49 protein-coding genes and 1 tRNA gene (1 of these 50 cut by a window edge) are annotated in these 56,272 nt (G+C 69.8%); 24 read left to right on the top strand and 26 right to left on the bottom strand.

Annotation, left to right across the window (positions count from 1 at the left end; genetic code table 11):
• From QNJ30_26345 to xylF, 6 genes are all read right to left on the bottom strand, one after another.
• A protein-coding gene (locus QNJ30_26345) for a DUF2238 domain-containing protein (protein ID MDJ0946986.1) crosses the window boundary here: on the bottom strand, positions 1-175 show its 5' portion. The gene continues 557 nt to the left of window position 1, outside the view; the window shows 175 of its 732 coding nt (coding positions 1-175); its start codon is at positions 173-175; its stop codon lies beyond the left edge, outside the window.
• 91 nt (positions 176-266) lie between these two features.
• Positions 267-647 (bottom strand): hypothetical protein, encoded by a 381-nt coding sequence (locus QNJ30_26340; protein MDJ0946985.1) that lies wholly within the window; start codon positions 645-647, stop codon positions 267-269.
• A 4-nt stretch (positions 648-651) separates the two neighbouring features.
• Positions 652-1,554 (bottom strand): SMP-30/gluconolactonase/LRE family protein, encoded by a 903-nt coding sequence (locus QNJ30_26335; protein MDJ0946984.1) that lies wholly within the window; start codon positions 1,552-1,554, stop codon positions 652-654.
• The gene (locus QNJ30_26330) at positions 1,551-2,333 is read right to left on the bottom strand and encodes an ATP-binding cassette domain-containing protein (protein MDJ0946983.1); all 783 of its coding nucleotides are present in this window, start codon (positions 2,331-2,333) and stop codon (positions 1,551-1,553) included. Before QNJ30_26330 ends, QNJ30_26335 begins: the two co-directional genes overlap by 4 nt.
• Positions 2,330-3,598: a sugar ABC transporter permease gene (locus QNJ30_26325; GenBank protein ID MDJ0946982.1), complete on the bottom strand. Its 1,269-nt coding sequence runs from the start codon at positions 3,596-3,598 to the stop codon at positions 2,330-2,332. Before QNJ30_26325 ends, QNJ30_26330 begins: the two co-directional genes overlap by 4 nt.
• A gap of 154 nt (positions 3,599-3,752) precedes the next feature.
• Complete coding sequence (gene xylF, locus QNJ30_26320; protein ID MDJ0946981.1) at positions 3,753-4,787, bottom strand: D-xylose ABC transporter substrate-binding protein; 1,035 nt, start codon at positions 4,785-4,787, stop codon at positions 3,753-3,755.
• Between the two features lie 219 nt (positions 4,788-5,006).
• On the opposite strand from xylF, the gene QNJ30_26315 reads away from it, so the two are divergent.
• Genes QNJ30_26315 through QNJ30_26305 form a run of 3 tightly spaced genes read left to right on the top strand, consistent with a single transcriptional unit; the run spans position 5,007 to position 8,657 of the window.
• Positions 5,007-6,599: a CRTAC1 family protein gene (locus QNJ30_26315; GenBank protein ID MDJ0946980.1), complete on the top strand. Its 1,593-nt coding sequence runs from the start codon at positions 5,007-5,009 to the stop codon at positions 6,597-6,599.
• Between the two features lie 26 nt (positions 6,600-6,625).
• Positions 6,626-7,399, top strand: coding sequence for an SDR family oxidoreductase (locus QNJ30_26310; GenBank protein MDJ0946979.1), 774 nt, complete (start codon positions 6,626-6,628; stop codon positions 7,397-7,399).
• A 19-nt stretch (positions 7,400-7,418) separates the two neighbouring features.
• Positions 7,419-8,657 (top strand): ROK family transcriptional regulator, encoded by a 1,239-nt coding sequence (locus QNJ30_26305; GenBank protein MDJ0946978.1) that lies wholly within the window; start codon positions 7,419-7,421, stop codon positions 8,655-8,657.
• A 123-nt stretch (positions 8,658-8,780) separates the two neighbouring features.
• Here the strand turns inward: QNJ30_26305 and QNJ30_26300 are convergent, their stop codons facing one another.
• The 3 genes from QNJ30_26300 to QNJ30_26290 form a co-directional block, all read right to left on the bottom strand.
• Positions 8,781-9,659, bottom strand: coding sequence for an alpha/beta hydrolase (locus QNJ30_26300; protein MDJ0946977.1), 879 nt, complete (start codon positions 9,657-9,659; stop codon positions 8,781-8,783).
• A 624-nt stretch (positions 9,660-10,283) separates the two neighbouring features.
• A tRNA-Ala gene (locus QNJ30_26295) sits at positions 10,284-10,359 on the bottom strand.
• 115 nt (positions 10,360-10,474) lie between these two features.
• Positions 10,475-10,867, bottom strand: a complete 393-nt coding sequence (locus QNJ30_26290) for a TIGR02300 family protein (GenBank protein MDJ0946976.1) — start codon at positions 10,865-10,867, stop codon at positions 10,475-10,477.
• Between the two features lie 178 nt (positions 10,868-11,045).
• Here QNJ30_26290 and aroA point away from each other — a divergent pair, with 178 nt between their 5' ends.
• The 15 genes from aroA to QNJ30_26215 all read left to right on the top strand — a co-directional run bounded on the left by aroA (position 11,046) and on the right by QNJ30_26215 (position 26,320).
• On the top strand, positions 11,046-12,392 hold the full coding sequence (aroA, locus tag QNJ30_26285) for a 3-phosphoshikimate 1-carboxyvinyltransferase (protein MDJ0946975.1): 1,347 nt from the start codon (positions 11,046-11,048) through the stop codon (positions 12,390-12,392).
• Positions 12,389-13,030, top strand: a complete 642-nt coding sequence (gene cmk / locus QNJ30_26280) for a (d)CMP kinase (protein MDJ0946974.1) — start codon at positions 12,389-12,391, stop codon at positions 13,028-13,030. Before aroA ends, cmk begins: the two co-directional genes overlap by 4 nt.
• A gap of 90 nt (positions 13,031-13,120) precedes the next feature.
• Positions 13,121-15,043 carry a 30S ribosomal protein S1 gene (gene rpsA, locus QNJ30_26275; GenBank protein ID MDJ0946973.1) on the top strand — a complete coding sequence of 641 codons (1,923 nt, stop codon included), beginning with the start codon at positions 13,121-13,123 and terminating at the stop codon, positions 15,041-15,043.
• Positions 15,044-15,302: 259 nt separating this feature from the next.
• Entirely contained in the window at positions 15,303-15,584 is a 282-nt protein-coding gene (gene ihfB / locus QNJ30_26270) for an integration host factor subunit beta (protein ID MDJ0946972.1), read from the top strand.
• Positions 15,585-15,659: 75 nt separating this feature from the next.
• Positions 15,660-16,013: a LapA family protein gene (locus QNJ30_26265; GenBank protein MDJ0946971.1), complete on the top strand. Its 354-nt coding sequence runs from the start codon at positions 15,660-15,662 to the stop codon at positions 16,011-16,013.
• A gap of 62 nt (positions 16,014-16,075) precedes the next feature.
• Positions 16,076-17,005, top strand: a complete 930-nt coding sequence (locus QNJ30_26260) for an ornithine cyclodeaminase family protein (GenBank protein ID MDJ0946970.1) — start codon at positions 16,076-16,078, stop codon at positions 17,003-17,005.
• A gap of 41 nt (positions 17,006-17,046) precedes the next feature.
• The gene (locus QNJ30_26255) at positions 17,047-18,171 is read left to right on the top strand and encodes an FAD-dependent oxidoreductase (GenBank protein MDJ0946969.1); all 1,125 of its coding nucleotides are present in this window, start codon (positions 17,047-17,049) and stop codon (positions 18,169-18,171) included.
• A 45-nt stretch (positions 18,172-18,216) separates the two neighbouring features.
• The gene (gene pyrF / locus QNJ30_26250; protein ID MDJ0946968.1) at positions 18,217-18,936 is read left to right on the top strand and encodes an orotidine-5'-phosphate decarboxylase; all 720 of its coding nucleotides are present in this window, start codon (positions 18,217-18,219) and stop codon (positions 18,934-18,936) included.
• A gap of 208 nt (positions 18,937-19,144) precedes the next feature.
• Positions 19,145-20,083 carry a hypothetical protein gene (locus QNJ30_26245; protein ID MDJ0946967.1) on the top strand — a complete coding sequence of 313 codons (939 nt, stop codon included), beginning with the start codon at positions 19,145-19,147 and terminating at the stop codon, positions 20,081-20,083.
• 156 nt (positions 20,084-20,239) lie between these two features.
• Positions 20,240-21,172 carry a hypothetical protein gene (locus QNJ30_26240; protein ID MDJ0946966.1) on the top strand — a complete coding sequence of 311 codons (933 nt, stop codon included), beginning with the start codon at positions 20,240-20,242 and terminating at the stop codon, positions 21,170-21,172.
• Positions 21,172-21,819 (top strand): phosphoribosylanthranilate isomerase, encoded by a 648-nt coding sequence (locus QNJ30_26235; protein ID MDJ0946965.1) that lies wholly within the window; start codon positions 21,172-21,174, stop codon positions 21,817-21,819. Before QNJ30_26240 ends, QNJ30_26235 begins: the two co-directional genes overlap by 1 nt.
• 150 nt (positions 21,820-21,969) lie before the next feature.
• Complete coding sequence (trpB, locus tag QNJ30_26230) at positions 21,970-23,181, top strand: tryptophan synthase subunit beta (protein MDJ0946964.1); 1,212 nt, start codon at positions 21,970-21,972, stop codon at positions 23,179-23,181.
• Positions 23,178-24,035: a tryptophan synthase subunit alpha gene (gene trpA, locus QNJ30_26225; GenBank protein MDJ0946963.1), complete on the top strand. Its 858-nt coding sequence runs from the start codon at positions 23,178-23,180 to the stop codon at positions 24,033-24,035. Before trpB ends, trpA begins: the two co-directional genes overlap by 4 nt.
• A gap of 25 nt (positions 24,036-24,060) precedes the next feature.
• Complete coding sequence (gene accD, locus QNJ30_26220) at positions 24,061-25,029, top strand: acetyl-CoA carboxylase, carboxyltransferase subunit beta (GenBank protein ID MDJ0946962.1); 969 nt, start codon at positions 24,061-24,063, stop codon at positions 25,027-25,029.
• Positions 24,992-26,320, top strand: a complete 1,329-nt coding sequence (locus tag QNJ30_26215) for a folylpolyglutamate synthase/dihydrofolate synthase family protein (GenBank protein ID MDJ0946961.1) — start codon at positions 24,992-24,994, stop codon at positions 26,318-26,320. The genes accD and QNJ30_26215 overlap by 38 nt, the downstream gene beginning before the upstream one ends.
• 182 nt (positions 26,321-26,502) lie before the next feature.
• On the opposite strand, the gene trxA is transcribed toward QNJ30_26215, so the two are convergent.
• The 6 genes from trxA to tsaE all read right to left on the bottom strand — a co-directional run bounded on the left by trxA (position 26,503) and on the right by tsaE (position 35,663).
• A complete protein-coding gene (trxA, locus tag QNJ30_26210) occupies positions 26,503-26,838 on the bottom strand; it encodes a thioredoxin (GenBank protein MDJ0946960.1) in 336 nt (111 codons plus the stop codon).
• A gap of 87 nt (positions 26,839-26,925) precedes the next feature.
• Positions 26,926-30,399: a double-strand break repair helicase AddA gene (addA, locus tag QNJ30_26205; protein MDJ0946959.1), complete on the bottom strand. Its 3,474-nt coding sequence runs from the start codon at positions 30,397-30,399 to the stop codon at positions 26,926-26,928.
• Complete coding sequence (gene addB / locus QNJ30_26200) at positions 30,396-33,398, bottom strand: double-strand break repair protein AddB (protein ID MDJ0946958.1); 3,003 nt, start codon at positions 33,396-33,398, stop codon at positions 30,396-30,398. Before addB ends, addA begins: the two co-directional genes overlap by 4 nt.
• Positions 33,395-34,138, bottom strand: coding sequence for a nucleotidyltransferase family protein (locus QNJ30_26195; protein ID MDJ0946957.1), 744 nt, complete (start codon positions 34,136-34,138; stop codon positions 33,395-33,397). The genes addB and QNJ30_26195 overlap by 4 nt, the downstream gene beginning before the upstream one ends.
• A complete protein-coding gene (locus QNJ30_26190) occupies positions 34,135-35,148 on the bottom strand; it encodes a phosphotransferase (protein MDJ0946956.1) in 1,014 nt (337 codons plus the stop codon). The genes QNJ30_26195 and QNJ30_26190 overlap by 4 nt, the downstream gene beginning before the upstream one ends.
• Complete coding sequence (gene tsaE, locus QNJ30_26185; GenBank protein MDJ0946955.1) at positions 35,145-35,663, bottom strand: tRNA (adenosine(37)-N6)-threonylcarbamoyltransferase complex ATPase subunit type 1 TsaE; 519 nt, start codon at positions 35,661-35,663, stop codon at positions 35,145-35,147. The genes QNJ30_26190 and tsaE overlap by 4 nt, the downstream gene beginning before the upstream one ends.
• A 168-nt stretch (positions 35,664-35,831) precedes the next feature.
• Here tsaE and QNJ30_26180 point away from each other — a divergent pair, with 168 nt between their 5' ends.
• Complete coding sequence (locus tag QNJ30_26180; GenBank protein MDJ0946954.1) at positions 35,832-36,896, top strand: NAD(P)/FAD-dependent oxidoreductase; 1,065 nt, start codon at positions 35,832-35,834, stop codon at positions 36,894-36,896.
• On the opposite strand, the gene QNJ30_26175 is transcribed toward QNJ30_26180, so the two are convergent.
• Positions 36,887-39,250 carry a PAS-domain containing protein gene (locus QNJ30_26175; GenBank protein ID MDJ0946953.1) on the bottom strand — a complete coding sequence of 788 codons (2,364 nt, stop codon included), beginning with the start codon at positions 39,248-39,250 and terminating at the stop codon, positions 36,887-36,889. The two genes, QNJ30_26180 and QNJ30_26175, sit on opposite strands and share 10 nt — an antisense overlap.
• A 227-nt stretch (positions 39,251-39,477) precedes the next feature.
• Entirely contained in the window at positions 39,478-40,773 is a 1,296-nt protein-coding gene (ahcY, locus tag QNJ30_26170; protein MDJ0946952.1) for an adenosylhomocysteinase, read from the bottom strand.
• Positions 40,774-41,073: 300 nt separating this feature from the next.
• Here ahcY and QNJ30_26165 point away from each other — a divergent pair, with 300 nt between their 5' ends.
• Positions 41,074-41,247: a Flp family type IVb pilin gene (locus QNJ30_26165; protein MDJ0946951.1), complete on the top strand. Its 174-nt coding sequence runs from the start codon at positions 41,074-41,076 to the stop codon at positions 41,245-41,247.
• A gap of 225 nt (positions 41,248-41,472) precedes the next feature.
• Here the strand turns inward: QNJ30_26165 and ptsP are convergent, their stop codons facing one another.
• The 6 genes from ptsP to QNJ30_26135 all read right to left on the bottom strand — a co-directional run bounded on the left by ptsP (position 41,473) and on the right by QNJ30_26135 (position 48,085).
• A complete protein-coding gene (ptsP, locus tag QNJ30_26160) occupies positions 41,473-43,269 on the bottom strand; it encodes a phosphoenolpyruvate--protein phosphotransferase (GenBank protein ID MDJ0946950.1) in 1,797 nt (598 codons plus the stop codon).
• A gap of 169 nt (positions 43,270-43,438) precedes the next feature.
• Positions 43,439-43,729 carry an HPr family phosphocarrier protein gene (locus tag QNJ30_26155; protein MDJ0946949.1) on the bottom strand — a complete coding sequence of 97 codons (291 nt, stop codon included), beginning with the start codon at positions 43,727-43,729 and terminating at the stop codon, positions 43,439-43,441.
• Positions 43,726-44,148, bottom strand: a complete 423-nt coding sequence (locus QNJ30_26150; protein MDJ0946948.1) for a PTS sugar transporter subunit IIA — start codon at positions 44,146-44,148, stop codon at positions 43,726-43,728. Before QNJ30_26150 ends, QNJ30_26155 begins: the two co-directional genes overlap by 4 nt.
• Entirely contained in the window at positions 44,145-45,635 is a 1,491-nt protein-coding gene (gene rapZ, locus QNJ30_26145) for an RNase adapter RapZ (protein ID MDJ0946947.1), read from the bottom strand. The genes QNJ30_26150 and rapZ overlap by 4 nt, the downstream gene beginning before the upstream one ends.
• Before the next feature lie 11 nt (positions 45,636-45,646).
• Positions 45,647-47,335, bottom strand: a complete 1,689-nt coding sequence (locus tag QNJ30_26140) for a stimulus-sensing domain-containing protein (protein MDJ0946946.1) — start codon at positions 47,333-47,335, stop codon at positions 45,647-45,649.
• Positions 47,336-47,383: 48 nt separating this feature from the next.
• Complete coding sequence (locus QNJ30_26135) at positions 47,384-48,085, bottom strand: response regulator transcription factor (protein ID MDJ0946945.1); 702 nt, start codon at positions 48,083-48,085, stop codon at positions 47,384-47,386.
• Between the two features lie 189 nt (positions 48,086-48,274).
• Here QNJ30_26135 and QNJ30_26130 point away from each other — a divergent pair, with 189 nt between their 5' ends.
• Entirely contained in the window at positions 48,275-49,012 is a 738-nt protein-coding gene (locus QNJ30_26130; protein ID MDJ0946944.1) for a DUF2470 domain-containing protein, read from the top strand.
• 71 nt (positions 49,013-49,083) lie between these two features.
• Here the strand turns inward: QNJ30_26130 and QNJ30_26125 are convergent, their stop codons facing one another.
• The gene (locus tag QNJ30_26125) at positions 49,084-49,683 is read right to left on the bottom strand and encodes a hypothetical protein (protein MDJ0946943.1); all 600 of its coding nucleotides are present in this window, start codon (positions 49,681-49,683) and stop codon (positions 49,084-49,086) included.
• Positions 49,684-49,938: 255 nt separating this feature from the next.
• A complete protein-coding gene (locus QNJ30_26120) occupies positions 49,939-50,538 on the bottom strand; it encodes a hypothetical protein (GenBank protein MDJ0946942.1) in 600 nt (199 codons plus the stop codon).
• Positions 50,539-50,959: 421 nt separating this feature from the next.
• Between QNJ30_26120 and QNJ30_26115 the strand changes: the two genes are divergently transcribed.
• The 3 genes from QNJ30_26115 to QNJ30_26105 all read left to right on the top strand — a co-directional run bounded on the left by QNJ30_26115 (position 50,960) and on the right by QNJ30_26105 (position 54,619).
• On the top strand, positions 50,960-52,570 hold the full coding sequence (locus QNJ30_26115; GenBank protein ID MDJ0946941.1) for a phosphoenolpyruvate carboxykinase: 1,611 nt from the start codon (positions 50,960-50,962) through the stop codon (positions 52,568-52,570).
• A 58-nt stretch (positions 52,571-52,628) separates the two neighbouring features.
• Positions 52,629-53,852 carry an adenylate/guanylate cyclase domain-containing protein gene (locus QNJ30_26110; GenBank protein MDJ0946940.1) on the top strand — a complete coding sequence of 408 codons (1,224 nt, stop codon included), beginning with the start codon at positions 52,629-52,631 and terminating at the stop codon, positions 53,850-53,852.
• Positions 53,853-53,938: 86 nt separating this feature from the next.
• Positions 53,939-54,619: a zinc metallopeptidase gene (locus tag QNJ30_26105; GenBank protein MDJ0946939.1), complete on the top strand. Its 681-nt coding sequence runs from the start codon at positions 53,939-53,941 to the stop codon at positions 54,617-54,619.
• 123 nt (positions 54,620-54,742) lie between these two features.
• Here QNJ30_26105 and QNJ30_26100 read toward each other — a convergent pair whose 3' ends face one another.
• The gene (locus tag QNJ30_26100) at positions 54,743-55,819 is read right to left on the bottom strand and encodes a hypothetical protein (GenBank protein MDJ0946938.1); all 1,077 of its coding nucleotides are present in this window, start codon (positions 55,817-55,819) and stop codon (positions 54,743-54,745) included.
• Between the last annotated feature and the right edge of the window lie 453 nt (positions 55,820-56,272).

Genomic DNA, 56,272 nt, shown 5'->3' with positions numbered 1-56,272 from the left:
CGCGCGACAGCGGCAACCGCCGGTAGGACCAGACCAGCAGAACTGCGAAAAGGATGACCAGCACGTTCTCCAGCAGCCAATCGGCGCGGTGCAGCGGCGCGATGGCGAGCCAGATCCACCAAACGGCGAAGAGGCCGGCGAGGACCAGGCAATAGCGCGTGTGGGCGGGAGTCATGGCGGCGATGTCGGAGGTATGTGCGGCAGATTGCGGAAGGGCGAAGAACGCGACGACATTCTACCCGGGCCGGCCGGAAGCCCAAGCGGTTTCAGCCGCTGCGCCGTGCGAAGGCGTGATAGAGGCGGCGCGCGGTCAGGACGTGCGCATCGCGACTCTGCCCCGTTATCGTCGCCAGCTCTTCGTCGCCAAGGGCGGCACAGACCAGGCTCGTCAGAAGGAAGAAGCCCAGCAGGCACTGCCGTGGCGCGGTGCGAAGGCTTTCGGGCGACTCAAGGCCATCAAGGAGTGCCTTCAGCTCCTCTGCGTGGACTCCCAGCTCGGCGAGCGCCGCGGAGATCTCCGCACCGGCGAAGCCACCGATCTCATTCAACGCGGTACGGAGGTTCGCAACGTCGGTGTCGGTGAAAGGCGCGATCGATTCCTTGTAAGAGCCACGGTCGCCGCTAGAAGACTCCCGTCCGTCGGACACGGCTTCAACCCGCCTGAGCGAACAGCGGCGACCCGAAGCGGACCTCCTCCAGACCGGTCGCGCCGGACTCGGCGACGAAGAGGCCGCCGGAGAGTGGGGCGGCGGCGACCTCTTCCGCGGCCATGTTCTCGCGGGCGGTGGTGATGTAGAGGCGTTCGAGGCCCGGACCGCCGAAGCAGCAGCAGGTGACCTGGGGCACCGGGAGGCGGATCCGGGTGCGGCGCTCGCCGTCGGGGGTGAAGCACTGGACGCTGGCGCCGTTGAAGCGAGCGTTCCAGAGCCGGCCCTCGGCGTCGACGCAGGAGCCGTCCGGGAGGCCCTCGTCCTCGGCCAGCACCGCGAAGATCGCCCGCAGGCCAAGCGGGCCGCCGGCCGGGTCGTAGTCGTAGGCCCAGATCGTCCGGGTCGGCGTGTCGGCGAAGTAGAGCCGCCGGCCGTCGGGCGAGAAGGCGATGGAATTGCTGCAGCCGATGCCGGCCGCCAGGGTCTCGACCCCGCCGGCCGCGCCGTAGCGGGTCAGGCTGGAGGCCGGCTTCAAGCCGTCCTCGTTCACGCCGCCGGCGAGGAAGCGTCCCTGCCGGTCGCAGCGGCCGTCGTTGTAGCGCGTGCTCGGCTGCTCGGGCTCGAAGTCGCTCAGCCGTTCGCGCGCCCAGGTCGCCGGGTCGACGCGGAAGAGCCCGCTTTCGAAGGCGGCCAGGATCGCCCCGGCCGGGTCGAAGGCAAAGGAGCCGAGCCGCTCGGGCAGGTCGACGGTCTCGACCGCGCCGCCCTCGGCGTCACAGCTCCAGAAGCGCTTGCCGTGGATGTCGGTCCAGTAGAGCCGCTGGGTGTCGCTGCGCCACTGGATGCCCTCGCCCAGCTCGCAGCGGCAGTCGAGCAGCAGGTCGGCGTCGAGGTCCTGGGTCATCGCGGCCGGCGCTTCGGGTTCTCGCCGAGGATGATCATCGAAAGCACGTCGTCCTTGGTGACGTCCTCGACCCGCTCGGTGCCGACCAGCTTGCCGTTCTTGAGCACGGTGACCCGGTCGGCGAGGTCGAAGACATCGTGGATGTCGTGGCTGATCAGGAAGATGCCCAAGCCCTCGGCCTTGAGCTGCTGGATCAGCTCGGCGACCATCTGGGTCTCCTGCACGCCGAGGGCGGCCGTCGGCTCGTCCATGATCAGGATCCTGGCGTTGAAGTAGACCGCCCGGGCGATGGCGACCGACTGCCTCTGGCCGCCCGAGAGCGCCTTCACCGGGGCCTTGAACTTCTGGAAGTTGGGGTTGAGCCGCGCCATGATCTTGCGCGTCTCCGCCTCCATCTGGTCGTCGTCGAGGAAGCCGGCGCCGGTCAGCAGCTCGCGGCCGAGGAAGAGGTTCGCCGGCGCGTCCAGGTTATCGGCCAGGGCCAGGGTCTGGTATATGGTCTCGATGTTGTAGCCGCGCGCGTCCCGGGGGTTTTGGATCTCGGCGACCTCGCCATTGATCCGGATCTCGCCGGCCCGGGCCTGGTAGGCCCCCGAGAGCACCTTGATCAGGGTCGACTTGCCGGCACCGTTGTGGCCCAGCAGGCCGACCACCTCGCCGGGGTAGAGGTCGATGGTCACGTCGTCGACCGCCTTCACGCCGCCGAAGGCGACCTCGATGTTGCGCATCTCGACCAAGGGCGCCGCAGCGGCCGGGGCCGTCGTGGCCGCTTCGGTCATGTCGCGGTCCTCCGGCGATAGACGTGGTCGGCCCAGACGGCGAGGACCAGGACCAGGCCGATGATGATCGACTGCAGCGAGGTGTTGATGCCGACCAGCGCCATGCCCGACTGCAGGCTCTGCATCACCAGGGCGCCCAGGATCGCGCCGTAGATCGTCCCGACACCGCCGGCCAGGGAAGTGCCGCCGATCACCGCGGCGGCGATCACCCGCAGCTCGTCGAGGGTGCCGAGGTCGTTGGCGGCCGAGCGCAGCCGGGCCGAGGCGATCACCGCGGCGATGGCGCAGAGCACGCCCATCAGGGCGAAGATCTTCACCGTCAGCCAGCGGGTGTCGACGCCCGAGAGCTCGGCCGCGTCGGGATTGCCGCCGGTCGCGAAGACGTAGCGGCCGAAGCGGGTGCGCCGGGCGATCACGGTCATCACGATCGCGACCACCAGCAAGATGACCACCGGGATCGCGATGCCGTGGGCCAGCGCGATGCCTTCGGGCGGCACCTCCAGGCCCCGGGCCTTGAGGATTCGCTCCGCCGCCCGGGCCGGCACCTGATAGGCGTTCATGACCGCGACGAAGCCGAGGATCATGACCGTGAGCAGGCCGCCCAGGGTCAACTCCGCCCAGAGCGGCTTGACCGCGAAGCCATGGGTCCGGCGACGGCGGCGGGCCCAGGCCAGAAGCGCCAGGGTCGCGGCCACGGCGAGGACGCCCAGGCCCCAGGACAGGCTGGCGCCCAGGGTGCCCTCGGCACCGCCGCCCATCAGGGTGAAGTTGCGGTCCAGGGGCGCCACGGTCCGGCCCTGGGTCACCCACCACGCGGCGCCGCGCCAGATCAGCAGGCCGCCGAGGGTGACGATGAAGGCGGGCACGGCCAGGTAGCCGATCACGTAGCCCTGGGCGGCGCCGATCGCGGCGCCCAGGATCACGCCGACGCCCACGGTTACGACCCAGTTCGCCGGATGGTTGAAGCCCAGGAAGTCGGGCAGGATCTCGGCCTGGATCACGCCCATCACCATGGCCAGCACGCCGAGCAGGGAGCCGACCGAGAGGTCGATGTGCCGGGTCACGATGACGAAGACCATGCCGGTCGCCATGACCGCGACCGAGGCGGTCTGGACCGAGAGGTTGAAGAGGTTGCGCGAGGTGAGGAAGCGGCCCTCGGTCAGGAGGTCGAAACCGACCCAGACCACCAGCAGGGCCCCGACCATGCCGAGCAGGCGGGTGTCGATCTCTAGCGCGGCCAGGCGCCGCTTCAGGTCATCGGGCATGGCCGGCCCTCCCCGCGGCCGGTCCCGAGGAGGTCCGGGCCGAGAATTCGGATTGACGTTCGGGGCTTTGCGATCGCGCCGACATCGGCAGGTTCCCCCGTTCTCCCCCTAGCGGGGGAGGACTCCCAGAGGCCGTCGCTCTAGGCGAGGCGGCTCACTTGCAGGCCGGGACGCTGCCGGGGGCGACGCCCTTGCAGACCACCTCCTGCGGCACCCAGCCGGCATCGATGACGACCTTGAGATTGTCGCGGGTGATCGGCACCGGCTCGAGGAAGCGGGAGTTGAGCTTCTTGCCGCCCGGGCTGGTCCAGAGTTCTCCGCCCTCGATCTCGGACATCTTGGCGCCCTTCGCCAGGGCCACGGCGATCTCGCCGGCGGCCTTGCCGAGGTCCCGGGCGTCCTTCCAGACCGAGACGGTCTGAGTGCCGAGCGCGACCCTATTGAGCGCCGCGTGGTCGCCGTCCTGGCCGGAGACCGGGATGCCTTCCATGCCCTGGGCGGTCAGGGCCGCGACCACGCCGCCAGCGGTGCCGTCGTTGGAAGCGACCACCGCGTCGACCTTGTTGTCGTTGGCGGTCAGGATCTGCTCCATGTTGCGCTGGGCGTTGGCCGGCAGCCAGCCGTCGGTGTACTGCTCGCCGACGACCTTGATGTCGCCGGAGTCGACGGCCGACTTCAGGACCTCGAGCTGTCCGCCGTGCAGGAAGTCGGCGTTGGGATCGGTCGGCGAGCCCTTGATGAATACGTAGTTGCCCTTGGGCTGCGCCTCGAGCACCGCACGGGCCTGCATGCGACCGACCTCGACGTTGTCGAAGGTCAGGTAGAAGGCGTCGGGATGCTCGATCAGGCGGTCGTAGCCGACCACCGGGATGCCCTCGTTGGCGGCGGCCACCACGGCCGGGGTGATGGCATCGGCGTCCTGGGCCAGAATGATCAGCGCATTGGCATTGCGGGCGATCAGGCTCTCGACGTCGGAGAGCTGCTTGGCGGAGGAGCTCTGTGCGTCGGCGGAGATGTAGGTCGCGCCTGCGGCCTCGAGGGCGGCCTTGATCGCCGCCTCGTCGGTCTTCCAGCGCTCTTCCTGGAAATTCGACCAGCTGACGCCGACGATGAGCTCCTGGGCCTGGGCCGGCGTCAGGCCGCCGAGGGCCAGGGCGGCGAGCGCGATGAGCTTGAGCACGGCCTTCATGACTTCCTCCCTAGATCGCTTTCTTATTCGTTGAGTGGTCCCTTGCGAAAACCACCATAAGGTCGACCAATTAAATTCGATTGTCAAATTTATTTTGACTCCACAAGCCGCCAAAGCTGGGCGATACTGTCTCCGGGATCGACAGTGCGCGGTCCGGCCGGCCTAGTTTGTAGCGTTCCGGTCGGAAGGTCGGGGCGGCGAGGAGAAGGGGAGCTGGGCGTGCGAGAGATTAACTTCAGGCTCGGAATTAAATCGGGCGCCGTGCTGTTGCTCCTCGGGCTGGCCGGCGCCTGCGCGACGTCGGAAACGCCTGAGATCCCGCGCTTCCGCGACGTGACCGCCAAGTCCGGGCTGGACCACGTCTACGGCGGCGATTCCGATTTCATGGTCGGCGGCGGCGCGGCCGCCTTCGACTGCAACGGCGACGGGCGGCCCGAGCTGCTGCTCGCCGGCGGCGCCCATCCGGCCCGGCTCTACCTGAATCGCAGCGCGGCGGAGGGCGCCGTCGCCTTCGAGGCCGCGTCCGAGGCGCCGGGCCTCGACGCCGAATCCGCGCGCCGCGTGACCGGCGCCTACCCCCTGGACCTGGACTCCGACGGCGTCATGGACGTCTTTCTGCTGCGCTTCGGGCGCAACCTCCTGCTGCGCGGCCTGGGCGACTGCCGCTTCGAGGAGGCCGGTGCTGCCTTCGGCCTGCCGGCGCGGGCCGACTGGACCACCGCCTTCGCCGCCCACTGGGAGCTCGGGGCGGCGCTGCCGACCCTGGCGGTCGGCAACTACGTCGACCGCAGCCGGCCCCTGGCCAAGACCGGCAACTGCGACCCGTCATACATCCTCCGACCGCTGCCCGGCCGAAAGCGCTACGGGCCGCCGCAGCCGCTGGAGCCCACCGCCTGCACCCTCTCGGCTCTCTTCCTCGACTGGGCCGGCAGCGGCCGACCGGACCTGCGCCTGGCCAACGACCGGCAGTACTACGATCGCGGGCTCTCCGAGCAGCTCTTCCGGCTCGAGCCCGAGGGACCGCGGTCCCTGACCGCCGCCGAGGGCTGGAGCGGCCCGGTGATCTGGGGCATGGGCCTGGCTGCCAGCGACCTGGACGGCGACGGCCGGCCCGAGGTCGCCGTCACCAACATGGCGGACAACCACCTCCAGGCGCTGCGCGACCCGACCGGCGGCCGTCCCGAGTTCGAGAATCGGGCGCTGGAGCTGGGCACCATGGCCCAGCGCCCGCACAGCGGCGGCGACCGCCGGCCTTCGACCTCCTGGCATGCCGACTTCGCGGATTTCAACAACGACGGCACCGACGACCTCTGGATCGTCAAGGGCAACGTCGACGCCATGCCGGAGTTCGCCGCCTTCGACCCGGACTCCCTGCTGCTGGGCACGCCGGGGCAAGCCTTCACCGAAGCCGGCGGCCCGGCGGGAATCGCCCTGGACCGGCGCGGGCGCGGCGGCGTCGCGGCCGACCTCGACGGCGACGGCCGGCTCGACCTGGTCACCGTCAACCGCGACCAGCCGGCGACGGTGCTGCACAACGTCTCGACGGGGACCGCCGGCTGGATCGAGGTCGAGGTCCGCCAGAGAGGCGTCAACGCCTTCGCCGTCGGCGCCCTGGTCGAGGCGCGCATCGACGGCCGACTGGTCAGCCGGCGCCGGGCCGTCGGCGGCGGCCATGCGAGCGGCGCCTGCCTGCCGCTGCACTTCGGGCTCGGCAGCGCCCGGGAAGCCGAGGTCCGGGTGACCTGGCCGGACGGTCAAAGCTCGGACTGGCGCCGGGTCGTCGCCGGCGAGCGCATCGACTTCGAGCGCTGAGAGCCGGAACGGGGAGACCGCGAGACATGAGCGAACTGGACACCGCGCGCTACGCCGACCTGGAGGGGGCCGCCGTCTTCGTCTCCGGCGGCGCGACAGGGATCGGCGCCGACATCGTCGAGGGCTTCTGCCGCCAGGGCGCGGCGACGGTCTTCGTCGACCTGGACGCCGAGGCCGGCGAGGCCCTGAGCGCGCGGCTGGCGACCGAGACCGGAACACGGCCGCGCTTCATCGCCGCCGACGTCACCGACGACGCAGCCCTCTGCGCCGCCATCGACGCCGCGGAGTCCCAAGGCGAAGGCCTGACGGTCCTGGTCAACAACGCCGCCAACGACCGGCGCCACGAGGTGGCCGAGGTCGACCCGGCCTTCTGGGAGCGCTGCGTAGCGGTCAACCTGCGCCATCAGTTCGTCGCCGCCCGGCACGCCTTCGGCCTGATGAAGGCCCGCGGCCGCGGCTCGGTCATCAACTTCGGCTCCGTGGCGCCGACCTTGAGGGTCCGCGACCTGACGGTCTATTCGACCTGCAAGTCGGCGGTGCGCGGCCTGACCCGCAGCCTGGCCCGGGAGTTCGGCGACCACGGCATCCGGGTCAACTCGATCGTCCCGGGCTGCATCCTGACCGAGAGGCAGCTGCGCCTCTGGATCAGCCCCGAGGACGAGCGGCGGATCCTGGCCGAGCAATGCCTGCACCGCCGCCTGGTCGGGCGCGACGTGGCGCAGATGGTCCTCTTTCTGGCCTCGGAGGTCTCCTCCGCCTGCAGCAGCCAGGAGTTCATCGTCGACGGCGGCCTGGCATGATTCCGCCGCGCCCAGGCCGATGAAGACCGCCGCCGACGGCGACCTGATCCGCCGGATCAACCGGCACCGGGTGCTGACCGAGATCCGCCGGCGCGGCACGGTCGCCCGGGTCGACATCGCCGCGGCGACCGCCCTCAGCCCGGCGACCGTGACTGCGGTGACCGGCGAGCTGCTCGACGCCGGGCTGATCGAGATCGCCCAGGAGGACGAGCGGCCAAGGCCGGAGGCGACCGCACTTTCCGTCCGCGGCCGGCCCCGTGTCCTGCTGCGGCTCAACCCGAGCGCCTGCCACGTCGCCGGGGTCAAGATCGCCATGCACCAGGTCTCGGTCTGGGTCGCGGACTTCGCCGGCAACCTGGTGCGCAGCACCATGGTCCCCGTCCGCGCCAACCGCCAGCCGCCGGAGGTCGTCGCCGACCTGGTCGAGGACGCCCTGCGCCAGGCCTGCGCCGGCGCGGGTCTGACGCTGGCGGAGATCGCCGGCATCGGACTGGGGGTCCCTGGCTTCATCGACTTCTCGGCTGGGATCTGCCACTGGAGCCCGGTCTTCGGCGAGGGGCCGGTCGCCCTGCGCGCCCTGATGACCGAGCGCCTCGGCCGTCCCGTCTTCGTCGACAACGACGCCAACCTTGCGACCTATGCCGAGCTCTGGCGCGGCGCCGGCCGGGGCCACGACGACTTCATCGTGGTGACGGTCGAGCACGGCGTCGGCATGGGCGCCGTGGTCGGCGGGCAGCTCTACCGCGGCTCCAAGGGCTTCGGCTCGGAGTTCGGCCACACCAAGATCGAGCGCGGCGGGGCGCTCTGCCGCTGTGGCCAGCGCGGCTGCCTGGAGGCCTACGTCGCCGACTTTGCGATCCTGCGCGAGGCCGGGGGCCTGCTGTCCCTGGGCGACCTGGACGACCCCTTCGAGGTTCAGCGCGGCCTGGACCGCCTGGCCGAGATGGCCCGTGCCGGGGACCCCGAGGTGCGCCGGATTCACGAGCGGGCGGGCGAGATGCTCGGCCTGGGCCTTGCAAACCTGATCAACCTCTTCGATCCGGCCCTGGTCATCCTCTCCGGCGAGCGCATGCAGCTCCACGAGTTCTACGAGGCGGCGATGCTGCAGGCGGCGCGGGACAACGTGCTCTCGGTCCACCGCGACAAGACGCCGATCCGGGTCAACCGCTGGGGCGACGAGGTCTGGGCCTGGGGCGCCGCCGCCCTGGCGCTCCACGAGCTGCACCTGCCGCCGCTCGCGGAACGGCGGACGGGCTAGAGCGGGATGACATTAAACCAATCCGGCTTCATGTCTGAATCTCGCTCTACTTCAACAGTTTAGAGCACGATTCAGATATGAGGTTGCTTCAACCTCATATCATCGTGCTCTAGCAACGCGCCGCTATCCCGCTTGGCTGAAGAACTCGAAAAAGGCGGCGTAGACCTCGTCGGGGCATTCCTCCGCGAGATAGTGGCCGCCGGGCAAGGGCCAACCGGTCACCCGGGCGGCCCGCTCCCGCCAGAGCGCCAGGACGTCGAAGTTGCGCGCCACCGCGCCTTGGGCGCCCCAGAGTGCCAGCAGCGGACAGTCGACCTTGCGGCCCTGGTCCGCGTCGTCGTGGCGGATATCGATCGTGGCCGCGGCCCGATAGTCCTCGCAGCTCGCCTCGATGGTGCGCGGATCGCGGAAGGCGGTGAGATAATCGTCGAGCGCCGCTTCGGTGAAGGGCGTCAGGCCGGCCGAGCCGCCTCCGCACTTCCACAGCCAGAAGGCCTCGGGGTCGGCGGCCATCATCCGCTCGGGCAGGGGTGCCTTCTGGATCATGAAGAACCAGTGCCAGTAGTCGCGCGCGAAGCGATCGGTGGTTTCGCGATACATCTCGCGGGTCGGCGCGATGTCCAGAAGCGCCAGGCGCACGACCCGCTCCGGCCAGTCCAGGGCCATGCGGTGCGCGACCCGGGCGCCGCGATCGTGCGCCCCGACCAGGAAGCGCCCGTGGCCCAGCCGCTCCATGACCCGCACCAAGTCGGCCGCCATGGCCCGCTTGGAATAGGCCGCATGCTCCGGGTCGCTGGGCGGCTTCGAGGAGCGCCCGTAGCCACGCAGGTCGCAGGCCACCACGGTGAAGTCCGCGGCGAGGCGCGGCGCCACCTTGTGCCACATCGCATGGGTCTGGGGATTGCCGTGCAGCAGGAGCAGCGGTGGGCCGGCGCCGCCCGTCACGCCGTGGATCGTCGCCCCCTCGCCGGGCAGGTCGAATCGCTCGAAGCCTTCGAACATAGCCCTGTCTAGATCAAACTGCGCTCAATTGGAATCAATTGAGCGCAGATAATTTGATCTATTCCATATAGATAGAGCAGCCTCCCGGCGAGTCCACTCGACGAGGTTGCGGCGCCGGTTCCGTGGCTCGAGGCCGACGGCGAGAGCGACGTGACCCGGCCTTGTAACAAAGCCCCGGCGTGGACCAAAGGGGAAAGGGGGAAGGCGGCCCACGCCGGGGTGAGTTAGGGGAGGCTCAACGCCATCACGGCGTGAGGCACCGGTCTCCGCAGCAGGGGATCTGCTAGAGCTGCGGGCCGCCCCGGTGCATGGCGGGACGATCGCCGCGGCCGCGCCGAAGGTTCGCGAGCAGGCCGCTTGAACTGAGTGCTGCTCCGACGACGACACAGGGCCACCGCCAGGGCCAGTGCCCCATAGTCGACGAGAAAGCGGAGCGGGACTTGCCAATAGCCGCCGGTTCGAGAAGCGCGCCGAAGATGCCGAGGATCTTGCCCGCCTACTCCCCGGACGACTTGCGCGCCTAAGCCGGGAGGTCGATCCCTACTTCAAGCTTTTGCGTTCAGGTTAGGTTCAAAAACTTTAAGGGCCTGGTCGCCAGCGCAGCGACCAGGCCCTTGAAGTAACTGGTGGAGCCGAGGGGAGTCGAACCCCTGACCTCTACAATGCCATTGTAGCGCTCTCCCAACTGAGCTACGGCCCCGGAGGTGCGAAGGCGCCGCGCAGCGGCCGGGCCCGCACCTGGGAAAACGAGCGGAACCTAGGACCGGCGGGCGGCCCTGACAAGAGCAAAATGGGGCCGGACCGCTTGGAGGCGCTCAGCGCTCTTCGCCGTCGCCGTCCTTGACCTTGACGTCGGAGAGGTCTTCCTCGTCCTCGCCGAGTTCCGAGGCGTCCTCGATCAGGGCGTCGTCGCCATCCTCGTCCGGCAGATCTTCGGTGTCGTCCAACTCCTCGTCTTCCAGATCGGCGTCGAAAGCCTCCTCGTCCTTGTCGGGCGCTGCCTCTTCGACGGCCGGTTTCTTGGCAGCCGCCTTCTTGGCCTCGTCCTCCTTAGCACCCGGCGCGCGTGACCGGCGCGAACGCAGCAGGGCCTCGGGATCGAACTCGACCCCGCAGGCGGGACAGACGATCGGCGAGCGGCGCAGGTCGTAGAACTTGGCACCACAGGCCTGGCAGATCCGCTTCGTTCCCCATTCGGGCTTGGCCACGTGTCCCTCCGCTGGTAGTCCCGGCGTCGTCGTTCCGGCACGGCGTGCGGCCGCCAATTGCCATGATCGCGGTGCGCTGTCAAAGGTAAATCGGCGCCGTTTCCAGCGCCCCCTTGCCGCGCCGACGTCCTGTGGTACAGCTGTGGCGGTTAAGCCCAGAAAGCGTGATTCCGAAGCCTTGGTTGCCATCACCGCACATCCCTGCGAGGGCCTGCTCGGCCGCATCCGCGTGCCGGGGGACAAGTCGATCTCGCATCGCGCCCTGATGCTGGGCGCCCTCGCGGTCGGCGAGACCCGCATCGCCGGCCTGCTGGAGGCCGAGGACGTGCTCGCGACCGCCCGTGCGCTCGGCCGGTTGGGCGCCGAGGTGGGGCGCGACGACGACGGTCTCTGGCGGGTCTGGGGCCGCGGCCTCGGAGGCCTGGTCGCACCGGAAGACGTGCTGGACCTGGGCAACTCGGGGACCGGCGCCCGTCTGATGATGGGCATCCTGGCCGGTCATCCCTTGACCGCGGTCCTGACCGGCGACGCCTCGCTGCGCAGTCGGCCCATGCGGCGGGTCGCGGCGCCCCTGCAGCAGATGGGCGCCATGATCACCGCGCGCGAGGGCTGCCGTCTGCCCCTGACCCTTACCGGCAGCGCCGAGCCGCTGCCGATCCGCTACCGCCTGCCGGTCGCCTCGGCGCAGGTCAAGTCGGCGGTGCTGCTCGCCGGTCTCACCGCCCCGGGCCAGACCTCGGTGATCGAGCCCGCGCCGACCCGGGACCACAGCGAGCGCATGCTGCGCCACTTCGGCGCCGAGGTCGCGGTCGAGGATCGGCAAGAGGATGACGCCGAGGTTCGAGAGATCCGCCTGACCGGCCAGCCGGAGCTGCAGGCGGCAGAGCTGCAGGTGCCGGGCGATCCCTCCTCGGCCGCCTTTCCGGCGGTCGCCGCACTGCTGCTGCCCGGCGCCGAGGTGACGATCGAGGGAGTCGGCCTGAACCTCCTGCGCAGCGGGCTTTACGAGACCCTGCGCGAGATGGGTGCCGAGATCCGCGAGGAGAACCGGCGCGAGCTCGGCGGCGAGCCGGTCGCCGACCTGGTGGTCCGCGCCTCTAGCCTGTCCGGCGTGAGCGTGCCGGCCGCGCGGGCGCCGCGGATGATCGACGAGTATCCCATCCTGGCGGTGGCCGCGGCCTGTGCCGAAGGCGCGACGGTGATGGAGGGCCTGGGCGAGCTGAGGGTCAAGGAGAGCGACCGCCTGGCCAGCATGGCCGCGGGCCTTGCGGCCTGCGGCGTCGAGGTCGAGGAGGGCGCGGACCGCCTGGTTGTCAAAGGCCGCGGCGGCCGGGTGCCCGGCGGCAATCCCGCGCCGATCGCGACCCGCCTGGACCACCGCATCGCCATGAGCTTCCTGGTCCTCGGCCTCGCCGCCGAACGGCCGGTCATCATCGACGACGGCCGGCCCATCGATACCAGCTTTCCGGGCTTCGCGTCCTTGATGGCGGGTCTCGGCGCGCGCCTGGAGGAGGCCGCGCCATGATCATCGCGGTCGACGGTCCCTCGGCGGCCGGCAAGGGGACCCTGGCCCGGGCCCTGGCCGCCCGCCTCGGCTTCGCCCACCTGGATTCTGGCATGATTTATCGGGCCGTAGCCGCCGCGATCGACCTGGCGGAGGACGATCCCGGCTTCGCCGCCGCGGCCCGACGCGCCGCCGAGGCGCTGACCCCGGCCGACCTGGCGCGCCCCGGGCTGCGCGACGAGCGGATCAGCCACCTGGCCTCGAGGGTGGCGGCGATTCCGGAGGTGAGGACCGCCCTGCTGGCCTTCCAGCGCAATTTCGCCGAGAATCCGCCGGCCGGCGCCCCGGGGGCGGTGCTGGACGGCCGCGACATCGGCACCGTGGTCTGCCCCGAGGCCGACCTCAAGCTCTTCGTCACCGCCAGCACCGAGGAGCGGGCCCGGCGCCGACACAAGGAGTTGCGGGAACGCGGCGAGGAGTCTATATACGCCCGCGTCTTGCAGGATTTGCAGACCCGCGATGCCCGCGACAGCCAGCGGGCCGTGGCGCCGCTTCGAGCGGCCGAGGATGCCATCGTCCTGGATACGACGGAGTTGGACAGCGAAGCGGCCCTGGCGGCCGCGATGGACATCGTCGCCGCGCGAGGGCGCAGGGACTGACCCGCAAGGCCGACAACGAAGCCCGGAGGACCGGGAAGACCGCCGGAGTCAACCGGCAGGCCCGTACACTCAAGCAAAGGAATGACATCCATGGCTCAAGCCACCGAGACCGCCGCCGATAGCGCCCCGAAAAAAGAGAACTTTGCCGCCCTGCTGGAGGAATCCCTGGGCGACGTCGACAGCCTGGAGGGCACCGTCCTCAAGGGCCAGATCGTCGCCATCGAGGGCGACACCGCCGTGGTCGACGTCGGCCTCAAGTCCGAAGGCCGGGTCGCCCTGAAGGAGTTCGCCCAGGCCGGGCAGATTCCCGAGATGAAGGTCGGCGACGACGTCGAGGTCTACCTCGAGCGCATCGAGAACAAGCACGGCGAGGCCATGCTGTCGCGCGAGAAGGCCAAGCGCGAAGAGGCCTGGACCCAGCTCGAGAAGGCCTTCCAGGCCAACGAGCGGGTCTCGGGGGTCATTTTCGGCCGGGTCAAGGGCGGCTTCACCGTCGACCTTTCGGGCGCCGTGGCCTTCCTGCCCGGCAGCCAGGTCGACATCCGCCCGGTGCGCGACGTCACGCCCCTGATGGGCACGCCGCAGCCCTTCCAGATCCTCAAGATGGACCGCTCGCGCGGCAACATCGTGGTCTCGCGCCGGGCCGTCCTGGAGGAGACCCGCGCCGAGCAGCGCTCGGAGCTGGTCGCCAACCTGAAGGAAGGCCAGGTCCTGCAGGGCGTGGTCAAGAACATCACCGACTACGGCGCCTTCGTGGACCTCGGCGGCGTCGACGGCCTGCTCCACGTCACCGACATCTCCTGGAAGCGAATCAACCATCCGACAGAGGCGCTGTCGATCGGCCAGAACGTCGACGTCCAGGTCATCCGCTTCAACCCGGAGACCCAGCGCATCAGCCTCGGCATGAAGCAGCTCGAGGCCGATCCCTGGGAAGGCGTCGGCGCCAAGTACCCGATCGGCACCAAGTTCACCGGCCGGGTCACCAACATCACCGACTACGGCGCTTTCGTGGAGCTGGAGGCCGGTATCGAGGGCCTGGTCCACGTCTCGGAGATGAGCTGGACCAAGAAGAACGTGCACCCCGGCAAGATCGTCTCGACCAGCCAGGAGGTCGAGGTCATGGTCCTGGACGTCGACGAGCAGAAGCGCCGCATCAGCCTCGGCCTCAAGCAGTGCCTGTCCAATCCCTGGCAGGACTTCGCCGAGAGCCATCCGGTCGGCACCGAGCTCGAGGGCGAGATCCGCAACATCACCGAGTTCGGCCTCTTCGTCGGCCTGCCCGGCGAGATCGACGGCATGGTCCACCTTTCGGACCTGGACTGGTCGCGCTCGGGCGACGAGGCGGTCAAGGACTACAAGAAGGGCGACACCGTGCGCTGCAAGGTGCTGGACGTCGACACCGAGAAGGAGCGGATCAGCCTCGGCATCAAGCAGCTGGCCGAGGATCCCTTCCAAGCCGGGGCCGACGGCCTGCGCCGCGGCGCGATCGTGACCGGCACGGTCAGCCGCGTCCAGGACAACGGCATCGAGGTCACCCTGTCCGACGGTCTGGTCGGCTTCATCCGCAAGGCCGAGCTTTCGCGCGACCGCAGCGAGCAGCGGCCCGACCGCTTTGCAGTCGGCGAGAAGGTCGACGCCAAGGTGACTACCATCGACAAGAAGACCCGCAAGGTCACTCTCTCGATCAAGCAGCGCGAGGTCGAGGAAGAGAAGCAGGTCATGGCCGAGTACGGCTCCGCGGAGTCCGGCGCGACCCTCGGCGACATCCTGGGTGCCGCAATCTCCAAGGCCCAGCAGAAGACCAAGTCCGAGGAAGCCGAGCCGGCCAAGCCGGCCAAGAAGGCCAAAGCAAAGAAGGAAGACGCGGCCGAGGCCGCCGAAGCGGACGCCGAGGAGGCCGCAGATGCGCCGGCTGAAGACGCCAAGGCAAAGCCCAAAGCCAAGGCAAAGGACGACGCCGAAGACGAAGCGACGGACGAGGCCGAAGCAAAGCAGGCCGAATCCAAGGACTGAGCCGAGCCCGGGCGAGCCGACGGCTCGCCCGTGAGAAATCAAGCCCGGCAGCCCCGCGCTGCCGGGCCTTTTCTTTTTTTGCACTTGTCCAGGAAGATTCTAAAAAACGTCGCTATCTGAACGGCTTATCCTTGACGTCGAGGAAAGGCTCTGGCAGCTTGAAGGGACTCGGTCAGAAGGCACCCAAGAAATCCGCCTGAAAAACCTAGGTGCACTTCACGACCGCTTGTGCCGGGGGCGTTCCCCGTGGGAGGGGGGCATGACGAAATCTGAACTGATTCAGCGAATCTCCGAGCAGAATCCGCATCTCTTCCATCGCGACGTGGAACGGATCGTGACCACGATATTCGACGAGATCGCGGAATCCTTGGCCCGCGGCAATCGGGTCGAACTGCGCGGCTTCGGGGCCTTCTCGGTGCGGCAGCGCGGCGCCCGGGTCGGACGCAATCCGCGGACCGGCGATGCGGTCATGGTCAAGGAAAAGTCGATTCCCTTCTTCAAGACGGGAAAGCAGCTGCGCGAACGCTTGAACCAAGGCTGACCTTATCACGGCCGCGGCGCCCTGGGCTCGGGCTCGGCGCGTGCGGCACGGCGGGTCTAAGCTCGAGAGGCGGCGGTGAAGTTCCTGGCCTGGTTCCCACGTATCCTCATCACCTTCATCGGCGTGATCCTGGCCATCGTGGTCGTGTCCTTCGCCTTGTCCAATCGCCAGCGGGTCACGCTCGACCTCTGGCCCTTCGAGATCGGCGTGGAGCTGCCACTCTTCCTGATGGTATTGGTCAGCTTCGTGATCGGCTTTCTGGCCGGCGGTTGCGTCATGTGGCTCTCCGGCGCCGCCGCCCGGCGGCAGGCCCGGGAGGCACGGCGCAAGGCGGCCCGCCTGGAACGGCAGACCGCCGAGCTCCAGCAGCGCGCGGCGGGCGGCAAGGCCAGCGACGAACGGTTGCCGATGGTTGCCAACGGGAACTAGGGCGAGGTCCGAGACATGCTTGCAATTTGCATCTCTCGGACAAACGCCTAGCCTGGGGCACGATGCGTATCATCACCGCCGCCGAGGTCGAGGCCGCACTGGAATTCAAGGACCTCATCGAGCGCCTGCGCGAGACATTCCGCAAGGGCGCCGAGGTGCCCGTCCGCCACCACCATGAGATCGGCGGCGGCAGCGACGCGACCCTCCTGCTCATGCCGGCCTGGCAGTCCGGCCGCCACATCGGGATCAAGCTGGTCACGGTCTTTCCACACAACGGCGAGCGCAGCCTGCCCTCGGTGATGGGCGCTTATCTGTTGTTGAGCGGCATCACCGGCGAGCCGCTGGCGATGATCGACGGACCGACCCTGACCGTGAAACGCACCGCGGCCGCCTCGGCGCTGGCCGCCGGCTACCTGGCGCGGCAGGACTCCGAGCGGCTACTGATGATCGGCACCGGCGCGCTGGCGCCCTACCTGGTCCGGGCCCATGCCGAGGTCCGGCCGATCTGCAACGTACTGATCTGGGGCCGCAACCCGGACAAGGCCGAGCGGCTTGCCCGCCGCCTGAACCGGCGTGACTTCAAGGTCGCGGCGACGACCGATCTTGAGGCGGCGGTGCGCGGCGCCCACATCATCTCTGCCGCGACCATGACGCTGGAGCCGCTGATCCGGGGCGCCTGGCTGCAGCCGGGTCAGCACCTGGATCTGGTCGGCGGGTTCCGGCCCGACATGCGCGAGGCCGACGACGACGCTGTGGCGCGCGCCCGGGTCTTCGTCGACACCCGCGACGGCGCCTGCAGCGAGGCTGGAGACATCGTGCAACCACTGGAATCCGGGGTCCTGACCGAGGACGATATCGCCGCCGACCTCTTCGACCTGACCCGGGGCGAGCGGGCCGGCCGGCGTTACTACGACCAGATCACCCTGTTCAAGTCGGTGGGCTCCGCCCTGGAGGACCTCGGCGCAGCGCAGCTGACCTACGAGCGCGCCTGACGGCGGATCGGGGCGCGCGCAGGCATGAGAGCCGGGAAAGCATGAAGGTCGTGATCGTCGGCGCCGGCGTGGTCGGCCTCTCGACCGCCTGGGCCCTGACCCGACTGGGCCACGAGGCGGTGGTCTACGACCAGGGCCTGATCCCCAACCCGCGCGCGGCGTCCTTCGACCAGCACCGCATGATCCGCCTGCTCTACCCGGGCAATCCCGGCTATGCCCGCATGGTACTGGAGGCCTTCGAGGCCTGGGAGCGGCTTTGGGCCGACCTCGGCGCGCGGCATTTCTTCGACACCGGCGTTCTCGCCCTGGGCGGTATGGGCGGCGACCTGGCCAACGGCGCGCGCGAGGTCCTGAACGAGATGGGCCAGGCCTACGAGATTCTCGACCGGCAGCAGATCGAGACGCTCTGCCCCTACTTCGCCCTGCCAGAATCCGCCTGGGGCCTGATGGTGCGGCCGAGCGGACCGCTCTTCGCCGATCGCATCGTCACCGGCCTCGCGGCGCACCTGGAAAGCCGGGGCGTGGTGCTGAACGAGGAGCGCAGGGTGGTCGCCCTGGATCCCATGGCCGGGGAGATCGAGCTCGAAGGCGGCGGCCGGGACGGCGGCGACGCGGTCGTGGTCTGCGTCGGGGCCTGGATCGGCAAGCTGCTGCCCCACTACGCCGGCGGCCTAGTCGCCCAGCGTCAGGCCGTCTGCTACCTGGAGCCGCCGCAACGCTACGCCACGGCCTGGCGCGACGGGCCGGCGTGCGATCTGGGCGCCGAGGACGCGCCCTACATCCTGCCGCCGGTCGACGGCACCGGCCTCAAGTTCGGCCTCGGCCCGCACCTGCGCCCGGGCGATCCCGACGCCTCGCGGGAGCCGGAGGCGGGAGAGCCTGAGGGTCTCTTCGCCCAGCTGGCGCCCTTCCTCAAGGAACCCGAGGACTACCGGATCAAGGAGGCGCGGATCTGCTACTACACCACGGCCAGCACGCCGCGCAGCGACGACAGCTTCCTGGCCGAGCGCCAGGGCCGCTGCATCGTGATCAGCAACTGCTCGGGCCATATGTTCAAGTTCGGCGCAGTGCTCGGCGAGCAACTGGCCCTGGCCGCGACCGGCGCCCTGGCGTTCCAGGCTTTCGCCCGCTGGGCCGCCGGCGATCGGGAGGTCACCGCCGCGTGACAGGCGCCAGGTGACAGGCAAAGCGGCGGCTGGTAGAAGGCCGCCATGTCGCCGCAAGACCGCGTCCTCGTCGCCCTCGACACCCCGGACCTGGAACGGGCCAAGGCCCTGGCGTCGGCGCTGGCCGGCGTGGTCGGTGGCCTGAAGATCGGCAAGGAGTTCTTCACCGCCCACGGCCCGCAGGGCGTCCGCGCGCTGGCCGGCGGGCAGCCGCTGTTCCTCGACCTAAAGTTCCATGACATCCCCAACACGGTCGCCAGTGCCCTGCGCGCCGCCGTCGGACTCGAGCCGCTGATCATCAACGTCCATGCCAGCGGCGGCGCTGCCATGATGACCGCGGCGGCAGACGCGGTCCGTGACGCGGCCGCCGCGCGGGGCATCGCCCGGCCCCAGCTGATTGCCGTCACCGTGCTGACGAGCCTGGACGACGCCGACCTGGAGGCGCTCGGCCAGCGCGGCCCGGCGGCCGAGCAGGTCCTGCGCCTGGCGACCCTGGCCCGGGACTCGGGCCTGGACGGCGTGGTCTGCAGCCCGCGCGAGATCGCTATGCTGCGCGAGGCCCTTGGCCCGGAGTTCCTGCTGGTGGTGCCCGGGATCCGGCCGGACTGGGCCGCCAAGGGGGACCAGAAGCGGGTCACCACCCCGGCCCAGGCCCTGGCCGCCGGGGCCGATTACCTGGTCATCGGCCGGCCGATCACCGGTGCCGAGGATCCCGCCGCCGCCGCCCGCCGGATCGCCGAGGAACTGGCGGCCGCCGCGGCCTAACCAGGGTTCGGCCCCGAAGCTCGAGAATTCCCAGAACTCCGGCCACCAGTCCCTCGCGGCGGTCCCGCCAGACCCAAGCTTGCGGAGCGAGCTGCAGCCGCAGCCCCACATACCAGGGATGGCGAGCAGAGCCACTTTTGCTAGAAATGCTACGGGTCGTTGCACGGGCTGACAGACTTTACAGGACGCCAGGGGAGGGATCCGAGGCATGACAGAGGCAACGCCGGCCGGCCAGCCACGCCAGAAGCTGCCGGTCTTCAAGGTCGTCGGGGAGGCCTACGGGAGCTTCTTTCGACACCTCCTTTACCTGCCTCAGGCCGCCCTGCTGCCGATCCTGCTTGGCGCACCCCTTTACTGGGCCTACTGGCAGATCGTGAAGCCGATGATCCTGGGTGCGCCCGGCTCATTCTCGCGGGGACTCCTGCTGGTTTTGATCTACCTCGTCCTGATCTTTACCTTCATCATCTTCTGCGTAGCCTGGTACCGCCTGGAGCTGCTGGGGCCCGACCGAGGGCGGCCGCCGTTGTTCCCGCTGCCGAGGCGCCGGCACTGGCGGTTTCTCGGCTACACCCTGCTGATCTTCCTGATCTATTTCGCGATCGCGCTCGTCTTCGGGGTCTTGCCCATGGCCGCCCTTGCCCCCGAGATCGGTCCGGAAGGCGCCGCCCTAGACCCCGCGGCCGCGGCGAGCGTGAGCCTGCTGCTGTCCATCTGGTGGCTGGTCCTCTTCTGCGTGATCCTCTTCATCATGCTGCGGCTGTCCTTCGTCTTTCCCGCGGTCTCGGTCGACGAGGCCTATTCGCTGTCCGACTCCTGGCGCCACACCAAGGGGCAGGCGCTGCGCTTCTTCGCCGCGCTGTTCCTGGTCTCGATCCCGCCGGTCGTGGTGATCATGGTCTTCTCCCTGGCGACGACCCCGGACTTCATGATGTCGCCCGAGGGTCCGGCGGGAATGTCTCCGGAGCAGGTCATCGCGGAGATGGAAGACTACTTCCTCTATTCCATATCCGTCGGCTACGTGCTGGGGCTGTGCTACTGGGCGATCGTCATCGGCGCCGTGGTCGCCGCCTTCAAGGGCCTGACGGGATGGTATCCGGAGCCCGAGTCCGCCGCACCGACGGTTCCTGCGGATTCCTTGACCACCTGAAGCGGGACGATCCGAAGCTGAACCGGCTTCAAATCTGAAGCCCGCTTTCCTTGAGCGGTTGAGAGCACGATTCAGATGTGAGGTCGATTCGACCGCATATCGCCGTGCCCTAGTGTGGTGGTTCCAAACCCACCCGCTGCGCCTTCAGGCGATTGATTGGCGTGGCAGCAGGGCCCACCTCTGCTAGAGATGACGGCTGCCGGGACCGGAGAACGGGAGCGGTGCCAGGTTCCGCAGTGGGACGAAGCGCGCATGAGCCAGCAAGGACCGCCGCAGGAGGCCCTGCGCAAACTGCCCGTCTTTCAGACGGTCGCGGAGGCCAACGCTATGGTTTTCCGCAACTTGCCGAACTTGGCCAAGGCCGCGGCCCTGCCCTACGCCCTTTCGTTGGGGATCAACTTTATGCAGCAAGGCGGGACCGGTTCGCTGGCCTGGAGCCTGATACTCATCTTGCTCGGACTGATCCCCGAAACCTATTTTGCCGTCGCCTGGCATCGTTTCACGCTGCTGGGCCCAAAGCGCGCGGCACCGAGCCTGCTGCCTCCGCTCGCGCCTCGACACTGGCGTTTCCTGGCCTATGCCATCGTCATGCTGATGATCTCCGCTCTGCCAATCGTCGGCGGGTTCTCCGTTGTGGAATCGTTTCGCGGCCTTGACGGCCAGCCCTCGCCCGAGCTCGCTGCCGAAGCTGCGGGCGCTATGCTGCTTGTCATCGCGCTCTTGGTCGTCGCCGTGGTGCTGACCTTGAGGTTGTTGTTCGTCTTCCCGGCGGTCGCCGTCGATGAGAGCTACGGTTTGTCGGATTCCTGGCGGCACACCCGTGGCCAGGCGTTGCGTCTGTTCTCGGGCTTGTTGCTCCTGGTCGTGCCTTGGCTGCTCGTGACCAATATAGTGGGCGCGGCCCTTGCCAGCGGCACGGAGGGCGCGCCGGGCCCGATCGCGATCATGGCGGTCCTGGTGTTTCTCTACGTCGGCATGGGGCTGGGCCTCGCCTTCATTTCCATCGCCTTTCGCGAATGCACCGGCTGGATACCCGCTGCGCAGGCCGGGCCGCCCGACCGCGTCGGCGGAGAGAACCAGGAGACCTGATGTCGGTCGAGGCGAAGATCTGTGGCATCCGGGACGACGCGGCCGCGCGCGCTGCGGTCGACGGCGGCGCGGCCTTCGTCGGCTTCATCTTCTATCCGCCCAGCCCGCGGGCGGTAGCGCCGGAGGCCGCGGCCCGGATTGCCGCCGGCCTGCCGCCCGGCCTGGGCAAGGTCGCGGTCACGGTCGACGCCGAGGACGCGGCCCTGGGCGCGATCCTCAAGGCCTACGACTTCGATCTGCTGCAGCTCCACGGCAAGGAGAGCCCGGCCCGTGTCGCCGAGCTGCGCAAGCGCTTCGGACGGCCGGTGATGAAGGCGATCCCGGTCGCCGGCGCCGCGGATCTCGGGCGCGTGCGCGACTACCTGCCGGTGGTCGACCGGCTGCTCTTCGACGCCAAGCCGCCCAAGGACATGACGGGCGCCCTGCCCGGCGGCAACGCGCTGAGCTTCGACTGGACCCTGCTGGCCGGAAAGGACTGGCCGAAGCCCTGGTTCCTCTCGGGCGGCCTCGACGCCGCCAACCTGGCCGAGGCACTGCGCATCACCCGCGCGCCCGCGGTCGACGTGTCCTCCGGGGTCGAGGACAAGCCGGGCCGGAAGAACCCGGAAAAGATCGCGGCCTTTCTGCAGGCCCTCTCGGCGGTCTGATGGTCCGGCCTTAGGCTGGACTTAACTCGTACAACGCCAGAGTCTGCGCCGCCTTCGCCCGGATCGGCCAACGCCGAAGGCATTGCGAGCGCGGGCGCAATGGGGCAAAGTCCGCGCCCTGAGGCTTTCTGCAAGGCGATCGCGCCACCCATGGAACAGCTCAACACCTATCGCGCGGGCCCGGACGAGCGCGGCCACTTCGGCATGTATGGCGGCCGCTACGTCGCCGAGACCTTGATGCCGCTGATCCTCGACCTGGAGCAGGCCTACGAGGCGGCCAAGGCGGACCCGGCCTTCAAGGCCGAGTTCGAGCACTTCTCCAAGCACTACGTCGGCCGGCCCAGCCCGCTCTACTTCGCCGAGCGCCTGACCGAGCACCTGGGCGGCGCCAAGATCTACTTCAAGCGCGACGAGCTGAACCACACCGGCGCGCACAAGATCAACAACTGCCTGGGCCAGATCCTGGTCGCCCGGCGCATGGGCAAGACCCGGATCATCGCCGAGACCGGCGCCGGCCAGCACGGCGTGGCGACGGCGACGGTCTGCGCCCGCTTCGGCCTGCCCTGCGTGGTCTACATGGGCGTCGAGGACATCGAGCGGCAGAAGCCCAACGTCTTCCGCATGAAGCTGCTGGGCGCCGAGGTGATCCCGGTGACCAGCGGCAGCCGGACCCTGAAGGACGCCCTGAACGAGGCGCTGCGCGACTGGGTCGCCAACGTCGAGAGCACCTTCTACATCATCGGCACCGCGGCCGGCCCGCATCCCTATCCGGCCATGGTACGCGACTTCCAGTCGGTGATCGGCCGCGAGACCCGCGAGCAGATTCAGGCCGCCGAGGGGCGCCTACCGGACACCCTGGTCGCCTGCATCGGCGGCGGCTCCAACGCGATCGGCCTGTTCCATCCCTTCCTCGACGACCCCGACGTGCGGATCATCGGGGTCGAGGCCGCCGGCCACGGGATCGAGACCGGCAAGCACGCCGCCTCGCTCAATGCCGGCGAGCCGGGCGTGCTGCACGGCAACCGGACCTACCTGTTGCAGGACGGCGACGGCCAGATCCTGGAGGCCCATTCGATCTCGGCCGGCCTGGACTATCCCGGGATCGGGCCGGAGCATGCCTGGCTGCGGGACAGCAAGCGGGTCGACTACGTCGCGGTGACCGATCGGGACGCCCTCGACGCCTTCCAGCTCTGCTGCAAACTGGAGGGCATCATCCCCGCCCTGGAGCCGGCTCATGCGCTCGCCGAGGTGATCAGGATTGCCCCGGAGCTGCCGAAGGACCACATCCTCGTGATGAACATGTGCGGTCGCGGCGACAAGGACGTCTTCACCGTGGCCGAGGCCCTGGGAGTCGAGATATGAGCGAGGCCGCGCCCGCGGTCGCCGGCGCCGAGAGCCGGATCGACCGGCGCTTCGCCGCCTTGCGGGCGGAGGGCCGGGCAGGTCTGGTCGCCTTCGTTACCGCCGGCGACCCCGACCGCGAGACCTCGACCGAGATCCTGCGCGGCCTGCCGGCCGCCGGCGCCGACGTCATAGAGCTGGGCATGCCCTTCTCCGACCCCATGGCTGACGGACCGGCGATCCAGGCCTCCAGCCTGCGCGCGCTGAAGTCTGGCATGACCCTGAAGGGCGTGCTTGGCATGGTGCGCGGCTTCCGCGCCGGGGATCCGGACACGCCGATCGTCCTCATGGGCTATTACAATCCGATCTATCATTTCGGCGTCGATGCCTTCCTGGAGGCCGCGGTCGCCGCCGGCGTCGACGGTCTGATCGTGGTCGACCTGCCGCCCGAGGAGGACGAGGAGTTCTGCATCCCGGCGATTCAGGCCGGGCTGCACTTCATCCGACTGGCGACGCCGACCACCGACGACGCGCGCCTGCCGGCCGTGCTGACACGCACCGGCGGCTTCCTCTATTATGTCTCGATCATGGGCATCACCGGCACCCGGGCCGTTGACGCCGCCGCGGTCGAGCAGGCGGTGGCCCGGCTGAAGCGGCATACGGATTTGCCGATCGCCGTCGGATTTGGCATCAAGACTCCCGAGCAGGCGGCGGAAATCGCCAAGGTGGCCGAGGCCGCCGTGGTCGGTTCCGCCATCGTCGACGCGGTCAAGGCCGGGCTCGACGACGACGGCCGCGCCCGGGACGGGCTGGCGGCGACTGTCCTCGGACTGGTCGCCGAGCTGGCCCAAGGCGTCCGCGGGGCGCGTGGCTGAGGCGGACAGGATTGGATAGCGAGCCATGAACTGGTTGACGAACTTCGTCCGGCCCAAGATCAGGGCGCTGGTCCAGAGCAAGGACGTCCCGGAGAACCTCTGGGAGAAGTGCCCGAGTTGCAGCGCGATGGTCTTCCACCGCGAGCTTGAGAACAACCAGCGGGTCTGTCCGCACTGCAGCCACCACCTGCGCATCTCGGCCAAGCGGCGCCTGGAGATGCTGCTGGACGACGGCGCCTACGACCGGGTCGCACTGCCCAAGCCGCTGAGCGATCCGCTCAAGTTCCGCGACAACAAGCGCTACACCGACCGCCTGCGCGACGCCCAGAACAAGACCGGCGAGACCGACGCCATCATGGTCGCAAGCGGCCACATGGGCGGCCATCCCATCGTGGTCGCGGTCTTCGACTTCAGCTTCATGGGCGGCTCAATGGGGATCGCCGTCGGCCAAGGCCTGGTCACCGCCGCCGAGGCGGCAATCAAGGCCAAGGCGCCCCTGCTGGTCGTGCCCGCCTCGGGCGGCGCGCGGATGCAGGAGGGCATCCTCTCCCTGATGCAAATGCCGCGCAGCGTGATCGCGGTCGAGATGGTCCGGGAAGCCGGGCTGCCTTACCTGGTGCTGATCACTGATCCGACCACCGGCGGCGTCACCGCCTCCTTCGCCATGCTGGGCGACATTGCGATCGCCGAGCCGGGCGCCATCATCGGCTTCGCCGGCCCGAGGGTGATCGAAGAGACGATCCGCGAGACCCTGCCGGACGGCTTCCAGCGCTCGGAATACCTGCTGGAGCACGGCATGGTCGACATGGTCGTCGACCGGCGCGAACTGCGCGGCACCCTGATCCGCCTCCTGACCCTGATCCGGCAGCCGGCGCCGCCCGAGGCCATCGCCCTGCCGGTGGCGACGACGACCGCCCGGGCCAAGGGCAAGGCCAGCAACACGAACGACCCCAAGCATGGCGCCGGGACGATCGATCGCAAAGCCGCCGAGTGACGCGATCCTGGAGCGGCTGAGCCGCCTCCACCCCAAGATCATCGACCTTTCCCTCGGCCGCGTCGAGCGGCTGCTGGCCCGGCTCGGCCGTCCGGAGGCGCAGCTGCCGCCGGTGGTCCACGTCGCCGGCACCAACGGCAAGGGCTCGGTCATCGCCTACCTGCGCGCCATGCTGGAGGCAGCCGGCAAGCGGGTCCAGGCCTACACTTCCCCACACCTGGTAAGCTTCCACGAGCGGATCCGCCTGGCCGAGGGCCTGATCCCCGAGGCCGAGCTGGCCGCGCTGCTCGAGGACTGCGAGGCCGCCAACGGCGCCGAGCCCATCACCTACTTCGAGATCACCACGGTCGCCGCCTTCCTGGCCTTCGCCCGGCACCCGGCGGACGTCCTGCTGCTGGAGGTCGGCCTCGGCGGGCGTCTCGACGCGACCAACGTGATCGAACGGCCGGCGCTCTCGGTGATCACCCCGGTCTCGATCGACCACACCCAGTTCCTGGGCGAGAGCCTGGAGGCCATCGCCTTCGAGAAGGCCGGAATCCTCAAGCCCGGGATGCCGGCCGTGGTCGGACCCCAGGCGCCGGCCGCCCGGGCCGCGATCGAGGCCCAGGCGGTGCGGATCGGCGCGCCGCTCTTCCTGCACGGCCGGGACTGGGACTTCACGGCCGCCGAGGACGGCGGCGCCTGGACCCTCCGGCTGGGCGAGCGGCATCTGCAGGTGCCCGCGCCGGCCCTGCCGGGCGGCCATCAGGTCGCCAATGCCGCCATCGCGCTGGCCTGCGCGGAGAGGCTCGAGGGCTTCGGCCTGGACGCGACGGCGCGGCGCCGGGGCCTGGCCGAAGCCAGCTGGCCGGGCCGCCTGCAAGAGCTGACCGAGGGCGCGTTGCTCGACGCCCTGCCGGAAGGCTGGGAGCTTTGGCTGGACGGCGGCCACAACGTCGCCGCGGCGGAGAGCCTGGCCCGCATGGCGGCGGGCTGGCGCGACCGGCCCCTGCACATCGTCTACGCGATGATGCGGACCAAGGCGGTGGCGACCTTCCTCCGCCTGCTCGGGCCCGGCGCCGCCTCGCTCTCCGCGGTCCCGATCCCCGGCGAGGCCGGGGCGCTCAGCGCTGCCGAAGCCGCAGAGGCGGCCCGGGCCGTCGGCTTCGCAGCCTCGCCCTTCGCGAGCGTTTCGGACGCCTTGGCGGCCATCGTACACAGAGACGCCGACGGGCCTGCCCGGGTCCTGATCTGCGGCTCCCTCTACCTCGCCGGCCGCGTGCTGGCCGAGAACGGCACGCCGCCGGGGTAAAGCCACCCCTCACCCAGCTCCGGCTAGGGCTCGGCCGAGGCCTCGCCAAGCCTCCGCATCCCTCTCCCAAGGGATACGGAGGGACCCGCAGCGCGGCGGCGCTGTGGGAGGGTGAGGGGCACGCGAAAAGCAAAAGCCCCGCCACGAGGGCGGGGCTCGAAAACCGGATTCGGCCTCTGTCGTCAGGCGGCGATGCCGATGACGCCGCCGACCCAGTCGGCAAGCTCGTTGCGGGTCAGGTTCCCGCCGATCTTGGTGCCGGCGACCTGGCCGTCCTTGAACAGCATCAGGGTCGGGATGCCGCGCACGCCGTATTTCTGCGGGGTCAGCGGGTTGTCGTCGATGTTCATCTTGGCGACCGTGAGCTGGCCCTGCATGTCCTGGGCGAGCTGCTCCAGCGCCGGTGCGATCGCCTTGCAGGGCGCACACCACTCGGCCCAGAAGTCAACCAGAACCGGTGCGTCGGCCTTGAGAACGTCGCTTTCGAAGCTGGCGTCGCTGACTGCGGTCGTCGTCATTACCCACTCCTGTGACCTGTTTCTTGGAGGCGCCGGGGTCGGGCGCGACTCGGGATCACGGGAATCTGGGGCCGGGCGCTGCCAAGGTCAAGGCGCGTGATCGGCGAGCTGAGCGGAGCGGAGTTGCATCAGCCGCGGCCCCTCCGTCCACAGCAGGTAGCAGTCGATCCGCCGCTTGGGATAGATCTCCGCCAGCAGCGCCCGGTAGGCCGCCATCTGCTTGAGATAGACCTCCGGCACCCCGGCCGGGTCGTCGGGCGGGCGACGGTTCGACTTGTAGTCGACCACGGCCACCGACTCCGCCTCGACCACCAGGCGGTCGATCTGACCGGCGACGACCTGGGGCCCGCCGCGCCCCTCGATCACCCCGGCGAGCGGCACCTCGGCCCGGCTGCCCGGACCGAGGAACCTGACGAAATCGGGATGGTCCAGCAGCGCCAGGGTCGACGTCAGCAGGGCCTCCGCCTCCTCGGGCGTCAGGCCCTGCTGAGGCAGGGCGAGCAGCCGGGCGCCGGCCGCGGCCCAGGCCTGCGCGGGAAGCTCCGGCAACAGCTCGAGCAGGCGATGGACCAGGCGGCCGCGGCGCAGCGCGGCGCCCTCCTCGGCGCCCAGGGGGCTGCGCAGCGGCGGCTCCGGCAGGCGCGGCCGCGAAGGCGCCAGGGGCTGCGGCGGCAGGCGCTCCGGGACCGGCGGGCGGCTCGCCCAGTCCGGCAGCTTCCCAGGGGCAAGCGGCGGCGGCCCGGCCTCGGCGGGCTCCGGCGCCGCCGCCTGCGCGGTCGCGAGGCGCTGGCCGGGCCCGGCCCAGCCCTCCGCCGCCGCCCCGGAGAAATCGAAGTCGACCGCCTCGGCCCGCGCCGCCAGGCCCTGGCGCACCAGGTCGTACCAGCAGCCCTCCGGCGGATCGTTTCGGCCGGCCCAGCCGCAGACGTAGAGCCGGTCCTCGGCCCGGGTCATGGCGACGTAGAGCAGGCGGCGGTATTCCTGGAGCTGGGCCTCGCGCTGCCGGGCGCGCGCCGCCTCGGCGACCTCGTCGTCCCAGGCCCGGCGCGGCGGCCAGAGCAGCAAGTCCTCGTCGTCGAGCCAGAACAGGCTGTCGCTGCTCTGCGGCAGCTGCAGGGTGTCGGGCAGGAAGACCACCGGCGCCTGCAGGCCCTTGGCGCCGTGCACGGTCATCACCCGGACCGCCCGGCCGCCGTGCTCCAGGTCGCGCTTGACCTCCTGCTGACCGGCCTCGAGCCAGTGCAGGAAGCCCTCCAGAGAGGGCGGATGCTCACGCTCGTAGGCCAGGGCCAGGCCCATGAACTCCTCGATCGGGTCGGCGGCCTCGCGGCCGAGTCGGGCCAGCAGGCTCTCCCGACCGCGCCGCCGGCCGAGCATCTCGGCGTAGAGCTCATAGGGCGGCAGGGTATCGACCTGGGCCAGCAGCTCGGACAAGAGGTCCAAGGCCATCCGGGCGTGCAGCGTCTCGCCCCGGCCGTCCCGCAGCGCCTGCCAGAGCGTGCCGGGACGGCCGTGGGCCAGGGCGAAGAGCTGCTCCTCGTCGAAGCCGATGAAGGGACCCTTGAGGACCGTCGCCAGGGTCAGGTCGTCCTCCGGCATCAGCAGGAAGCGGCCCAGGGCGATCAGATCCATGACCGCAAGCTGGTCGGTCAGGACCATGCGGTCGACGCCGGCTACCGGGACGCGCAGCAGCTTGAGCTCGCGCACCACCTCCTCGACAAATTCGTTGCGCCGACGAACCAGGATCAGGAAATCCTCCGGCCGCAGGCGCCGGCCCTTGGACGGCAGCTGCGATTCCGGGTCTTCCGCCCCCTTGGGGTCGAGGGTCCAGTGGTGGATCCTGCAGGCGATGAGCCGCGCCAAGCGCCGCCGCGGCGGAGTCGTGCCCCGGCGCTCCAGCGGCGCGCTCCAGGGCGCTTCGGACTCGCTCTCGACCAGGGGCGCCGGCGGCCAGAGCTCGACCACGCCGGCTTGGCCCCGACGGCTGGCCTCGTGGCGCAAAGGCCGCGCGTCGGGCAGGACGCCATCGCGCGCCGCGGCACCGGCGAAGACGGCATCGACCGCGGCCAGCACGGCCTCAGTCGAGCGGAAGGAGACGTCCAGGTCGACGTCGTCCCAGCGCTGGCCCGCAGCCGCCGTGCGCGCCGCCATCACCCCGCGCAGGCGAAGGAACTCCTCGGGCTTGGCGCGCTGGAAGCCGAAGATCGACTGCTTGGCATCGCCCACCGCGAAGACGGTGCGCGGGCCCTCGCGCGCGCCCTCGCCGGCGAAGAACTCGCGGGTCAGGGCCTCGACGATCTGCCATTGCTCCGGATTGGTGTCCTGGGCCTCGTCGATCAGGACGTGGTCGAGGCCGCCGTCCAGCTTGAACAGCACCCAGCCGGTCATGCCCTGGCTCTGCAGCAGGTCGCGGGTCTTCAGGATCAGGTCGTCGTAGTCGAGGAAGGCGCCCCAGGCCTTGTGGTGCTCGTAGCCCTCCAGGACCGCCGCGCCCAGGGTCGCCAGGGCCTGGGTCGCGCGCGCCGTCACCACCTTGTTGCGCCGCAGCAGCACGGCCTGGAGACGGGCGCCCTCAGCCGCCATGATCGCCTCCGCACCCGGCACGGCGGCCTGCGCGGCCTTGGTCAGCAGGCGCTTCCGCAGCTCCCCCTTGGCGGTCAGAAAGAGCGCTGCGTAGTCTTCGAAGGCGTCGGCACGCGCCGCCGCCGGCAAGGCCAGCCAGAGCTTGAGCGTGGCTCCTTCCGTCCGCTCCTTGTCCGTGCCGGCCTCCAGTGCCGAGACGACCAGCTGCAGTCCCATGAGGTCGAGGGCGGAGTCCGCCACAGCCTCGGCCAAGACCACTTCGGGGGTCTCCTCGCGGCCGATGCCGAGCCGGGCGTTGATCGCCGCCGCCAGGCCGGCCGACCCGAGGCGCTCGACCTGGCGGGTGAAGCGGCCCCGCTCGCGGGTCAGCTCGGCCAGCACCTCGGTAAAGCGGGTCTCGTCGAGCAGGCCGGCGAGCCACTCGAGGGCATTGGCGACGGCCCCGCCGGGCTCCGCGGCGCTGCGCGCCAGGACCGCCTCGCGGGCCGCCGCAAGCAGCTCCGCGGCGGAGCGCTCGTCGAGGACCTGGAAATGCGGTGCGACCCGGCTCTCCAGGGGGAAGCGGCCGAGCAGGGACTGGCAGAAGGCGTGAATGGTCTGGATCTTGAGGCCGCCCTCGGCGTCGAGGACCCGGGCGAAGAGCTGGCGCGCCAGGGCGATCTCGCCGTCCTCCGGCATCCGGCCCAGCAGACCGGTCAGGGCCGCGGCCAGGGTGTCCTCGCCGACTGTGGTCCAGTCGGCCAGTCGCCGGGCGATGCGGGTCGCCATCTCGGCAGCCGCGGCCTTGGTGAAAGTCAGGCAAAGCAGGCGCTCGGGCGGGGTCCCGGCCAGCATCAGGCTGAGCACCCGGTCGGTCAGCACCTTGGTCTTGCCGGTGCCGGCCGAGGCCGCGACCCAGATAGAGCGCTCCGGGTCGGCGGCCCGGACCTGCAGCGCCGAGGCGCGGGCGATCATGGCCTCGGCCGACGCGCCGCTCATTCCGCACCCTCCCCGAGGACACCCGCCGACCACTCCTTGACCCGCGCCAGGTGGGCGTAGTCGGTGTAGGTCGGCGCCCGCTCGGGCCGCGGCACGGCGTGGTAGGGCGTGGCCGGATCGTCGAAGCGGGCGACCAGGGCGGCGAGGCCCTCGAGCGCGGCCGCCGCGAGCTCGGCCGGCGCGGCCTTGACCGTCTGGATCTGCCCGGCCGGCTCGCCGCCGCTCAGCTTCCAGTAGGCCAGCTCGCTCGCCTCGGCCGCTTCGAGCCCCGGAAACCCGCCGGCCGCGGCGATCGCCGCTTCGAGGGGCAGCTGCGGCGCGTAGCCGTCCTTGACGTCCCTGACCAGCGGCAGCCCGCCGGTCTTGTAGTCGAGGATCGCCAGCCGGCCGTCCGCATAGGCCTCGATGCGGTCTGCCTTGGCCGTCAGGGCGAAGGGCCCGCCCGGCGCATCGAGGATCAAGCTGCCGCGGATCTCGGCCAGGGCCTGCCGCAGCCCGACCCGGCGCTCGGCCTCCATCTCGGCGACGTGGCGGGCGATCCGGCAGAAGCGCGGCCACCAGAAGGCATAGGCACCCGGTTTGGCCTCGATGGCCTTGAAGACCTCGCGGCCGTGCGCGCGCAGGACCGACTCGGGATCCTCGGGCAGGGCGTTCGGCCAAGCCTTGAGGAAGCGCTCCAAGGCCTCGTGGATCAGGATCCCCCGCTCGGCGGCACCGGGATCGGCGTCCAGCGGCTCCAGGGCCCTGAGGCGCAGGATTTCCGCAGCGTAGAGCGCATAGGGATCGCGCCGCCAGGTCTCGATCCTGGTGACCGAGAGCTTGCGCGGCCGCGCCGCCAGCGGCGGACGGGGCGCCGGCGGCTTGACCGCGACCGGTGCCGTCGGCCGGTCCAGCGCCTCGGCCCAGGCGCGCCACCGCGATGCCTCGTCCCGCCAGGCCTCGCCCCGCTCGAAGCTCTGCAGCAGCGCCTCCAGGCGCAGCAGCCAGCGCGACGGCACGGTCGGCGTGCCCTCGACCCGCTGCGCGCGGGTCAGGTAGAGCTGCGGCGCGGTGAAGGCCTGGACGAAATCCTGGGCCGCCAAGCCGATGCGCCGTTCCGGCGCCGGCAAGCCGAAGTCCCGCCGCATCGGCCGGCTGAGCCAGGGCCCGGCCTCGACTTCGGCCGGCCAGGTGCCCTCGTTGAGGCCCCCGAGCACAACCACCTCGGCATGCTGCAGGCGGGCCTCCAGCGGCCCCCAGATGTGCAGGCGCGGGTGCCGGCCGAAGCGGGGCCGGACCACCCGCCCGGTCAGCAGGCTATCGAAAAACCCGGGGAAACCGCCGGGGTCCAGGGTCACGCCATCGTCCGCCGCGGCCAGCAGGTCGGCGAGGAACTCGCCCGCCGCCTCGCCGGCTTCCCCGGTCCAGAGCCGCGTCGCGCCCCCCAGCTCGTCGCTGGCCGCCAGGGCCTCCGCCGCGGCCAGCTGCGCCTCGACCAGCTCCGCCAGCCGGCGGCGCCGGCCGCCGAAAGCCTTGATCAGGGGCTCAAGGCGCGCCTCCAGGTCCTTCAGGAAGCCCGACAGGCTCGCCCCATCCTTGGCGGAGCGCAGGGCCCGGCGGAGGCCTGCGAAGCCCGGCGCCGGGCGCGGACCGCGCAGGACCGCCCGCTCGAGCTCCCGGACCCGGGCGCGAAAGGCGCCGGGCGCCTGGCCGCCGGCAGCCAGGGGATGCTTGAGAGCCGCCAGCAGAGGCACTGGCGCCAGCCCGCTCGCCGCCAGGGCGGCCAGCAGGCGCAGGAACACGCCCGGCGAGGTCTCCGCCAGGGGTCGGCCGGCCGAATCGTCGACCAGGATCTCCCAGCGCCGCAGCTCGGCCCCGACCCGCCGCGCCAGGTCGCGGTCCGGGGTCACTAGGGCCGCCGTCCGGCCCTCGGTCTCGAGCGCCTGGCGCAGGACCAGGGCGATGACCAAGGCCTCCTCGCCGGGGTCCGCGCAGTCGATGCGGGCGACCCCGTCCAGGGCCGCGTTCCGCTCCGCCTCGGACAGGCCGGCCGCGAGGTCGCGCCAGGCCGCGGTTGCCGGCGCCGGGCGCAGCGCCCAGTCCGCCAGGCGGCGGCGCGGCTCCAGGCCGGGAGCGATCGCGGCCGGCCAGTCGGTCACCTCGTCGCGGGTCACACCGAGACACTCGAGCAGGCGGGCCAGGCCGTGCTGGGGATGTGCCGGGTCCTCGCGGATCTGCGCCCAGGTCTCCGGCTCCGCCTCCCGGTCCAGGCCGGGCAGCACGACCTCGCCCCGGGGCAGGCGTGCGACCCTGGCAAGCAGGGCCGCAGTCGCCGGGATGCTGCCGGTCGAGCCGGCGGCGATGACCGGCCGCGCGGGCGGCTCCCGTTCCCAGAGCGCCGCCTGGGCCTCGAGCAGCCGACGGCGGCGCTCGGCGCCACCGATCGCGCCTTCCGCGGCCAGGATCTCCGGCCAGGACTCCTCCAGGATGCCGAGGAAGCGCAGGGTGATCTGCCAATGGGCAGCGTAGGCCTCGGGCACCAGGTCGCGCAGCCGCTCCAGGCCGAGGCCCTCGGTCTCGACCTGGTCGAGGAAGCGCCCGAGCTCCTGGGCGAGCCGCAGCGCCTGCTCCTCGTTGAGGGGACCGCCCGGACCTGCAGCCGTGGTGCCCAGCTTCAGGATCAGCCGGGACAACAGGAGATCCCGGCGCAGCGGCGGGATCGCTGGCGGCAGCTCGGGGTCCAGGGCCCCGCCCAGGCCGTCTGCCTCGGCCAGGACGAGCTCCTCGGGGTCGAGGTCGCCCAGGGGCAGGCAGCGCGGCAAGACCAGCGGGCGGCCGCCGGAGGCCCTCAGGAAGGCATCCTGGATGGCCCGGCAGGCGCGCCGGGTCGGCAGCAGCAAGGTGAGGTCGGCCAGTTCCAGGGGATCTTCGCCATGGCGCGCGAGCAGGCCGGCGGCCAGGGCGTCGACGAAGGAGACGCCGGCGGCTATCGAGCTGACCGCGGGCGCCCCCGGGGTCATCGGTGGATCGCCGGGACGCTCATGTGATGCATGGCATCCTCGGCGAACTTGAGGTCCTCGGGCGTCCCGACGTGGAACCACTCGCCGTCGTGGCAGATGCCGTGGAGCCGGCCCCGTTCCGCCGCCAGGTCGTAGATCCGGTTCAGCGAGAAGGGGCCGTCCGGCATGGCGTCGAAGAGCTTGGGATCGATGATCTGCATGCCGCCGAAGACGAAGGGCGCAACCTCGCGCTCGCGGCGCCGGCGCACCACCCCGACGGGGTCCAGGAAGAAGTCGCCCAGGCCTTCGTAGCCGTAGGCGAAGACGCACTGGTGCAGCAGCAGCAGGCAGTCCATCCTGCGGCCGTCCCAGACCTCCGCCAGGCGGCGCAGCGCGGCGCTGCGGCCGTCGACCCAGAGCACGTCGCCGTTGACGACGAAGAAGGGTTCCTTGCCGAGGAGGGGCAGCGCCTTCTTGACCCCGCCGCCGGTCTCCAGGATCTCGGCCTCGGGCGAGAACACGACCTCGGGCGCCTTGCGGTCCTTGAGATGGACCTCGATGACCTCGCCCAGGTGGTGCAGGTTGACCGCCGCCTTCCTCACCCCGGCCTCGGCCAGGCGGTCGAGGATGCGGTCGAGCAGGGCTTCGCCGTTCACCCGGACCAGGGGCTTGGGCAGGGTCTCGGTGATCGGCCGCATCCGCTTGCCGAAACCGGCGGCCAGGACCATGGCCACCTTCGGGCCGCGGCGGCGGCGGCTCATGCCGCGGTCTCCCTGGGCGGCGCAATCCGCTCGGCCGCCGGAATCTCGCGGTCGAACCAAGCCCGCACCGGCGCCAGGGCGGGATCGGCCAGGTCGCCCTCCAGCAGGCGCCAAACCCGCGGGATGTGCTTCAGATAGTCGGGCTTGCGGTCGCGGCGGTCCAGGCGGGTGAAGATGCCGATGATCTTGGCGTTGCGCTGGGCGCCGAGCACGCTCATGGCGGCGCGCAGCTTTGCGCCGTCGAGGCCCTCGAAGGCGGCGAGATAGCGCCGGAACATCTCCTCCGCCAGCTTCGGGTCGATGTCGCGCCGGGCGTCCTCCAGCAATGAGACCAGGTCGTAGGCCGGCGAGCCGCGCACCGCGTCCTGGAAATCCAGCAGGCCGCAGGCGGCCACGCCGGCGCGGCCCTCCAGGACCATGAGGTTGTCGACGTGATAGTCGCGCAGGACCAGGGTCTCCGGCAGGGCCTGGGCAACCGGGAAGACCGCGCGCCAGGCCGCGATGTAGGACTCCCGCAGCGGCGCCGGCGTCGGCCCGCCGCGCACAGCCGGCAGGAACCAGTCGGTCAGCAGCAGCGCCTCGTCCAGCAGTCGCTTTTCGTCGTAGGCCGGCAGCCCGGCGGCGCACGGCAGGTCCGGCGACCAGCCCCGGTGGAGGGCGATCAGGGTATCGACCGCGAGGCGGTAAAGCGCGGCTTCGTCGCCGCCCCGCGCCAGGACCCGGGTGAAGGTCGCGTCCCCCAGGTCCTCCAGCAGCATCAGGCCCGCGGCCTCGTCGACCGCCAGCGGCCGCGGCGCGGAGAGGCCGAAGCTCAGCAGCAGGCTGGCGACCTGCGCGAAGGGCCGGACGTCCTCGGGGGGCGGGGCATCCATCAACACGGCTTGCTCGCCGTCTCGCTCCAGCCGCAGATAGCGGCGGAAGGAGGCGTCCGCGGCCAGGACCCGCCGCGCGGCGCCGCCCCAGCCCTGGGCATCGAGAAAAGCCTGGATGACGTCCTCGCGCGCGCTCAAGTCCACGGCTCTCCGTCGAGTTCGAGATCGGCCAGCCGCGCCGCCCAGGCACCGTGGCCTTCCAGCCGCGCGACGCGGGCCTCGGGCGCCGGCCCGAAGTCGAGGCGCAGGTCGAGCCGGTCCTCCGGCAGCAGGGCGCCGAGCCGCTCCGGCCATTCGACCAGGCTCACGGCCTCGGCCAGGGCCTGCTCGAAGCCCAGCTCGAGAACCTCCTCGGGGTCCCGGATCCGGTAGAGGTCGAAGTGCCAAACCGGTGCCGGCCGGCGGTCGTAGATCTGCACCAGGGTGAAGGTCGGGCTCGGCACCTCCTCGGGCTCGGCGGCCGGGTCGGCGGCCGGCAAGGCGCCGATCAGGGCGCGCGCGAAGCTGGTCTTGCCAGAGCCGAGGTCGCCCCAGAGCGCGACCAGGTCGCCGGCGCGCAGCAGGGGTGCGACCCGCCGGGCGAGGGCCTCGGTCGCGGCCCGGTCGTCCAGGCGGAGCTGTCGCTTTGGCGGAGTTCGGAGGGCGACGGCCATGACGGGCTCTTCTTAGCGGGCGGCCCCGAGTCGGGCAACGGCGGAAGCGACTTAGCGGCGATCCGGCGAGGATGCAAGGCTTGCCAAGGCAGGGGCCGGCGGCCATCGTAGGGCGCGCTCAGACGACCCGAAACCCGACCGGCCCCGACCACCATCCGCACAGTCCCGATGCTAGAATCCTCCGGCGAGTCCAAGTCCCAGACGACAGAGACGAAGACCACAGCGACCACCGATGTCGCGATCATCGGCGCCGGCCCTGTCGGCCTCTTCGCGGTCTTCGAGCTGGGCATGCTGAAAATCCGCTGCCATGTCATCGACGCGTTGGACTCCCTGGGCGGCCAATGCGCCGCGCTCTACCCCGAGAAGCCGATCTACGACATCCCCGGCTACCTGCGGATCCAGGCCTCGGAGCTGGTCGAGCGGCTGGGCGAGCAGGCCGCACCCTTCGAGCCTGTCTATCACCTAGGCCAGAGGGTCGAGCGCATCGAAGCCACCACCGGGGGACGTTGGTCGCTCGAGACCGACGGCGGCCTGCGCCTCGACGCCAAGGCGGTGGTGATCGCGGCCGGCGGCGGCGCCTTCGGTCCGAACCGCCCGCCGCTGGAGGGCATCCGCGACTACGAGGGCAAGAGCGTCTTCTACATGGTCCGCCGGCGCGAAGACCTTCGCGGCAAGCGCATCGTCATCGCCGGCGGCGGCGACTCGGCCCTCGATTGGACCCTGTCCCTGGCCGAGCTGGCCGCGCAGATCCACGTCGTGCACCGGCGCGCCAAGTTCCGCGGCGCACCGGAGAACGTGGCTCGCCTGCAGGAGCTGGCCAGCGCCGGCGACGTCGTCCGCCTGGTCGTGCCCTATCAGCTGCACGGCCTGGAAGGCCGAGACGGCCAGCTGGAAGCCGTCATCGTGCGCAAGATCTCGGGCGAGGAGCGGCGCCTGGAGGCCGACATCCTGCTGCCCTTCTTCGGGCTGTCGATGAACCTCGGCCCGATCGCGTCCTGGGGCCTGGACCTGGATCGCGGTCAGATCGCAGTCGACCCGGAGACCTGCATGACCAGTGCCGAGGGCATCTATGCCATCGGCGACATCAACAGCTATCCGGGCAAGCTGAAGCTGATCCTCTGCGGCTTCTCGGAGGCGGCCATGGCGGCGCACGCGATCCACGCCCGGGTCCGTCCGGATGAGACCCTGCACTGGGAATACTCGACCACCAAGGGCGTCCCCGGTCAGGCCTGACGGACGTCGGCCGGCGCCTCGACGGCCAACAGCGGCGGCTCGACCGGGATCCGGCAGGTCACCTTGGTGCCGCGATCCAGCTCCGAGGCGAGCTCGATCCGGCCGCCGTGAAGCTCGATCAGGCTGCGCACCAGCGACAGCCCCAGGCCGGCACCGGCCTGGCGCGGGTTGCCGGGCCCGCGGATGAACTTGTCGAAGACCCGGCCGTGCTCCTCCACCGGGATCCCGACCCCGGTGTCGGCGACCGAAAGCAGCAGCTCGCCGTTGTCGCGGACCGCGGACACGGTGACGCTGCCGCCTTCCGGGGTGAACTTGAAGGCGTTCGACAGCAGGTTGAAGAGCGCCTGCTTGAGCCGCCGCGGATCGGCGACCACCGCGCCGACATCCTCCTCGCAGTCGAGGGCCAGCTCGAGACCGCGGCTGCGGGCGCGCTCGTGGCCCAGGGTGAAGATGCTGTTCAGCAGCTCGCGTATGTCGATCGACTCCAGCTCCAGCTGCAGGTAGCCGGCCTCGATCGTGGCCAGGTCGAGGATGTCGTTGATCAGACTGATCAGGCGCTCCGAGGATTCGACGATCGCCCGGGCATAGTCCAGCTGGCGGTCGTTGAGCTCGCCGAAGAGCTGCTTCTCGAGGATCTCCGCGAAGCCGATGATCGCGTTGAGCGGCGTGCGCAGCTCGTAGGAGACGTTGGCGATGAACTCGGACTTCAGGCGGTCGGTGGTCTCCAGCGCCTCGGCCCGCTCGCGCAGCGCACGTTCGACCCGGGTCGAATCGGTGACGTCGAAATAGGTGAAGAGGCTGGCCCCGTCGGGCAGCGGCACCTGGGACCAGTCGAGGACCATGCCGTCGCTACGTTCGAGGCGGCCGCTGCGCGGCTCCGCCTCGGTGACCTGGACGGCCATGCGCTCCTCGGCCTCCGGCCAGGAGTCGTCCCTGATCGGATAGAAGCGGCGGAGCTGCGGCAGCAGGTCGCGGACGTGGGGCTCGTTCTGCAGGCTCTCGGCCGAAAGCTCCCAGATCCGCGCGAAAGCCGGGTTGTGGAGCTTGAGGCGCCCGTCGCTGCCGAAGACCGCAACCCCCTCGAAGAGGTTGTCCAGGGTCTCCTGGCGGACCGCGATCAGGGTGTTGTAGGAGCGCTCGAGTGCCAGGCGATCGGTCACGTCCTCGCAGATCGAGAGCACGCCGCCGAAGGGATGCGGCGCGACCACCGTGCGGATGGTACTGCCGTCGGGCAGGTGCTGCAGTTCCTCCAGGGGCTCGATCAAGGTCTGGAAGGCGCGCAGCCGTTCCTTCTTGAACTTGGGAAAGTCGGCGGACTCGGGAATCTGCCGACGCTCCCGCAGCGCCTCGTGAACGTCGTTGAGATGAGGTTCGCTCGCCAGGAAGTCTTCGTCCAGGTGGAACATGCGCGCGTAGGCGCCGTTGTAGAACTTGAGCCGCATGTCCTGGCCGAAGATCGCGATGCCGCTTGCCAGATTGTCGAGGACCTCGGAATGTGCATCGATGTGCCGGCTGAGCTCGGACTGCAGCTCTTCGACATCGGTCCGGTCGATGGCCAGGCCGACCAGGCCCTGGTCGCCGAAGGGCCGCTCTTCGACCGCCATGAGCCGGCGTTCGCCGCCGACCACCGCGTGGTGGGATTCGCTCACTGCGGCACCGCCCTCGCGCGCCCGACGGGCCAGCGCCAGGCCCGGCGCACCCTGCGCCTGGTCGAGCAGTTCGACGCTGTCCGCGACCGCCGACTCCCGCTCCCGGTCGACGGCCCCGGCGTAGGCCGCGTTGCAGTAGCTGAGTTCGAGCGAATCGTCGCGCAGCCAGACCGGCACCGGCAAGCTGTCGAGCAGGGCCTCGCGCAGCGACCGTTCGGCCTCGGCCCGCTCGAGGCGGGTAACGTCCTCGCCGACGTCCTGGAACCAGAGAAAGGCGGAACGCTCGGCGTCCCCGTCCGGACCGTCGAAGCGGACGCCGGATACCGAGACGGCCGCCGGGCCCCGCTCCGGTTTCAGCACGAGCCGAAAGCCGTCGCCCGCGCGCTCGAGGGCCTCGATCGCCGCCGTTAGAGACTGCCGCTCGGAGTCTGCGAGTATCGCCAGGACGGCTTCCAGGCTGTCCGGTCCGTGGCCGTCCGCCGGAGCGCCCTCCAGGCCGAGACCAGCGATCAGGCCGGGAGAGGCGCCGGCCGCCTTGTCCGAGAGATCGAAGCTGCCCAGGGTGGCCGCCGCGAGACGAGCCTCGGCGATGGCGGCCTGACGCCTGATCGCGCCGCTTTCCTCCTGAAGGCTGGCCAGCCGGCGGCCCAGGTAGAGGCAGGCGCCGGCAGCGACCAGCAGCGCGATCAGAGCGGTGGGCAGCACGAGCCGATTGCCCCTTGCCGTTGAAGGCCGCTTAGCCGAACCCGCCGGTCGATCGGGTCAATTCGCCGCACGTACATTCGGTAGGGTGCCGCCAAGGTCGATATACCTAGAAGACCCTAGTAATACGCGAGTCTAGTTCCTTTGCCGGGTGCGAACAAGCCGAGCCGGACCAGGCGCTCCGAGCAGGGGCCTGGACCGCGGCGTCGGGGACGCGAAGAGCGGCATCCTCAATAGCGGTAGGCCTCGGACTTGAAGGGCCCCTTCACCGGGACCCCGATGTAGTCGGCCTGCGCCTGGGTCAGCTTGGTCAGCTTCGCTCCGACCTTCTCGAGGTGCAGGGCGGCGACCTTCTCGTCGAGGTGCCGCGGCAGGACGTAGACCTGCTTGTCGTACTTGCCGGGGTTGGTCCAAAGCTCGATCTGCGCCAGCACCTGGTTGGTGAAGGAGGCGCTCATCACGAAGCTGGGGTGCCCGGTCGCGCAGCCGAGGTTCACCAGGCGGCCCTCGGCCAGGAGGATCACCCGCTTGCCGTCGGGAAACTCGATCTCGTCGACCTGCGGCTTGATGTTGTGCCATTTCATGTTGCGCAGGGACTCGACCTGGATCTCGTTGTCGAAGTGGCCGATGTTGCAGACGATCGCCCGGTCCTTCATGGCACGCAGGTGGTCGATGGTGATGACGTCGGCATTGCCGGTCGCCGAGACGAAGATGTCGCCCTGGGAGGCGGCCTCGTCCAGGGTCACGACCTGGAAGCCGTCCATCGCCGCCTGCAGGGCGCAGATCGGGTCGATCTCGGTGACCATGACCCGGGCGCCGGCGCCGGCCAGGGAGCGCACAGAGCCCTTGCCGACGTCGCCGTAGCCGCAGACCACCGCGACCTTGCCGGCCATCATCACATCGGTCGCCCGGCGGATGCCGTCGACCAGGGATTCCCGGCAGCCGTAGATGTTGTCGAACTTCGACTTGGTCACCGAATCGTTCACGTTGAAGGCCGGCACCGCGAGCTTTCCGGCCTTGGCCATCTCGTAGAGGCGGTGGACGCCGGTGGTGGTTTCCTCCGAAACGCCGCGGACCTCGGTCATGAGCTCGGGATACTTGTCGTGCATGACCACGGTCAGGTCGCCGCCGTCGTCGAGCAGCATGTTCGGCCGCCAGCCGTCCGGGCCCTCGATGGTCTGCTCGATGCACCACCAGTACTCCTCCTCGGTCTCGCCCTTCCAGGCGAAGACCGGCACGCCGCTGGCGGCGATCGCCGCCGCCGCGTGATCCTGGGTGGAGAAGATGTTGCAGGAGGACCAGCGAATCTCGGCGCCCAGAGCCCGCAGGGTTTCGATCAGGACCGCGGTCTGGATGGTCATGTGCAGGCAGCCGGTGATCCGCGCGCCCTCGAGCGGCCGGGCCTTGCCGAACTCCTCGCGCAGGGCCATGAGGCCCGGCATCTCGGTCTCCGCGATCGCGATCTCCCGGCGACCCCAGTCGGCGAGGCCGATATCGGCCACCTTGTAGTCGTCGAATTGCGCCATTTTTCCGTTCTCCGTGTTCAGGGTCGCCGATAGCGGCCGAATCGCGGAGGGTTTAACAGCCAGCGGCGACAGCGACAAGCGCCGGGCGCCGCGGCGCCGCACAGGGAATTACTTGGCGTTCTAAGGTTAATTTCGCAGTAAATATGAAACATAAAACGCGCTATATATTTTCATTATTTTGATGTGGCATTTCTGTGGTGGGCGTTACCTAATATTAATATTTCAAGTCCAAGATCCGGGTGTAGACAAACTACACCAAATCGCGCGATCGCGCTTGTTTGTTCATTGGAGGATACCCCTATGTTCAAGTCCCTGCATTCCTTCGCGAAGGACGAGTCCGGCGCGACGGCCATCGAATACGGCCTGATCGCCGCTCTGATCGCAGTCGCCGCCATCGGCGCCCTGACCTCCGTCGGCAGCTCGCTGGACACGCTGTTCGACGGTGTGGCTTCGAAGCTGGACGCGGCCTCTTAATGGCCTAGCACGACGCCCAGTCAAGCAGAGGGGAAAGCCTGAACACCTCAAGGAACGGAACACCGGGAGGACAGGAATTCTCAAGGCCGTCCCAGACGGCAAGAAGGCCGCTGTCAGCGGTGACTTGACTAAGGGCAAGACTGGTCAGTTCGAGGGGCATCCCGGCAAACGGGGTGCCCCTCTAGCTTTTCCGGGCGGACGGATCCCGGACGTTCGGCCGATCGGTCACAGGGATTCGCTGAAGTCATCCAGCAGCGCCGCGATCCGGGCGCTGTCGGTCTGATCCATGATGACCTGGGCGCGGCGGGCGGCGGCCTGCATGTCGAGGCCACGGATCTGCTGCTTGACCCGGAGCAGGGAGTTGGCCGACATCGAAAGATCGCGTACGCCGAGACCGAGCAGCAGCGGAGTGAAGCGCGGGTCGCCGGCAATCTCGCCGCAGACGCTGACCGGCAGGCGGGCCCGCAGCGCCGCTTCGACGGAGAACTGGATCAGCCGCAGCACCGCCGGATGCAGCGGGTTGTAGAGGTGCGCGACGGATTCCTCGCCGCGGTCGATCGCCAGCGTGTACATCGTCAGGTCGTTGCTGCCGATGGCGAAGAAATCCGCCACCGAGGCGATGGCGTCGGCGGCCAGCGCCGCGCCGGGGATCTCGATCATCACCCCGACCGGCGGTCGCGGATCGGCGATCTTTTCTCCCTTTCGCTCGAGGCGCCGGGCGGTGGCGGCGAGCGCCTTCCGGACCTCCACGACCTCGGCGACCGTCGATATCATCGGCAGGAGGATCCGGATCGGCCCTTCGGCCCCGGCGCGGAGCATCGCCGCCAGCTGGGTATCCAGCAGTTCCGGCTCCTTCAGCGACAGCCGGATCGCCCGCAGGCCGAGCGCCGGGTTGGCGGTACCGTAAAAGCGCGGCCGCAGGGAGGGGGCCAGCTTGTCCCCGCCGACGTCGAGCGTACGCACCGTGACCGGGCGGCCGCCCATGGCGCGGACGATCTCGCGCAGCGCCGCGGTCTGCTCCTCCTCGTCGGGCAAAGTGTCCCGGTTCATGTAGAGGAACTCGGTGCGCAGAAGGCCGATGCCCTCGGCCCCCGCCGAGCGCGCCTGGGAGACCTCCCGCGGCAGCTCCAGGTTGGCCTGCAGCGCCACCGTCACCCCGTCCCGGGTGACCGCAGGCCGCGTCCTCAGGCGCACCAGGGCCCGTGCCTCGCGCTCCATGGCCTGCTGGCGGCGCTTGTAGTCGGCCAGGCGCTTGGCGGTCGGCCGCAGGATGACCAGGCCGTCGGAGCCGTCGACGATCACCGTCTCGCCCGGAACCACGTCCTCCAGCAGCCCGCCGACCCCGAGCACCGCCGGCAGGCCCAGGGAGCGGGCCATGATCGCGGTGTGGCTCTCGGCACCGCCGAGCACGCAGGCGAAGCCCCCGACCCGCCGGGGGTCCATGAGCGCCGTGTCCGCCGGGGTGATCTCCTCGGCCAGGATGACGGAGCCGGCCGGGACCTCCTTGAAGCCCTGGTAGGGACGGTCCGAGAGGCTGCGCAGCAGACGCAGGCCGACCTCCCGGATCTCGTCGGCCCGGGCCGCCAGGTAGGGGTCGTTCATGCCCTCGAAGTTGGCGGCGATCTCGGTGATCTCGGCCATGACCGCCGCCTCGGCGTTGATCCGCCCCTGCTCGATGCGGCGGACGACGCCCTTGGTCAGGCGCGCCGAGGACAACATCTGCTCGTGGGCATCCAGCAGGTAGCCCAGTTCCTCGGCCGCCGTGCCGTGCAAGTTGTCGGCGTGGGCCCGGATCTTGTCCAGCTGGCCATGCGCCCTGGCCACCGCCTTCTCGAAGCGCTCCGCCTCGACCGGAACCTGGCGCCGCGATACCGTGTACTCGTTGATCTGGATCTCGCCGGCTTCGCGCAAAAAGGTCTGGCCGACCGCAACGCCGGGGGAGACCGCCAGGCCCTGCAGCACGCGCTCGCCGCCGGGCCGCTTTCGGCCCCCCTTGCCCTTCTTTTCCCGCTTTGCCGCCATCTTGCCTGTCGTCTATCGCCTGTGCCGCCGCCGCCCGGGTACCGGGATCCGGATCGCGCGGTTCATGGCCCTGCCTGCAGGCGCAGGCGGCGCCACCGCCCGACGTCCCCAAGGCGGCCGGAGGCCCGAAGGCTGTTCCGCTTCAGCGGCGGAATCCGGACGCCGCTCATCAGGCCTCCTCGTGAAAGCCGGCGGCGACCAGGCCCGCCAGCGCGGCCAGCGCGGGTTCCCGCGCCGGGCCTTTCGCCTGCAGCTCGATCTCCGCGCCCAGCCCTGCGGCCAGCATCATCAGCCCCATGATCGAGAGGCCGGAGACTTCGGTGCCGTCCTTGCGGACCAGGATCTCGGCCTCGTAGCTGCCGGCCAGCTTGACGAACTTGGCCGCCGCCCTGGCATGCAGCCCGCGCTGATTGACGATGGTCACGCGACGCCTGGCGACCAAGACCTGATCCCGGTTCATTTCTTGACCTTCGCCGCGGCCTCCCCGGCCAGCAGTTCGGACGCGACATTGATGTATTTGCGACCGGCTTCCCGGGCCTCGGCGACCACGACCCCGATCGGCTTTTCGCTCCGCAGGCTGGCCAGCTTGATCAGCATCGGCAGGTTCATGCCGGCGATCACCTCGACGTGGCCCTGATCCAAGACCGAAATCGCCAGGTTCGATGGCGTACCGCCGAACATGTCAGTGACCACCACCACGCCGTCGCCCCCGTTGACCCGGTCGACGCCGTCGATGATCTGCTGGCGGCGCTCCTCCATGTCGTCCTCGGGGCCGATGCAGACCAGCGCCACCTGCTCCTGCGGGCCGACGACATGCTCGACGGCGGCCAGGAACTCGCGGGCAAGGCCGCCATGGGTAACCAAAACCAGTCCGATCATGGTTTTTCCTCTTCCGGTCTCGGCCCGGCGCCGTGGCTGCGCCCGACATCGCGGTGGTGGAGCTTGACCTGCGGCACCTTGTCGGCGAGCCAGGCCGCCAGGCGCTCAGCGACCGCAACGGAGCGGTGCCGGCCGCCGGTGCAGCCCACGGCCAAGGTCAGATAGCTCTTGCCCTCCTTGCGATAGCGCGGCAGAAGCGGCTCGAGAAGCTCCGTCAGATGATTGAAAAAAATGGAAAATCCGGGATCTTCCTGTACGTAGGCCGCGACCGGCTCGTCGCGCCCGGTAAGTGGCCTCAGCAGGGGTTCGTAATGCGGATTGGCCAGGAAGCGGACGTCGAAGACCAGATCGGCGTGCCTCGGCAGGCCGAAACGGTAGGAGAAGGACAGCACCGACACCAGCATGCCGCCACCCGCGCCCAGCCCCAGCCGCTCGGCGAGTTGGGTCCTCAGTCCGCCCAGCGTCAGCTCCGAGGTGTCGATGACCAGATCGGCCCGCGCCCGCAAGGGAGTCACCAGGCGACGCTCGGCCTGGATGCCGTCCGCCACCGGGCGGTCCAGCGCCAGGGGATGGCGGCGCCGGGTCTCGGCGTAACGGCGGACCAGCACGTCGTCGTCGCAGTCGATGAAGAGAAGCAGGGGATCCGGGCCCGGCCGCTCGGCCATGGTCTCCAGCTGGGCCAGGAAGGTCTCCACCGCGAAGTGCCGCGTCCGCGTATCGATGCCGATCGCGACCGGACGCTCTCCGAGCTCGGTTGCAGGTTCGGTTCGGTCCGCCGGCGGCACAGAGGTTTCGCGAGTCACCGCGGCGAGAAAGCCCAGGGGCAGGTTGTCGATCGCCTCGTAGCCCTGGTCCTCGAGCGCCTTCAGGGCCGAGGAGCGGCCCGCCCCCGAAAGGCCCGTGACGAGGACCAGGCGGCGATCCGCAGGGACCTCCGGCCGCTCAAAGGTCCCGGCTTCGGGATCGGCGGATCCGCGGGCGGCGGCGTCGTTGCTGGTGGTCACGCTTGCGGTCGTCATGGTCTCGGGCCCCAGCCCGCTCCAGGTCCCTGGACCGGGCTGTTGTAGCGTCCCGAGGCTCCGAGCGGCAAGGCGCAGCTTGGCGGCGGCCGAAGGGCCGAAGGCATCGAGCTGCAGCCGCGGCAGGCAGACCCCAAGGATCTCCGCCTCGGCCGCCTCCGGCAGTCGCTCCGGTTCCTGTCCCGGTCGCAGGTCGACGACCAGTCCGACCTCCGCCTCCGCGCTGTGGGCCAGCTCGAGGATCCCCAGGCCGCGGACTTCCAGCTTGCCCGCCAGCGTATCGGGCGACCGCGCGACGAGACGGCCTCGGCGGGTCCGCAAGGCGGTCTGATCGTCTGCGACCAGGGCCGCGCCGGCGTCGATCAGACGCAGCGCCAGGTCCGACTTGCCGGACCCCGAGGGGCCGCGCAGCAGAAGGCCGACGCCCTTGACCACGACGCAGGTGGCGTGGACGAGGGCCTCTGCCATGGAGGCTGGGGTCAATCGAGCGGCAGGCGCACGCGAAAGCGGGCACCGATGATCGCGCCGTCCGAGTCCCGCCGGTTCTCGGCGGTGACCTGGCCGCCAAGGGCCTCGACGATCTGCTTCGAGATCGACAGTCCGAGCCCCGAGTGCGTGCCGAACTTTTCGTCGCTCGGCCGCTCGCTGTAGAAGCGGTCGAAGATGGCGGCGAGCTTGGTCTCCGGAATGCCCGGCCCGTCGTCCTCGACCAGGATGTCGACGGCGCCGGCCTGCGGGCGCACCAGCAGCCGGATCGCGCCGCCCGGCGGGCTGAAGGAAATGGCGTTGCTGATCAGGTTCCGGAAGACCTGGCCCAGCCGGCCCTCGATCCCCTGGACCACGACGTCGCGGGTCGGCAGGCTGAGCTCGAACTTGAGCTCCTTCTGCTCGATCACGGCGTCGTAGGTCTCGGACAGGGCGCCGAGGAGCTGACTCAGGTCGACGGATTCGGTCTGCGCCCGGGACAGCTCGGCATCCAGCCGCGAGGCGTCGGAGATGTCGCTGATCAGCCGGTCCAGGCGTTGCACGTCGTCGAGGATGATGCTCATCAGCTTCTTTTGCTGCTCCGGGTCGTCGACCCGGGCCACGGTTTCGACCGCGCTGCGCACCGAGGTGAGCGGGTTCTTGATCTCGTGCGCCACGTCGGCGGCGAAGCGCTCGATCGCGTCCAGGCGGGTCCAGAGCGACTCGGTCATGTCGATCAGGGCGGCGGAGAGCTCGCCGACCTCGTCGCGGCGATGCGACATGTCGGGGATCTCGACCTGGCGGCCCTTGGCGTGCCGGACCCGATCGGCGGCCTCGGCGAGCCGCTGCACCGGCCGGGCGATGGTGCTGGCCAGATAGATCGAGAGCAGAATCGTCACCCCAAGCGCGATGGCGAAGACCAGCAGGATGTCCCGGCGCCGGTTGCGCACCGCCGACTCGATGACGCTGCCGTCCTTGGACAGCATCAGGGCGCCCAGCACCTGCCGGTAGCGCTGCACTGGAACCGCGGCCGAAAGCACCAGGCCGCCGCGCCGGCCGACCCGGGCCATGCCACCGCCGCGGCCGACTCGCAGGACCATGGCGACCTCGTCGTAGTCGGTCGCGCGCTGCACCGGGGCCTCGTAGTAGACCGGCAGGTGATCGACCCCGGGAAGCCAGTCGATGGCCCGGTCGAGCATCCGGCTCAGGGTTCGCGACACCGCCGTGCCGCCGTCAAGGGGCGCCAGCTCGACCACGTGCACCTGGCCGCCCTTGCCCGTGAGCCGGAAGGAGTCCGCCACCAGGTTGCCGCCCCGGTCGAAGAGCCGGGCCCGGACCCCGGAGCCGGGCAGCAGGATGCGCATGATGTTGCGGGTCGCCTCGGGAAGGATCGATTCCTCGCCGCTCGGGCTGACCACGACGGCGCCGCCGGCGAGGGAGAGCGAGAAGGCCCGGCCCTGCACATTTAGGGCCTCGAGTTCGGCTTCGATCAGGCTGTCGCGGAACTGCTCGAGATGCAGCAGGCCGAGGACCGGGATCAGCAGGACCAGGACGTTGAGGGTGAGGATCCGGCGGGTCAGGGGCGAGCCCAGAATCGGCAAACGCCCACCCCGTCGCGCCTGAGATTGCTCGGCGACGTCGCTGACGTCTTCCACCCCCGCCCGCGGCGCGAGCAGCGGCTTGATCTCGCTTTCGGCCGTCATCCCCCTTCCAGGCGGCGCGCCGCCGCCCCCGGCTTAGGCGTCTGTGGGTCAGGCGTCCTTGTAGCGGTAGCCAACGCCGTAGAGCGTCTCGATCTGCGAGAACCCGTCGTCGACGACCTTGAACTTCTTTCGCAGGCGTTTGATGTGGCTGTCGATCGTCCGGTCGTCAACGTAGATGTGCTCACCGTAGGCCGCGTCCATCAGCTGATCGCGGTTCTTGACGTGCCCAGGGCGCTGGGCCAACGCCTTGAGAATCAGGAACTCGGTGACGGTGAGATTAACCGCTTCCGCCTTCCAAGTGCAAAGGTGGCGCGCCGGGTCCAGCATCAGGTCGCCGCGGGTCAGGGGCTTTTCCGCGGTGACCTCGGCCCCGTCGTCCTGCGAGAGCTTCTCGCGCCGCAGCAGGGCGCGGATCCGCTCGATCAGCAGGCGCTGGGAGAAGGGCTTGGTGATGTAGTCGTCGGCGCCCATCCTGAGACCCAGGACCTCGTCCACCTCGTCGTCCTTGGAGGTCAGGAAGATCACCGGCAGGGTCGAGGACTTCCTCAGATGGCCGAGCAGCTCCATGCCGTCCATGCGGGGCATCTTGATGTCGAGGATGGCCAGGTCCACAGGGCTCGCCTGAAAGGCCCGCAGGGCCTCCGAGCCATCGGTGTAGGTCCGCACCTTGAAGCCCTCCGCTTCCAGGGCGATGGACACCGACGCTAGGATATTGCGGTCGTCGTCGACCAGGGCGATGGTTGGCTGCATGGCTGCCCTTTCTTATTGCTAAAGCATGTAGGCAGAACGAGGTGGAATTGCCAGAGCGGCCTTCTTGCCCGGGCACTGTGGCCGCTTTGGGGCAAACCCGGGGCATTGTCGCGCTCTTTCCGGCGTGACCCTCCCCCGGGCGACGGCGGCCCTTGACCCCGGTCCGGACCGGGCGCAGTTGTTAACCTTATGGAGCAGCCGAAACCAAAGGCCCGGCCAGGGGCCATCGTCAAGGACCTGCTGCGCCGCGCCGAGACCGCGGCCCTGGCGACCACGCTGCAGCGGGGCGGCGCGCAGGCGCCCTACGCCTCGCTGGTCCTGATGGCCTGCGACCAGGGCGGCGCGCCCCTGCTGCTGCTCTCGGACCTCGCGGACCACAGCAAGAACATCGCCGCCGACCCCCGGGTGTCGCTTCTGCTCGACGGCCACGGGCCGGAGGAGGAGCCGCTGACCGGGGCACGCGCCTCGGTTCAGGGCCGCGCGGCCGTGGTCCGCGATGCGGCGCTGCTCGACCGCTTCGTGGCCCGGCACCCCACTGCGGCGACCTATGCCGGCTTCGGGGACTTCCGGCTCTACAGGGTGGAGCCCGAGGCGGCCCACCTGGTCGCCGGCTTCGGCCGGATCCACTGGCTGGAGGGCGGGGAGCTGGAGATCGAGGCGGGACCGGCCGCGCTGGCTGCCGCCGAGGGCGACATCATCGCCCACATGAACCAGGACCACGCGGATGCCCTGGACCTGATCGCCGGGCGCGTCCTGGGGCTGGACGGCGAAGGCTGGCAGCTGGTCGGGGTCGACCCCGAGGGCTTCGACCTCAGGCGCGGCCGCAAGCTCGACCGAGGACGCTTTGAGAAGTCGGTGCGCGATGCTGAATCTTGCCGGGTCGAGCTGGTTCGCCTGACCAAGGCGGCCCGGCGGCGCGGGGGCTGAGCCCGGGCCGGCGACGGGCCGCAGGGCCGCCGCGGCTCGGCGGCGGCCCCGCGAAACAATCGGCCGACGCGTCAGAGCCCGACGGCGTTCAGGCGGTCGACGTTGATGCCGACGGTGATCGCGCCGATCACCTCTCCGGTCGCCGGGTCGGCGATCGACATGCTGAGCTGGGACTGGAAGCTGTCGGTCGAGGCATCGTGCTCGACCGCGTCGACGAAGACGGTGCCAGCACCGGCCAGGAAGGTCTTCTGCCACTTGTCCTCGTCACCCTGCCAGTAGTCCGAGGTGACGTCGCTGATCGCGACGTTCATGCCCCGGTTGTCCATGACGAAGATCTCGGTGACCACGCCCTTGGTCGCGGCCTTCAGCTCCTTCAAGCGGGCCGACAACGGGTTGCCGGACACCTGCTTGATCAGCGGCTTGCGGCTCAGCACCGTCTCTGTGCGCCACTGAATGTCCATGCTGTCGATCTGCGACTGGGTGAGGTCGGCGTAGCGGTCGTTTTGCGCCTTGATCGCGCTGATCATGACCGGCTCGCCGATCCACTGCTGCACCGTGTTCTTGGCGAAGTTCTTCATCGGCTCGACGTGTTGCTCGGCCGCCTGCGCCGCACCGGCCAGGAAGCCGAGAAAGCAGCCTGCCAGCACCAGGCCGCGGATTGGATGGGTCATCGGGAATCCCCCAGTGAACGCGGAAGTCTCCAAGTGACGAAGGCCATCAAACCAATGATGGCCTGTAATTGGATTGGTTCCCGATAGTCAATCGAAGTATTATTAAGGAGTCGTTAAGTTGTATCCATCTGTGAACACATTCCACCCACGCGATCTGCCGAGCAAATCGGGGCCCATGGCCCACCGGAGGGCAGGGCTGGTCGGCGCGGGCGGCTCCGGCGGTTTGGACCGGCCGAGCCGCCCGCGCCACCTCCCTCAAGTTTCGTTCTGCGTCAGACTGTCGACGTCGATGCCCAGGGTGATCGAACCGATCACCTCGCCGCTTTCCGGGTCGGTGATCGCAAAGCTGACCTCCGACTGGAAGGCGTCGGTGGAGGGGTCGTGCTCGACATCGTCCACGAAGACCGCGCCGGGGCCGGCGAGATAGGTCTTGCGCCACTTGTCCTCGTCGCCCTGCCAGTAGTCGGAATTGGCATGGTCCACGCCCACGATCATGCCGTAGGCATCCATGACCAGAATCTCGGTCACCCGGCCGCCGGCCGCCTTCCTGAGGTACATCAGGCACTTCGACAGCTGGCTCTGCAGGACACTGTCGATCAGGGGCCGATCGGCGGCGGCGGTCTCCAGGCGCCACTGGATGTCGAGCGCCTCGATTTCACCACGGGACAGCTCGGCATGGCGGGCGTTGTGCGCCTTGATGCTGCGCAGGATCACCGGATCGTTCAGCCAGTTCGCCACCGAGGCCGCGGCGAAATCGCGGGCCGGCACGAGGTGGGGGTCCACTGCCAGGGCCGGAGCGGCCAGAAGCCCGCAGGCAAAGGCGGCAACGATGGCGGCGTTCCGTGATTTCTTCATCCTATCCTCCGCTTGACTGATCCATGCTAGGAAAGAAACCGCAACCTCAACTATCCGGCTTATCTGTGAGGTATTTCACTCAATGTAATCTTATGTCGTTAAGACAGGGTGAAATTGAATACAAATAATATCGGCATATATACTAAGTTATATTTTGTTCGTCCAGGCGGGAAGCGAGCTTTTTCCTTTCGAGGCGCCGCGCCCTGGCCGCGCCGGCAGCGGCGACGCCGTAAGATTTTTATCCTATTATCATGGACTCCAAGCCCCCGACACCCCAGTTCGCTCTGGCCTCCGAAAGGCCGCCGCAACGGCTTGCGCCGCCCCGGCTGGGCGCCTAGAACTGCGCCAGGGGAACGCGGCCGCCGAGAGCGCGCAAGGCGCCGAGGGCCGGCCGGCAGGGCCAACTAGGGAGTAGACCGCCTTGACCGACAGGGGACCGGCCGTCAGCCGCCACGGCCTCGTGCAGCACGGCATCATCAACAGCGGCGACGTCCACTGGAACCTGACCACGGCCGCGCTCTACGAGGAGACGCTGCGCCGCGGCGAGGGCGCGCTGGCCGAGGGCGGCGCCCTGGTCGTGACCACCGGGGTCCACACCGGCCGCTCGCCGAAGGACAAGTTCATCGTCGAGGAGGCCGCCTCGCGGGACGACATCTGGTGGGGCGACGTCAACGTCGCCATGCCGGAGGACGACTTCGCCCGGCTTCACGCCAAGGTCGCCGCCTACCTGCAGCGCCGGCCGCTCTTCGTGCAGGACGTCTATGCCGGCGCCGATCCGGGGTACCGGCTGCCGGTGAGGGTGGTCAGCGAGAGCCCCTGGCACAGCCTCTTCGCCCGCAACATGTTCATCCAGCCAGACCGCGAGTCGCTGCTGGGCTTCGAGCCGGCCTACACCGTGCTGCACGCGCCCTTCCTGCAAGCCGATCCGGAGCGCGACGGCACCAACTCCGAGGTCTTCGTCGTGGTCAGCTTCGCCCGGCGGATGGTGCTGATCGGCGGCTCGATCTACGCCGGCGAGATCAAGAAATCGGTCTTCTCGCTGCTCAACTACCTGCTGCCGGCGCGCGACGTCCTGCCCATGCACTGCTCGGCCAACCTCGGGCCCGGGGGCGACACGGCGATCTTCTTCGGGCTCTCGGGCACCGGCAAGACGACGCTCTCGGCCGAGGGCACCCGGGCCCTGATCGGCGACGACGAGCACGGCTGGTCGGACAAGGGGGTCTTCAACTTCGAGGGCGGCTGCTACGCCAAGGTGATCAAGCTCTCGGCGGCGGCCGAGCCTGAGATCTACGCCACGACCCGGCGCTTCGGGACGATCCTGGAGAACGTCGTCATGGATCCGGACACGCGCCGGCTCGACCTCGACGACAATCGCCTGACCGAGAACACCCGGGCCAGCTACCCGATCGACTTCATTCCCAACATCGTGGATTCCGGCTGCGGCGGCCACCCCAGGAACGTGGTCATGCTGACCGCCGACGCCTTCGGCGTGCTGCCGCCGATCTCGCGGCTGACGCCCGAGCAGGCGATGTACCACTTCCTCTCGGGCTACACCGCCCGGGTCGCCGGCACCGAGAAGGGCCTCGGCAAGGAGCCGGCGGCGACCTTCTCGACCTGCTTCGGCGCGCCCTTCATGCCGCGGCATCCCTCGATCTACGCCCGCATGCTGGGCGAGAAGATCGCCCGCCACGGGGCCAACTGCTGGCTGGTCAACACCGGCTGGACCGGCGGCGCCTACGGAGTCGGCGAGCGGATGGCGATCGGCCACACCCGGGCCATGGTCCGCGCCGCCCTGGACGGCCGCCTGGCCGAGGTCGGCACATTGCTGCACCCGGACTTCGGTCTGGCCATGCCGCAGTCCTGCCCCGAGGTGCCGCCGGAGGTCCTTGACCCCAAGAACACCTGGCGCGACAAGGGCGCCTACGACGCCACGGCCGCGGAGCTGACCAAGCGCTTCGAGGTCAACTTCAAGCAGTTCGAGGCCTACGTCGGCGACGAGGTCAAGGCCGCGGGGATCCGCGCGGCGGCCTAGCTTTCAGCCCAAGGGGCGGAGCCCGCCGCACGGCCGAGAACACGGAAGGCCGATGCCCATGCAGGCGGAGCAACGCCTGGAGATCGAAGACTGGATCATCGGCGAGGCCCTCGGCGGCCGCAGCGCTCAGATGCTGCTCGAGGGCTTTTGCCGCCGACTGACGGAGACCGGCTTCCAGCTCTGGCGGGTCAACATCTCTCAGCCGACCCTGCATCCGATCATCGAGGGCTACCTCTACATCTGGCGCAAGGACGCCGAGGAAGTGGAGGAAGACGGCTGGCTGCGCGGGGAGTCGGGCGCGACAGAGGAAGAGCTCGACGCCATTCCCTTCGCCTACATGTGGCGGCACGACGTGATGCGCCTGCGCGAGCGGCTCTGGGAGAGCAACCAGCCGACCCGCTTTCCCCTCCTGGACGGCTTCCGCGAGCAGGGCGCCAGCGACTACTACGCCCTTCAGATCCGCTTCGGCGAAGAGGCCCGTCCGGGGCCGACAAACCGGCTGATCTCCTCCTGGGTCACCGACCGGCCCGAGGGCTTCCGCGACGCCGAGATCGCCGCCCTGGACGCGCTCTTCCCGGCCCTGGCCCTGGCGATCAACCGCGGTGCCACCCAGCGCGCCTTCGAGAGCGTGGTGACCGCCTACCTGGGCCGCGCCGCCGGGCGCCGGGTGCTGACCGGCAGCGTCAAGCGCGGCGGCGGCGAGACCCTGCGCGCGGTGCTCTGGTACTGCGACCTGCGCGGCTTCACCAAGATCTCGGACAGCCAGCCACGCGACCGCCTGCTCGGCATGATGCACGACTACTTCGAGTGCATGGTCAACACGGTCCACGAGTTCGGCGGCGAGGTCCTGAAGTTCACCGGCGACGGCTTCCTGGCGATGTTCTCGGAGGCCGCGGACGACGAGGCCAACTGCTGCGCGGCCCTCAACGCCGCCGCGGCCACGGCCGAGCGCTGCGAGGCCCTGCGCGAGGGCCGGGAGCGCCAGGGCCTGCCCTGGGCCGACTTCGGCCTCGGCTTGCACCTGGGCGAGGTCGAGTTCGGCAACATCGGTTCACGCGACCGCCTGGACTTCACGGTGGTCGGGCCCGCCGTCAACGAGGTCGCCCGGATCGAAGCCATGTCGCGGGCCCTGGACCAGACCGTCGTGGTCTCCGCCGCCTTCGCGGCGGCGGCCGGCTGCGGCGACGCCAGCCGCCTGGTCTCGCTCGGCCGCTACGCCCTGCGCGGCGTCCGCCAGCCCCAGGAGCTCTTCACCCTGCTGACCGAGCAGGCCGAGCGCTGATAGAGCCCCTGGCGCTCTTCCAATCCCGGTATCGGCTTCCAATCTCAGAGGACGGAAGCAGCCTCGTCCCTTAAGGATTCTGCCGGGTGCCTTACCTGTTGCTCATACTGCTGGTGCTGGCCGTGGTCTTCGGGCCCAGCCTCTGGGCCAAGGCGGTCATGGCGCGCCACGCCCACGACCGCAAGGACTTTCCGGGCACCGGCGGCGAGCTGGCGCGCCACCTGCTGGACGAGGCCGGCCTGCAGGGGGTCGGGGTCGAGGTCACCGCCCTCGGCGACCACTACGACCCCTCGGACCGCGTCGTGCGCCTGACCGAGCCGAACCATAACGGCCGCTCGCTGACCGCGGTGGTCGTGGCCGCCCACGAGGTCGGCCACGCCCTGCAGCACCGCGACGCCTACGCCCCGCTGGTCAACCGCCACCGCCTGGTCAAGGCGACCGCCCTGTTCCAGCGACTGGGCTCGGTGATCGCCCTGACCTCGCCCTTCTGGGGCCTGATCAGCCGCTCGCCCCTGCTGACCCTGGGCGTCATCGGCATCGGGGTCCTGTCCATGGCCAGCGCGGTCGTGGTCCACCTGGCGACCCTGCCGGTCGAGTTCAACGCCTCCTTTGCACGCGCCCTGCCAATCCTTGACCGGGGCGGCTACCTGCCCAAGCGCGACCTGCCGGCGGCCCGACGCATCCTGCGCGCCGCCGCCCTGACCTACGTCGCCGGCTCCCTGGCCTCGTTGCTCAACCTCTGGCAGTGGATCCGCTACCTGCGGTGAGGTGGCGGGCCCGGTTCGGCCCGAACGCAAAAAAGAGGCCCCCGCTTCGTGACGGGGGCCAGCTTCGGTGGCGGGAGGGTCGTGCGGATCTCGATCGAGGACCGCGGCCTCGGTACCTGCTCCTCAGTTCCGGGGCGCGTCCTTACCGCCCCTCGTGCGGGCGTCGTCGACCGGCGGCGTGACCCCGGCCGCAGCGTCGCCGTCGCCGGCGGCGCGCGGTCCGGCGCCGTGGGCAGCGCGCTCCGAGGGGGCCCGGCGGCGCTCCGGCATGCCGGCGCGGTCGGGAATCGAATGGCGGCCCCAGGACATCTCCTCCAGGAGCTCCATGGTCCGGCGCGCGCTGTCGCCACCCAGGCCCTCGGCGGCCTGGTCGGCGTCGGTCTTGGTCAGGCGGCCGAGCGAGCCGACGATCAGCTTGAAGGTGAAGTCGATGAAGCGGTCGCTGAAGCCGGCCAGGAAGGCGACCACCCACATGGCCTTGTGGGTGCCCAGGCTGAGCGCGGCGATCTCGGGCACCAGGAAGCTGGCGATCAGGAAGTAGACGATCATGCCCATGCCGACGCCGAAGACCGGCCGGGTCAGCAGCAGGCGCAGCGGATCCTCGGTCTCGGAGGAGGTGTTGAAGCGGTAGAACATCGCCGCCAGGGAGCCGACCAGGCTCCACAGCACGATCGGCACCGGCACCGAGAAGATCGGAATGGTCCAGTTCATGTCGAGGCCGGCGCGATGCGCCCAGATCACCAGGGCGACCGTGCCGATCAGGCCCAGGGTCGTGCCCAGCACGCCGTAGCGCCGCGACGACTGGCGGCCGTGGCTGCGCTTGATCGCCTGGTCCAGGACCTTCTGGAACTGCTGGAGGTTGTGGTCCAGCATGGTCAGGTCCTGGAGGCTGCGCGCCTCGTAGGCCGCCGCCCCCTGATCGATCAGGTAGGGGATCAGGAGGTTGGGGATCATCCGGGTCAGCGCGTCGTCCTTGCTGACCTTGAAGAAGGTCTGGCTCTGCAGCATCGAGATCCTGTTCAGGAGCTCGACGCGCTTCTCCTCGACGTCGCCGTCGAGCTCTTCCTTCGGGATGCTGCGGTACTCCTGCTTCGCCGCGCCGAAGCGGTCGACAAGGACATCGTCGATGTCCTTGGCCAGCTCGCTACCGACCAGGTGCCGGTTCAGCTGGCTCAGGAGGATTGTCTGAATGTCGGTCATCCGAGGCCACCTAGGTTTCATCGTGTAGCCGGCGGAGCGCTACCTGCGAGCGCGCCTGCGCCGTGAAACTGCGGTGGGAGTATCGGACGAATATATGATTAAGAAGTTAACCTAAACAGCTTAGTTACAATACTTCTCATGGCCCATAAGGGCGTTTGTGCTGCGCCCTGGGGCATAGGCGCGAACGGCCTTCCGATCCTGCCGGCCGCCCCGGAAGCCCACCCGGCGGGGCCCCGAACAGCCTCAGGAGGACGTCTGGACCGAATATCGCCCGCTCGACAACCTTCTTCCCAGCTGTCATGGCCGGACTTGATCCATGGCTGTCCGGTTCAAATCGGAGCAGGCCGGGTCATGCGCCTCCTCCCCCTTGATGGGGGAGGATACAGGAGGGGGTGACGGCCATGAGGCCGCAGAAATCGGCTCTCAAGGTCTGGGTCCGAGCCGGGATCACCC

This window comes from Kiloniellales bacterium (assembly GCA_030066685.1).
Lineage (GTDB): Bacteria > Pseudomonadota > Alphaproteobacteria > Kiloniellales > JAKSBE01 > JAKSBE01.
The sequence above is the reverse complement of the archived record's forward strand: the minus strand, read 5'-3'. Positions and strand labels throughout refer to the sequence as shown.

What these genes read in the sequence shown, in the direction of transcription:
- QNJ30_26335 (MDJ0946984.1), bottom strand. Translation starts at nt 1,554, where the DNA reads ATGACCCAGGACCTCGACGCCGACCTGCTGCTCGACTGCCGCTGCGAG.
- QNJ30_26330 (MDJ0946983.1), bottom strand. Translation starts at nt 2,333, where the DNA reads ATGACCGAAGCGGCCACGACGGCCCCGGCCGCTGCGGCGCCCTTGGTC.
- QNJ30_26325 (MDJ0946982.1), bottom strand. Translation starts at nt 3,598, where the DNA reads ATGCCCGATGACCTGAAGCGGCGCCTGGCCGCGCTAGAGATCGACACC.
- xylF (MDJ0946981.1), bottom strand. Translation starts at nt 4,787, where the DNA reads ATGAAGGCCGTGCTCAAGCTCATCGCGCTCGCCGCCCTGGCCCTCGGC.
- QNJ30_26310 (MDJ0946979.1), top strand. Translation starts at nt 6,626, where the DNA reads ATGAGCGAACTGGACACCGCGCGCTACGCCGACCTGGAGGGGGCCGCC.
- QNJ30_26305 (MDJ0946978.1), top strand. Translation starts at nt 7,419, where the DNA reads ATGAAGACCGCCGCCGACGGCGACCTGATCCGCCGGATCAACCGGCAC.
- QNJ30_26300 (MDJ0946977.1), bottom strand. Translation starts at nt 9,659, where the DNA reads ATGTTCGAAGGCTTCGAGCGATTCGACCTGCCCGGCGAGGGGGCGACG.
- cmk (MDJ0946974.1), top strand. Translation starts at nt 12,389, where the DNA reads ATGATCATCGCGGTCGACGGTCCCTCGGCGGCCGGCAAGGGGACCCTG.
- rpsA (MDJ0946973.1), top strand. Translation starts at nt 13,121, where the DNA reads ATGGCTCAAGCCACCGAGACCGCCGCCGATAGCGCCCCGAAAAAAGAG.
- ihfB (MDJ0946972.1), top strand. Translation starts at nt 15,303, where the DNA reads ATGACGAAATCTGAACTGATTCAGCGAATCTCCGAGCAGAATCCGCAT.
- QNJ30_26260 (MDJ0946970.1), top strand. Translation starts at nt 16,076, where the DNA reads ATGCGTATCATCACCGCCGCCGAGGTCGAGGCCGCACTGGAATTCAAG.
- QNJ30_26255 (MDJ0946969.1), top strand. Translation starts at nt 17,047, where the DNA reads ATGAAGGTCGTGATCGTCGGCGCCGGCGTGGTCGGCCTCTCGACCGCC.
- pyrF (MDJ0946968.1), top strand. Translation starts at nt 18,217, where the DNA reads ATGTCGCCGCAAGACCGCGTCCTCGTCGCCCTCGACACCCCGGACCTG.
- QNJ30_26245 (MDJ0946967.1), top strand. Translation starts at nt 19,145, where the DNA reads ATGACAGAGGCAACGCCGGCCGGCCAGCCACGCCAGAAGCTGCCGGTC.
- QNJ30_26235 (MDJ0946965.1), top strand. Translation starts at nt 21,172, where the DNA reads ATGTCGGTCGAGGCGAAGATCTGTGGCATCCGGGACGACGCGGCCGCG.
- trpB (MDJ0946964.1), top strand. Translation starts at nt 21,970, where the DNA reads ATGGAACAGCTCAACACCTATCGCGCGGGCCCGGACGAGCGCGGCCAC.
- trpA (MDJ0946963.1), top strand. Translation starts at nt 23,178, where the DNA reads ATGAGCGAGGCCGCGCCCGCGGTCGCCGGCGCCGAGAGCCGGATCGAC.
- accD (MDJ0946962.1), top strand. Translation starts at nt 24,061, where the DNA reads ATGAACTGGTTGACGAACTTCGTCCGGCCCAAGATCAGGGCGCTGGTC.
- QNJ30_26215 (MDJ0946961.1), top strand. Translation starts at nt 24,992, where the DNA reads ATGGCGCCGGGACGATCGATCGCAAAGCCGCCGAGTGACGCGATCCTG.
- trxA (MDJ0946960.1), bottom strand. Translation starts at nt 26,838, where the DNA reads ATGACGACGACCGCAGTCAGCGACGCCAGCTTCGAAAGCGACGTTCTC.
- addA (MDJ0946959.1), bottom strand. Translation starts at nt 30,399, where the DNA reads ATGAGCGGCGCGTCGGCCGAGGCCATGATCGCCCGCGCCTCGGCGCTG.
- addB (MDJ0946958.1), bottom strand. Translation starts at nt 33,398, where the DNA reads ATGACCCCGGGGGCGCCCGCGGTCAGCTCGATAGCCGCCGGCGTCTCC.
- QNJ30_26195 (MDJ0946957.1), bottom strand. Translation starts at nt 34,138, where the DNA reads ATGAGCCGCCGCCGCCGCGGCCCGAAGGTGGCCATGGTCCTGGCCGCC.
- tsaE (MDJ0946955.1), bottom strand. Translation starts at nt 35,663, where the DNA reads ATGGCCGTCGCCCTCCGAACTCCGCCAAAGCGACAGCTCCGCCTGGAC.
- QNJ30_26180 (MDJ0946954.1), top strand. Translation starts at nt 35,832, where the DNA reads ATGCTAGAATCCTCCGGCGAGTCCAAGTCCCAGACGACAGAGACGAAG.
- ahcY (MDJ0946952.1), bottom strand. Translation starts at nt 40,773, where the DNA reads ATGGCGCAATTCGACGACTACAAGGTGGCCGATATCGGCCTCGCCGAC.
- QNJ30_26165 (MDJ0946951.1), top strand. Translation starts at nt 41,074, where the DNA reads ATGTTCAAGTCCCTGCATTCCTTCGCGAAGGACGAGTCCGGCGCGACG.
- ptsP (MDJ0946950.1), bottom strand. Translation starts at nt 43,269, where the DNA reads ATGGCGGCAAAGCGGGAAAAGAAGGGCAAGGGGGGCCGAAAGCGGCCC.
- QNJ30_26155 (MDJ0946949.1), bottom strand. Translation starts at nt 43,729, where the DNA reads ATGAACCGGGATCAGGTCTTGGTCGCCAGGCGTCGCGTGACCATCGTC.
- QNJ30_26150 (MDJ0946948.1), bottom strand. Translation starts at nt 44,148, where the DNA reads ATGATCGGACTGGTTTTGGTTACCCATGGCGGCCTTGCCCGCGAGTTC.
- rapZ (MDJ0946947.1), bottom strand. Translation starts at nt 45,635, where the DNA reads ATGGCAGAGGCCCTCGTCCACGCCACCTGCGTCGTGGTCAAGGGCGTC.
- QNJ30_26140 (MDJ0946946.1), bottom strand. Translation starts at nt 47,335, where the DNA reads ATGACGGCCGAAAGCGAGATCAAGCCGCTGCTCGCGCCGCGGGCGGGG.
- QNJ30_26135 (MDJ0946945.1), bottom strand. Translation starts at nt 48,085, where the DNA reads ATGCAGCCAACCATCGCCCTGGTCGACGACGACCGCAATATCCTAGCG.
- QNJ30_26130 (MDJ0946944.1), top strand. Translation starts at nt 48,275, where the DNA reads ATGGAGCAGCCGAAACCAAAGGCCCGGCCAGGGGCCATCGTCAAGGAC.
- QNJ30_26125 (MDJ0946943.1), bottom strand. Translation starts at nt 49,683, where the DNA reads ATGACCCATCCAATCCGCGGCCTGGTGCTGGCAGGCTGCTTTCTCGGC.
- QNJ30_26120 (MDJ0946942.1), bottom strand. Translation starts at nt 50,538, where the DNA reads ATGAAGAAATCACGGAACGCCGCCATCGTTGCCGCCTTTGCCTGCGGG.
- QNJ30_26110 (MDJ0946940.1), top strand. Translation starts at nt 52,629, where the DNA reads ATGCAGGCGGAGCAACGCCTGGAGATCGAAGACTGGATCATCGGCGAG.
- QNJ30_26100 (MDJ0946938.1), bottom strand. Translation starts at nt 55,819, where the DNA reads ATGACCGACATTCAGACAATCCTCCTGAGCCAGCTGAACCGGCACCTG.